The 46,250-nt window shown below is 71.6% G+C and carries 35 protein-coding genes; 14 read left to right on the top strand and 21 right to left on the bottom strand.

The features are described from left to right. A partial coding sequence (pepN, locus tag UK12_RS06760; protein WP_045300652.1) for an aminopeptidase N occupies nt 1-1,850 on the bottom strand: 1,850 nt, incomplete at its 3' end. 299 nt (nt 1,851-2,149) lie between these two features. Between pepN and UK12_RS06755 the strand changes: the two genes are divergently transcribed. From UK12_RS06755 to UK12_RS36355, 9 genes are all read left to right on the top strand, one after another. After that, complete coding sequence (locus UK12_RS06755) at nt 2,150-3,352, top strand: ROK family transcriptional regulator (RefSeq protein ID WP_197084611.1); 1,203 nt, start codon at nt 2,150-2,152, stop codon at nt 3,350-3,352. A gap of 178 nt (nt 3,353-3,530) precedes the next feature. After that, the gene (locus UK12_RS06750; RefSeq protein ID WP_045300650.1) at nt 3,531-4,625 is read left to right on the top strand and encodes a sugar ABC transporter substrate-binding protein; all 1,095 of its coding nucleotides are present in this window, start codon (nt 3,531-3,533) and stop codon (nt 4,623-4,625) included. A gap of 201 nt (nt 4,626-4,826) precedes the next feature. Beyond that, nucleotides 4,827-5,606: an ATP-binding cassette domain-containing protein gene (locus tag UK12_RS06745; RefSeq protein ID WP_045300648.1), complete on the top strand. Its 780-nt coding sequence runs from the start codon at nt 4,827-4,829 to the stop codon at nt 5,604-5,606. After that, on the top strand, nt 5,603-6,991 hold the full coding sequence (locus UK12_RS06740) for a sugar ABC transporter permease (protein WP_082119370.1): 1,389 nt from the start codon (nt 5,603-5,605) through the stop codon (nt 6,989-6,991). The genes UK12_RS06745 and UK12_RS06740 overlap by 4 nt, the downstream gene beginning before the upstream one ends. 157 nt (nt 6,992-7,148) lie before the next feature. Next, a complete protein-coding gene (locus UK12_RS06735; protein ID WP_045300646.1) occupies nt 7,149-8,072 on the top strand; it encodes a DUF4231 domain-containing protein in 924 nt (307 codons plus the stop codon). Between the two features lie 294 nt (nt 8,073-8,366). Beyond that, nucleotides 8,367-10,274 carry a 1-deoxy-D-xylulose-5-phosphate synthase gene (dxs, locus tag UK12_RS06730; RefSeq protein WP_045300644.1) on the top strand — a complete coding sequence of 636 codons (1,908 nt, stop codon included), beginning with the start codon at nt 8,367-8,369 and terminating at the stop codon, nt 10,272-10,274. A 151-nt stretch (nt 10,275-10,425) separates the two neighbouring features. After that, the gene (locus UK12_RS06725; protein WP_197084610.1) at nt 10,426-11,994 is read left to right on the top strand and encodes a glycosyltransferase family 39 protein; all 1,569 of its coding nucleotides are present in this window, start codon (nt 10,426-10,428) and stop codon (nt 11,992-11,994) included. A gap of 106 nt (nt 11,995-12,100) precedes the next feature. Then, the gene (locus tag UK12_RS06720) at nt 12,101-13,327 is read left to right on the top strand and encodes a CDP-alcohol phosphatidyltransferase family protein (RefSeq protein WP_197084609.1); all 1,227 of its coding nucleotides are present in this window, start codon (nt 12,101-12,103) and stop codon (nt 13,325-13,327) included. A gap of 27 nt (nt 13,328-13,354) precedes the next feature. Then, complete coding sequence (locus tag UK12_RS36355) at nt 13,355-17,740, top strand: bifunctional glycosyltransferase/CDP-glycerol:glycerophosphate glycerophosphotransferase (protein WP_052681648.1); 4,386 nt, start codon at nt 13,355-13,357, stop codon at nt 17,738-17,740. Between the two features lie 29 nt (nt 17,741-17,769). On the opposite strand, the gene UK12_RS06710 is transcribed toward UK12_RS36355, so the two are convergent. The 10 genes from UK12_RS06710 to UK12_RS06665 all read right to left on the bottom strand — a co-directional run bounded on the left by UK12_RS06710 (nt 17,770) and on the right by UK12_RS06665 (nt 30,327). After that, on the bottom strand, nt 17,770-19,455 hold the full coding sequence (locus UK12_RS06710; protein WP_045300642.1) for an accessory Sec system protein Asp2: 1,686 nt from the start codon (nt 19,453-19,455) through the stop codon (nt 17,770-17,772). Nucleotides 19,456-19,609: 154 nt separating this feature from the next. Beyond that, nucleotides 19,610-20,917: a phosphodiester glycosidase family protein gene (locus tag UK12_RS06705; RefSeq protein ID WP_156178573.1), complete on the bottom strand. Its 1,308-nt coding sequence runs from the start codon at nt 20,915-20,917 to the stop codon at nt 19,610-19,612. 32 nt (nt 20,918-20,949) lie between these two features. After that, nucleotides 20,950-21,660, bottom strand: a complete 711-nt coding sequence (locus UK12_RS06700; RefSeq protein WP_052681643.1) for a peptidase inhibitor family I36 protein — start codon at nt 21,658-21,660, stop codon at nt 20,950-20,952. A 14-nt stretch (nt 21,661-21,674) separates the two neighbouring features. After that, entirely contained in the window at nt 21,675-22,433 is a 759-nt protein-coding gene (locus UK12_RS06695; protein WP_045300640.1) for an Ig-like domain-containing protein, read from the bottom strand. Between the two features lie 43 nt (nt 22,434-22,476). After that, complete coding sequence (locus tag UK12_RS06690) at nt 22,477-23,190, bottom strand: rhamnogalacturonan acetylesterase (protein ID WP_197084608.1); 714 nt, start codon at nt 23,188-23,190, stop codon at nt 22,477-22,479. Nucleotides 23,191-23,491: 301 nt separating this feature from the next. Beyond that, nucleotides 23,492-25,621 carry a 3-hydroxyacyl-CoA dehydrogenase NAD-binding domain-containing protein gene (locus tag UK12_RS06685; protein ID WP_045300636.1) on the bottom strand — a complete coding sequence of 710 codons (2,130 nt, stop codon included), beginning with the start codon at nt 25,619-25,621 and terminating at the stop codon, nt 23,492-23,494. 2 nt (nt 25,622-25,623) lie between these two features. Next, nucleotides 25,624-26,865 carry a thiolase family protein gene (locus tag UK12_RS06680; protein WP_231591069.1) on the bottom strand — a complete coding sequence of 414 codons (1,242 nt, stop codon included), beginning with the start codon at nt 26,863-26,865 and terminating at the stop codon, nt 25,624-25,626. A gap of 291 nt (nt 26,866-27,156) precedes the next feature. After that, the gene (locus UK12_RS06675; protein ID WP_045300632.1) at nt 27,157-28,407 is read right to left on the bottom strand and encodes a ribonuclease D; all 1,251 of its coding nucleotides are present in this window, start codon (nt 28,405-28,407) and stop codon (nt 27,157-27,159) included. Nucleotides 28,408-28,643: 236 nt separating this feature from the next. After that, on the bottom strand, nt 28,644-29,360 hold the full coding sequence (locus tag UK12_RS06670) for a helix-turn-helix transcriptional regulator (protein WP_045300630.1): 717 nt from the start codon (nt 29,358-29,360) through the stop codon (nt 28,644-28,646). Between the two features lie 322 nt (nt 29,361-29,682). After that, entirely contained in the window at nt 29,683-30,327 is a 645-nt protein-coding gene (locus UK12_RS06665; protein ID WP_045300628.1) for a DUF3000 domain-containing protein, read from the bottom strand. A gap of 145 nt (nt 30,328-30,472) precedes the next feature. On the opposite strand from UK12_RS06665, the gene hemE reads away from it, so the two are divergent. Then, complete coding sequence (hemE, locus tag UK12_RS06660) at nt 30,473-31,573, top strand: uroporphyrinogen decarboxylase (protein WP_045300626.1); 1,101 nt, start codon at nt 30,473-30,475, stop codon at nt 31,571-31,573. A 60-nt stretch (nt 31,574-31,633) separates the two neighbouring features. Here the strand turns inward: hemE and UK12_RS06655 are convergent, their stop codons facing one another. Continuing rightward, nucleotides 31,634-32,407, bottom strand: a complete 774-nt coding sequence (locus UK12_RS06655) for an SDR family oxidoreductase (protein WP_045300624.1) — start codon at nt 32,405-32,407, stop codon at nt 31,634-31,636. A gap of 196 nt (nt 32,408-32,603) precedes the next feature. On the opposite strand from UK12_RS06655, the gene hemG reads away from it, so the two are divergent. Both hemG and hemQ read left to right on the top strand, forming a co-directional pair. Further along, nucleotides 32,604-34,007: a protoporphyrinogen oxidase gene (gene hemG / locus UK12_RS06650; protein ID WP_045300622.1), complete on the top strand. Its 1,404-nt coding sequence runs from the start codon at nt 32,604-32,606 to the stop codon at nt 34,005-34,007. Next, entirely contained in the window at nt 34,004-34,717 is a 714-nt protein-coding gene (hemQ, locus tag UK12_RS06645) for a hydrogen peroxide-dependent heme synthase (RefSeq protein WP_045300620.1), read from the top strand. The genes hemG and hemQ overlap by 4 nt, the downstream gene beginning before the upstream one ends. A gap of 129 nt (nt 34,718-34,846) precedes the next feature. Here hemQ and UK12_RS06640 read toward each other — a convergent pair whose 3' ends face one another. From UK12_RS06640 to UK12_RS06625, 4 genes are all read right to left on the bottom strand, one after another. Further along, complete coding sequence (locus UK12_RS06640; protein WP_045300618.1) at nt 34,847-35,602, bottom strand: TIGR04222 domain-containing membrane protein; 756 nt, start codon at nt 35,600-35,602, stop codon at nt 34,847-34,849. An 80-nt stretch (nt 35,603-35,682) separates the two neighbouring features. Next, nucleotides 35,683-36,765, bottom strand: coding sequence for a TIGR04222 domain-containing membrane protein (locus tag UK12_RS06635; protein WP_045300616.1), 1,083 nt, complete (start codon nt 36,763-36,765; stop codon nt 35,683-35,685). Between the two features lie 169 nt (nt 36,766-36,934). Beyond that, a complete protein-coding gene (locus UK12_RS40955; RefSeq protein ID WP_045300614.1) occupies nt 36,935-37,366 on the bottom strand; it encodes a hypothetical protein in 432 nt (143 codons plus the stop codon). After that, on the bottom strand, nt 37,359-38,210 hold the full coding sequence (locus tag UK12_RS06625) for a DUF692 domain-containing protein (RefSeq protein ID WP_045300610.1): 852 nt from the start codon (nt 38,208-38,210) through the stop codon (nt 37,359-37,361). The genes UK12_RS40955 and UK12_RS06625 overlap by 8 nt, the downstream gene beginning before the upstream one ends. 250 nt (nt 38,211-38,460) lie before the next feature. Here UK12_RS06625 and UK12_RS06620 point away from each other — a divergent pair, with 250 nt between their 5' ends. After that, the gene (locus UK12_RS06620; protein WP_045300608.1) at nt 38,461-39,378 is read left to right on the top strand and encodes a GNAT family N-acetyltransferase; all 918 of its coding nucleotides are present in this window, start codon (nt 38,461-38,463) and stop codon (nt 39,376-39,378) included. A 43-nt stretch (nt 39,379-39,421) separates the two neighbouring features. On the opposite strand, the gene UK12_RS06615 is transcribed toward UK12_RS06620, so the two are convergent. The 5 genes from UK12_RS06615 to UK12_RS06595 form a co-directional block, all read right to left on the bottom strand. After that, nucleotides 39,422-41,632 carry a restriction endonuclease gene (locus UK12_RS06615; RefSeq protein ID WP_156178572.1) on the bottom strand — a complete coding sequence of 737 codons (2,211 nt, stop codon included), beginning with the start codon at nt 41,630-41,632 and terminating at the stop codon, nt 39,422-39,424. A 135-nt stretch (nt 41,633-41,767) separates the two neighbouring features. Next, the gene (msrB, locus tag UK12_RS06610) at nt 41,768-42,172 is read right to left on the bottom strand and encodes a peptide-methionine (R)-S-oxide reductase MsrB (protein WP_045300606.1); all 405 of its coding nucleotides are present in this window, start codon (nt 42,170-42,172) and stop codon (nt 41,768-41,770) included. A 30-nt stretch (nt 42,173-42,202) separates the two neighbouring features. Further along, the gene (gene murC, locus UK12_RS06605; protein ID WP_063838217.1) at nt 42,203-43,606 is read right to left on the bottom strand and encodes a UDP-N-acetylmuramate--L-alanine ligase; all 1,404 of its coding nucleotides are present in this window, start codon (nt 43,604-43,606) and stop codon (nt 42,203-42,205) included. Nucleotides 43,607-43,730: 124 nt separating this feature from the next. Next, a complete protein-coding gene (locus tag UK12_RS06600; RefSeq protein WP_156178571.1) occupies nt 43,731-44,189 on the bottom strand; it encodes an indole-3-glycerol phosphate synthase in 459 nt (152 codons plus the stop codon). A gap of 111 nt (nt 44,190-44,300) precedes the next feature. Continuing rightward, nucleotides 44,301-45,098: a pyrimidine reductase family protein gene (locus UK12_RS06595; protein WP_045300604.1), complete on the bottom strand. Its 798-nt coding sequence runs from the start codon at nt 45,096-45,098 to the stop codon at nt 44,301-44,303. Nucleotides 45,099-45,192: 94 nt separating this feature from the next. Here UK12_RS06595 and zapE point away from each other — a divergent pair, with 94 nt between their 5' ends. Further along, nucleotides 45,193-46,227: a cell division protein ZapE gene (zapE, locus tag UK12_RS06590; RefSeq protein ID WP_269431993.1), complete on the top strand. Its 1,035-nt coding sequence runs from the start codon at nt 45,193-45,195 to the stop codon at nt 46,225-46,227. Nucleotides 46,228-46,250: the final 23 nt, after the last annotated feature.

The following is a 46,250-nucleotide window of genomic DNA, read 5'->3' as shown; positions in this document are numbered from 1 at the left end:
TGGACCTGGCGCTGCACCGACTGGACCACGCCGATGTCGGTCTCCCGGGCCAGGCCGGAGAGGGCCAGCGCGAGGTAGTCGCGGGCGGCGAGCTCGCCGTCGCGGGTCATGTCCCAGGCGGAGGCCCAGCACAGCGCGCGCGGCAGCGAGTCGGTGAAGCCGCCGAGGTGCTCGGTGACGACCGCGAGCGAGTCCTCGTCGAGGCGGACCTTGGCGTAGGAGAGGTCGTCGTCGTTGAGCAGCAGCACGGCGGGCCGGTGCGCGCCGACCAGCTGCGGGACCTCGGTGCGCGGGCCGTCGACGTCCAGCTCGATCCGGTCGACCCGGATCAGCTTGCCGTCCTTCAGCTCGTACGCGCCGATGGCGATCCGGTGCGGGCGCAGCACGGCCTCGCCCTTGGCGCCAGCCGGCAGCGCGGGCGCCTCCTGGATGACGGTGAAGGACTCGATCTGCCCGTCGGAGTTGAGGGTGATCTCGGGGCGCAGCACGTTGATGCCGGCGGTCTCCAGCCAGGCCTTCGACCAGGTCTTCAGGTCGCGGCCGCTGGCCTTCTCCAGGGCGCCGAGCAGGTCGCTGAGGCGGGTGTTGCCCCAGGCGTGGGCCTTGAAGTACGCCTGGACGCCCTTGAAGAAGGCGTCCTGGCCGACGTAGGCGACCAGCTGCTTGAGCACCGAGGCGCCCTTGGCGTAGGTGATGCCGTCGAAGTTGACCTGGACGTCCTCCAGGTCGTTGATCTCCGCCATGATCGGGTGGGTGGACGGCAGCTGGTCCTGCCGGTACGCCCAGGTCTTCATCTGGTTGGCGAAGGTGGTCCAGGAGTGCGGCCAGCGGGAACCGGCGGCCTCGGCCTGGCAGACGGTCTCGGCGTAGGTGGCGAACGACTCGTTGAGCCAGAGGTCGTTCCACCACTCCATGGTGACCAGGTCGCCGAACCACATGTGGGCCAGCTCGTGCAGGACCGTCGCGGCCCGCGCCTCGTACGCCGCGTCGGTCACCTTGGACCGGAAGACGTACTGGTCGCGCAGGGTGACGGCGCCCGCGTTCTCCATCGCGCCGGCGTTGAACTCCGGGACGAACAGCTGGTCGTACTTGGCGAAGGGGTACGCGAAGTCGAACTTCTCCTGGAAGTAGTCGAAGCCCTGCTTGGTGACCGCGAAGATCGCCTCGGCGTCCAGGAACTCGCGCAGCGAGGGGCGGCAGTAGACGCCCAGCGGGACCTTCTGGTCGCCCTTCTCGTAGGCGTCGAAGACACCGACGTAGGGGCCGGCGATCAGCGCGGTGATGTAGGAGGACATCCGGGCGGTCGGCTCGAAGTGCCAGACCTGGGTCTTCCCTTCGCCGACCGGGGTCGGGGTGGGGGAGTTGGAGACCACGACCCAGCCCTTGGGGGCGGTCACGGTGAACGTGAACGGGGCCTTCAGGTCGGGCTGTTCGAAGGAGGCGAAGACGCGGCGGGCGTCCGGGACCTCGAACTGGGTGTAGAGGTAGGTCTCGCCGTCCACCGGGTCGACGAAGCGGTGCAGGCCCTCACCGGTGTTGGTGTAGGCGCAGTCGGCGACGACGCGCAGCTCGTTCCGGGCCTTGAGCGAGGGCAGCGCGATCCGGCTGTCGGAGAAGTTCTCCAGCGGCAGCGACTCGCCGTTGAGCACGATCTCGGCGACGGTGGGCGCGACCAGGTCGATGAAGCTGGCGGCGCCTGGGGTGGCGGCGGTGAAACGGACCACGGTGGTGGACCGGAAGGTTCCGCCCTCGCGGGCCGAGCTCAGGTCGAGCTCGATGTCGTACGCGTCCACGTGGAGAAGCGCGGCCCGGGTGCGGGCCTCCTCGCGGGTCAAGTTGGTGCCAGGCACTCGCAGGACTCCTATCTCAGGCATGGATGCCTGGCATCTTCCCATGCCGGTGTCCGGGTCCCGCGCGGATATTCGCAGGCGAGGGGGCGGCTCAGCAGAGGTTTCCTAACGATCTGTCTTCGGCCTTGACGCGGTGACGGGCTGGTGGCCGAGCATAGAGTTCAGAAGTTGAAAGTGGGGCCCGGCGGAGGGTTCGGCACCCGAGGGTGACGACCGCCGCGGCCGCAACGGAGCTCCGCCGCAATGGCGCGGCAGGGGTGAGGGGACGGTCGAGTCCCCGGGCCCTGGAAGGGTGAATCATGTCGATGGACACACCGGGATCGCAGTCCTCGCTGCACCGGGCGAACCTCGAACGGGTGCTGCGAGCGGTCCGGATGGCGGGCTCGCTGACCCAGGCCGAGATCGCCCGGAGCACGGGGCTGTCGGCGGCCACGGTGTCCAACATCGTCCGGGAGCTCAAGGAGGGCGGCACCGTGGTGGTCGCCGACACCTCCTCCGGCGGCCGCCGGGCCCGCAGCGTCTCGCTCAGCGGGGACGCCGGGATCGTGGTGGGCGTCGACTTCGGCCACACCCACCTGCGGGTGGCCGTGGGCAATCTGGCGCACCGGGTGCTCGCCGAGGAGAGCGAGCCGATCGACGTCGACGTCTCCGCCCAGCAGGGCTTCGACCGGGCCGAGGCGCTGGTGGACCGGCTGCTGGCCCAGGCCGGATTCCGCTCCGACAAGGTGATCGGGGTGGGCCTGGGCGTACCGGGCCCGATCGACGTGGAGACCGGGGCGCTCGGCTCCACCGCGATCCTGCCCGGCTGGACGGGCATCGCCCCGGGCCGGGAGCTGTCCCAGCGGCTCGGCATGCCGGTGTACGTGGACAACGACGCCAACCTCGGCGCGCTGGGCGAGCTGGTCTGGGGCGCCGGGCGCGGGCTGAGCGACCTGGCGTACATCAAGGTGGCCAGCGGTGTCGGCGCGGGGCTGGTGATCAACGGTCAGATCTACCGGGGCCCCGGCGGGACGGCGGGCGAGATCGGGCACATCACCCTGGACGAGGCGGGTCCGGTCTGCCGCTGCGGCAACCGCGGGTGCCTGGAGACCTTCGTCGGGTCCCGCTACCTGCTCAACCTTTTGAACGCCAACCATCCGGGTGAACTGACGCTGACCAAGGTCGTACAACTGGCCGGCCAGGGCGATCTGGGCTGCCGCCGGGTGATCGCCGACGCCGGACGGCAGATCGGCACCGGTGTGGCCACCCTGTGCAACCTGCTCAACCCGCGCCGGATCATCCTCGGCGGCGATCTGGCCGAGGCCGGTGAGCTGGTGCTTTCCCCGATCCGGGACTCGGTGGCCCGGTACGCCATCCCGAGCGCGGCGCGTCAGCTCTCGGTGGTGCCGGGCACGTTGGGCGGCCGTGCGGAGGTGCTCGGGGCGCTCGCGCTGGTGATGAGCGAGATGGGCGAATCGGGCGCTATCCGGCAGTCGGGAGCCTCCGCGACGCTCCACGTCTGAGCGGGTCCCGAGGGCGGGCCGGGGCCGGTTGGTCTCGGCTTCGCCTTCAGGAAGATAACGAAAGGGTTCGGATGTCCGGTCTTCCGGTTTTACTTATTGACGTCAAGCGATCGGGCCGGGTTGACTCCCTTCCACCTCGCCGCAACGTTGCGGCTCTGTCAGGGAGGCACCCCCAACCATGAACGCAATGACGCGTCGCGCGGTCATCGGCACCGCCGCTGTCTCGATGGCTCTGACCATGGCCGCCTGTGGCAAGGCCGGCGGCGACAAGAAGGACAGCGCCTCCTCCGGTGACACCAAGTCGATCGGCCTGCTGCTTCCCGAGAACGCTTCCTCGACCCGGTACGAGTCCTTCGACAAGCCGTTCATCGAGGCCAAGGTCAAGGCGCTGTGCAGTGACTGCAACGTCAAGTACAGCAACGCCGAGGGTTCTGCCGCCAAGCAGAAGCAGCAGTTCGACACGCTGATCGCGCAGGGCGTGAAGGTCATCATCCTGGACGCCTTCGACGCGAAGTCCACCCAGCAGTGGGTGAAGGAAGCCGCGGACAAGAACGTCAAGGTCATTGCGTACGACCGGCTGGCCACCGGCCCGGTCTCCGCCTACGTCTCGTTCGACAACGAGAAGGTCGGCGAGCTGCAGGGCCAGGCCCTGGTCGACGCGCTGGGGGACAAGGCCGCCGACGCCAACGTCGTGATGATCAACGGTGACGACGCCGACCCGAACGCCGGTCAGTTCAAGGCCGGTGCGCACAAGGTGCTGGACAGCAAGGTCAAGAAGATCGTCTACGAGCAGTCCGGTGAGTGGAAGCCCACCGTGGCCGGCCAGAAGATCGGCGCCGCCATCACCCAGCTGACCAAGGACGGCTTCCAGGCCGTCTACTCGGCCAACGACGGCATGGCCGCCGCCATCATCACCCAGCTGAAGGCCTCCGGCATCACCGTGCCGGTGGGCGGTCAGGACGCGGGCCTCGACGCCATCCAGCGCATCGTCGCCGGCGACCAGACCTACACCATCTACAAGGCGTACAAGCCGCTCGCCGACAACGCCGCCGAGCTCGCCGTCGACCTGCTGCAGGGCAAGGACGTCAAGTCCGTCGCCACCTCCACCGCGGACAGCGACACCGACAAGGGCATCCCGGCCAAGCTGCTGGACGCCAAGGTCGTCACCAAGGCGAACATCAAGGACACCGTGATCGCCGACGGCCTCTACAAGGTGGGCGACATCTGCACCGCCGACTACGCCGACGCCTGCAAGGCCGCCGGCCTGCAGTAAGGCTTCCGGCCGTAGCAGTACCAGCGGTTCGGGAGGCGCCCCCGACCCCCTCCGGGGACGCCTCCCACCGTGCACGGCGTGCAGAACCCCGCCGTGCCCGTTCATTTCTCGTACTACCCCTTCGCGCCCGGGTCGGCGCGCGGCAGGCCGTGCCACCGCCGAATGTAGAGCCAGCGGCACGGAACGAAGGAGTTGGTTCACGTGACAGGCGCACCCGTACTGGCGTTGCGCGGGGTCTCCAAGCGCTTCGGCGCTGTCCAGGCGCTCACCGACGTCCACCTCGAGGTGCACGCGGGTGAGGTGGTCGCCCTGGTCGGCGACAACGGCGCCGGAAAGTCCACGCTGGTGAAGACCATCGCGGGCGTCCACCCGATCGACGAGGGCTCGATCGAGTGGGAGGGCAGGCAGGTCGACATCAACCGGCCGCACGACGCCCAGTCGCTCGGTGTCGCGACCGTCTACCAGGACCTCGCGCTCTGCGACAACCTCGACGTGGTCGGCAACCTCTTCCTCGGCCGCGAGCTGCGCCGCTTCGGCACGCTCGACGAGGTCGCGATGGAGAAGCGGGCCAAGGAGCTGCTCGACACCCTGTCGATCCGCATCCCCAGTGTCCGGATCCCGATCGCCGCGCTCTCCGGCGGCCAGCGCCAGGTGGTGGCCATCGCCCGCGCCCTGGTCGGTGACCCGAAGATCGTCATCCTGGACGAGCCCACCGCCGCCCTCGGCGTGGAGCAGACCGCCCAGGTGCTCGACCTGGTCGAGCGGCTGCGCGAGCGCGGCCTCGGCGTCATCCTGATCAGCCACAACATGGCCGACGTCAAGGCCGTTGCGGACACCGTCGCGGTGCTCCGACTCGGCCGCAACAACGGCGTGTTCGAGGTGGCCACCACCTCGCACGAGGAGATCATCTCCGCCATCACCGGCGCCACCGAGAACGCGGTGACCCGGCGTCAGGCGCGTCTCGCGGAGGAAGCCAAGTGACCACCGACCCGACCACCACCTCGGCCGCCGAGGCGGCTGCCGAAGTCACCACAGCCGTCGAAGCCGCGGCAGCCACCACAGCCGTCGAAGCCGCGGCAGCCACCACAGCCGTCGAAGCCGCGGCCGACGGCCCGACGGACACCGCGCCCGCCGCAGCGGCCCCCGCGATCGACCCGCGCCTGCTGATCCGCGAGGCCGGATTCGCCGGCTACCTCGACGAGTTCAAGCGGCGGATGAAGAGCGGCGACCTGGGCTCCGTCCCGGTCGTGCTCGGCCTGATCCTGATCGCGGCGATCTTCCAGGGCCTCACCGGCAACTTCCTGAACCCGGACAACCTCACCAACATCACCAAGTGGATCGCCGGCCCCGGCCTGATCGCGGTGGGCATCGTCTTCGTCCTGCTGCTCGGTGAGATCGACCTCTCGCTCGGCTCGGTGGCCGGTGTCTCGGCCGCCATCGCCTCGGTGGTCTCGGTCCGCTCCGGGGTGAACGAGTGGCTGGCCATCCTGATCGCGATCGGCGCCGCCGTCGGCATGGGCGCCCTGCACGGCTTCTTCTTCGCCAAGATCGGCGTGCCCTCGTTCGTGGTCACCCTCGCGGGTCTGCTGACCTGGAGCGGTCTGCAGATGTACGTGCTCGGCGACAAGGGCACCGTCAACCTGATCAACGACGGTGTGATCGCCAACCTGGACACCTACTTCCTCGGTGACGGCGACGTCTTCTACGCCTGGGCGCTGGCGGTCCTCGGGACCGTGCTCTTCGCGGCCGGCCAGCTGCTGGACCACCGCCGCCGCACGGCGGCCGGGCTGCCCGCCCGCCCGATGAGCGAGATCTGGCTGCGCACCGGCGTGGTCGCGGTGATCTCCCTGGTCGCGGCGTACGTGCTGAACCAGAACCAGGGCCTGCCGCTGCCGCTGGTGATCTTCCTCGCGGTCGTCGTGATCGGTGACTTCGTGCTCCGCCGCACCTCCTACGGCCGGCAGATCTTCGCGGTCGGCGGTGGCGTCGAGGCGGCCCGCCGGGCGGGCATCAACGTGGACTGGGTGCGGATCTCGGTCTACATGATCTCGGCCGGCATGGCGGCCCTCGGCGGTCTGTTCATCGCCTCCCAGCAGGGCTCCGGCGACAAGCTGCTGGGCAGCGGCAACGTCCTGATGAACTCCATCGCGGCGGTCGTCATCGGCGGCACCAGCCTCTTCGGTGGCCGGGGCAAGACCTGGTCGGCGCTGCTCGGCATCCTGGTGATCCAGTCGATCATCACCGGCCTGGACCTGGTGCACGTCAACCAGTCCATCCAGTACATGATCACGGGTGCGGTGCTGCTGGGCGCCGTCGTCCTGGACTCGGTCTCCCGGCGGACGCAGAAGTCCGCAGGTCGAGGCTGACACCGGGGGAGCGTGCGGGCTCCCCTCGACGGGCCGTGGGTCGTACCGACCTGCGGCCCGTCCTGCTGTGCTCGCTCGACTGTCCGAAAACCATGCTGTGTACGGGAGTTGAGGTTGGGCATACTGCCCGCTGACGGGGTGCGAGGGGGGAGCGGCGATGGTGCAGCAGGATCCGCCCGGCAGCGGCGAGGCCGAACTGCTGCCCGAACCGTTCTGGACGGCCGACCGGGCGTCGATCGAGGGCCAGCAGCGGACCCTGCGCTGGTACCGCTGGCAGATCCTGCTGCTGGTCGCCGCCGCGGTGGTCAGCGTGCTGCCGGGCTCGCACCGCGACGGCGGCGGGGACGCCACCCCGCTGGTCTCGGTCGCCGCCTTCCTGGGCGCGGGCTACTTCTGGTACCGCCTGCGCACCACCAACCCGCAGGGCCGCTGGTACGAGGCACGGGCCGCCGCCGAGTCGGTCAAGACGCTGGCCTGGAAGTACGCGGTCCGGGCGCAGCCCTTCGAGGGCCCCGCCGACTCGCTGGAGGCGGAGAGCCGCTACCGGCTCCAGCTGGCCGACGTGCTGCGGGCCTTCGAGGACCCGGAGATCGTGCCGCCCGGCACGCAGGCGGAGATCTCCGACGAGATGCGGCAGTTGCGGGCCGCCGCGCTGACGGTCCGGCGGACCAGGTACCTGCGGGCGCGGGTGGACGGCCAGCGCCTGTGGTACCGCTCGCGGGCCGAGGCCTGTGAGTCGCAGGCGGTGTCCTGGGGGCTGGTCACGGTGGCCCTGATGATCGTCGGCGGTGCGGCCGCGGTGGCCCAGGTGGCGGGTGCGCTCTCGGTGCAGGCGTTCGGCGCCTGTGCGGCGGCTGCGGCGGCGGTGATCGCCTGGACCCAGCTCAAGCAGCTGCGGCCGCTGGCCGCGGCCTACCTGCTGGCGGCCCGGGAGCTGGAGATCGTCTCCGGGCAGCTCTCCGCCATGGACCTCAACGCGGAGGACTCCGAGTCCACTTGGGCCAAGCTGGCGGCCGACGCCGAGGAGGCGGTCTCCCGCGAGCACACCACCTGGCGCGCCCGCCGGGCCTTCCCCCGCTGAGGCGCCCGCCCAGGGCGCGACCAGGGGCGCGGGGCACGCTTCCCCGTGCCCCCGACCGCGTCCGCTCCGCTGCGGGCCGCTGCCGGTCGCGTCCCGGAGCCCGGGGAGGGCGTAAAATCAGCGGCTTGGGCTTCGAAGGGCAGAAGGTGCACGGCCCGCCGCAGAAGTCCGAGTTGTGGACATTAGACTCGACCAGCCGGGCGTGGCGGAACTCGCCGAGCGCGCCGGCACCAACGGGCAGCGAGGCCCGTCGGGCCCGAGAGGGCCTGAGACCCTTTGAACGAGGAGGAACGGGTGGCCCTGCTGACCCGCATTCGGGGACCGCGCGATCTCGACCGGCTCACCGGGCCGCAGCTGGCCGCGCTGGCCCAGGAGATCCGCAGCTTCCTGGTCGAAGAGGTCTCCAAGACGGGCGGCCACCTCGGGCCGAACCTGGGCGTGGTGGAACTCACCATCGCGATGCACCGGGTCTTCGACTCGCCGCGCGACCGCATCCTCTTCGACACCGGTCACCAGAGCTACGTCCACAAGCTGCTCACCGGCCGCCAGGACTTCTCCCGGCTGAAGATGAAGGGCGGCCTCTCCGGCTACCCGTCCCGGGCCGAGTCCGAGCACGACGTGATCGAGAACTCACACGCCTCCACCGTGCTCGGCTACGCCGACGGCCTGGCCAAGGCCAACAAGCTCCAGGGTCACAAGGACCGCCCGGTAGTCGCCGTGATCGGTGACGGCGCGCTCACCGGCGGCATGGCCTGGGAGGCGCTCAACAACATCGCGGACTGCAAGGACCTGCCGGTCGTCATCGTCGTCAACGACAACGAGCGCTCGTACTCGCCGACCATCGGCGGCCTGGCCAACCACCTCGCGACGCTGCGCACCACGCAGAACTACGAGCGCTTCCTGACCTGGGGCAAGGAGGCGCTGCAGCGCACCCCCGTGGTCGGCCAGTCGCTCTTCGAGACCCTGCACGGCGCCAAGAAGGGCCTGAAGGACTTCATCGCCCCGCAGGGCATGTTCGAGGACCTGGGCCTGAAGTACATCGGCCCGATCGACGGCCACGACCTGGCGGCGCTGGAGTCGGCCTTCACCAAGGCGCGCGGCTTCGGCGGCCCGGTGATCGTGCACTGCCTCACCGAGAAGGGCCGCGGCTACCACGCCGCCGAGCAGAACGACGAGGACCGCTTCCACGCGGTGGGCGTGATCCACCCGGAGACCGGTCTGCCGATCAAGAGCTCGGGCAAGGACTGGACCTCGGTCTTCGGCGAGGAGATGGTCGCCCTCGGCCGCGAGCGCAAGGACATCGTGGCGATCACCGCCGCGATGCTGCACCCGGTGGGCCTGGCCCCGTTCGCCAAGGCGTACCCGGACCGGATCTTCGACGTCGGCATCGCCGAGCAGCACGCCGCCGTCTCGGCCGCGGGCCTGGCCACCAACGGCCTGCACCCGGTGGTCGCGGTCTACGCGACCTTCCTGAACCGGGCCTTCGACCAGGTGCTGATGGACGTCGCCCTGCACCGGCTGGGCGTCACCTTCGTGCTCGACCGCGCGGGTGTCACCGGCACCGACGGCGCCTCGCACAACGGCATGTGGGACATGTCGATCCTGCAGGTCGTCCCGGGTCTGCGGCTCGCCGCGCCGCGCGACGCCGACCAGGTCCGCGCCCAGCTGCGGGAGGCCGTCGAGGTCGGGGACGCGCCCACCGTGGTCCGCTACTCCAAGGGCACGGTCGGCCCCGCGGTCCCCGCCCTGGGCCGGATCGGCGGCATGGACGTGCTGCGCGAGAACGGCGAGGGCACCGACGGCAGGCGGGCCGACGTCCTGATCGTCTCGGTCGGCGCGATGGCCACCATGTGCCTGGAGGCCGCCGAGCTGCTGTCCGCCCAGGGCATCACCACCACCGTGGTGGACCCGCGCTGGGTCAAGCCGGTGGACGCGGCCCTGCCGGGGCTGGCCGCCGAGCACCGGATGGTCGTCACGGTCGAGGACAACGGCCGGGCCGGCGGCGTCGGCTCGGCGATCTCCCAGGCGCTGCGCGACGCGGGGGTGGACCTGCCGCTGCGCGACTTCGGCATCCCGCAGGAGTTCCTCGACCACGCCAAGCGCGAGGAGATCCTGGCCGAGATCGGCCTGACCGCCCCGGACATCGCCCGCAAGGTCACCGAGACGGTGGCCCGGCTCGACCAGGTGAGCGTCGAGGCGTGACGAAGGACACAGCGCGGCCGGTTCGATGACACCCGATCGAGCAGGGACACATCAAACGACTGTCGGATGATCCGAACCAAAGACGGGACCGGCGCCACCGGCGTCGGTCCCGCCGGGTAGTTTGTCACCTGTGCTTGACTCCCCCACACGTGTGGCACCGGCCGACCGCCTGACCGACCGCCTGGACCGGCGGCTGCTCGGGCGCGTCCGCGCGGGCTACTGGACCAGGGTCGTTCCGGTGCTGGCCCTGCTGGCGGTGGTCACCCACATCCCCTCCTTCCTCCGCCCGGTCTGGAGCCCCGACGAGGGCTACCTGGCCACCCAGGCCAGGATGCTGGCCGACGGCGGAGTGCTGTACGACACCGTGGTGGACCGCAAGCCCCCGCTGCTGCCCTGGCTGTACGAGGCCTGCTTCGCGGTCTTCGGGTCGCTCTCGCTCTGGCCGCTGCGCGTCCTGGCGATCGTGGCGCACCTGGTCACGGCCGTCCTGCTGGCCTCGCTGGCCCGTGGCCGCTGGGGTTCCGCTCCTCGTCGCTCTTCGCTTTCGGCGTCGGCGCGCCTTTCGGCTCGGGGCGATCGGGCGGGCGCGATCGCCGGAGCGCTGTACCTGCTGGTCTCCATCGGGCTCTCCCCCGAGGACACCCAGGCGGCGACCTTCGAGGTCTTCATGCTCCCCGCCATGGTGGCCGCCTTCCGCTACGCCGAGCGGCGGCGCTGGCTGGCGGCCGGGATCGCGGTCGCGCTCTGCTCGCTCACCAAGCAGACCGGCGGGGCGGTGCTGATGGCCGTGCTCTGGATGCTCTGGCAGGACGCCCGGCACCGCGGGGTGGCCTGGAAGCCCGCCCTGTTCAAGGTCTGCTTCGGCTTCGCGCTGCCGATAGCGCTGGTCGCGGTGATCCTCACCAAGCCCAAGGGCTTCCTGTTCTGGGTGGTCACCGGCAGCGGCGACTACGCCTCGCTGGACGGCGCCTGGCTGCAGATGCTCGGCCGGGCCTTCGGCAACGCGGGCATCCTGCTGGCCGCCGGTCTCGGCTTCCTGGCCCCGGTGGGCCGCCGGCTCTGGCTGAGGTACCGGGGCCGTCCGGTGGCCGAGCGGCCGGACGAGGCGCACGGCTCGACCGGCGACCTGTGGATCTGGCTGCTCTCCTCGGTGATCGCGGTGAGCACCGGCTTCCACTTCTTCGGGCACTACTACCTGCAGCTGATGCCGCCGCTGGTGCTGCTCGGGGTGGGCGCGGTGTGCACCTCGCAGATCCGCTGGCGGCCGGTGCTGGTGTACACCACGGTCGCGGCGACGGTGTTCTGGGGCCTGGCCCTGTTCTGGCCGGGCCAGAAGCTGACCCACACCACCGAGGTCGCCACCACGATCGCCAAGCAGACCACGCCCAAGGACACCGTGCTGGTCTGGGGCATGCACCCGGAGCTGTACTGGCTGGCCGACCGCCGTCCGGTCACCCGCTATCTGACGGCGGGTTTCCTGACCAACTACAGCGGCGGCAAGGACAGCAGCCAGAACGTCGGCGAGCAGTACAGCGTGGCCGACGCCTGGCAGACCTTCGATCAGGAGCTCTCCAAGGGGCTGCCCGAGGTGGTGGTGGACGACTCCGGTCGCGCGCCCTACCAGCCGGTCCTGGTGCCGAGGATCGAGAGTCTGCTGGACAGCAGGTACGAGGTGGTCGCGGTGAATGCGGACACCGTCATCTACCGCCTCAAGAAGTGACAAATCGGTAGTTTGCCGGGTGATGGTGCGTGACCATTCCTTGGCAATGCCGTATTCAAGCGGACATCGCCGACCGGTAATCTGTTCATGAGATCATGATGAGCTCATGGCGCCAGACCCAGCGACCCACACCGCGATCCGGGCCAGCACGAAGTTCCAGGAAGGACCGTGGCGAGCGGTGGCGTTGGCCGGTGACATGAACGACGACTCCTCGGAGGCGCGGGTGGCGGGGCGGGGCTCGCACCGCAGAACCATGACCCTCGACGAGGTCAGGGACCGCACGCTGAAGAAGCGTGACGCCTGGTGGACCGTGGTCCTGGTGGACCCGGTGGCCACGCCGCTGGTCCGCTGGGTCGCCCGCCACACCCGGATCACCCCGAACCAGATCACCTGGGCCGCGCTGTTCCTCGGCCTCGGCTCGGCCTGGCTCTTCGCCCTCGGCGACCGCACCGCGCTGATCCTCGGCGCCGGGCTCTACCACCTCAGCTTCATCCTCGACTGCATGGACGGGAAGCTGGCCCGGCTCACCGGCAACGGCAGCATCTTCGGCGCCTGGCTGGACTACGTCTTCGACCGGATCCGGGTCGTCATCTGCGCGCTCTGCCTGATGGTCGGCCAGTTCCGGGACAACCCGACCGAGATGTACTTCTGGCTGGCCATCCTGGTCATCTTCCTCGACATGATCCGCTACGTGAACGCGCTGCAGATCTACAAGATGCGCCAGGGCATGCGGAAGAAGCTGGAGACCATCAGCGGCGGCAGCACCGACGGGGTCAGCGGCAAGTCGCTGCTCTTCATGGAGGACCTGCTCCGCGACAACCCCGAACTCGACACCGCCCAGCCCGAGATAGTCCAGGCCCAGGTGCACCTGGAGACCCAGGACGCCGAGATCGTCGACCTGCACCAGGGCTTCCGGAAGAACTTCCCCTGGTACATGCGGGCCCGCAACTTCCTCAAGCGGCACCGCATCCGCACCCATCTGATCAGCGGCATCGAGTTCCAGATGGGCGTCTTCATCGTCGCGCCGATCGTCGGCCGGATCGGTCTGGTCACCGTGGTGGTCTCGGTCGGCCTGTCGGTCTTCGAGCTCGCCATCCTGTACAAGTTCTGGCTCTCCACCAAGGACTTCGAGCAGACCATGGCCGACATGGCCCTGCGCAAGCGCCGCCGGGACCTGGAGATCGCCGCGGGCCTCCGCCCGCCGGACCGGTCCGTCGAGCCGAGGCAGGGGCAGCAGCCCGCCGACCCCCGGCCGCGGCAGGAACAGCAGCCCGTCCGGTCGTTCCAGGCGGAAGAGGACAGCCCGACCATGTACCTGCGCACGATCCGGTGAGCCACCTTGAGTCCGAGCACTGAGTATGTGACCTCCCCTGCCCCGGCCGTCTCGGTGGTGATCGCCGCCTACAACGCGGCGGGTACGGTCGGCCGGGCCATCCAGTCGGCCCAGCTCCAGACCCTCGACGCGATCGAGATCCTGGTGGTGGACGACTGCTCCGAGGACAACACCGTCGAACTGGTCCAGGGTTTCGCGCAGGCCGACCCGCGGATCCGGCTGATACCCCGCCAGGCCAACAGCGGCGGCGTCGGCGCCCCCCGCAACGACGGCGTCGCGGCGGCGACCGGCACCTACGTGCTGTTCCTGGACGCCGACGACGAACTGCCCAACAAGGCGTGCGAGGACCTGCTGGAGTCGGCGCTGCGCACCGGCGCCGACCTCACCCTCGGCCGCGCGGTCCGGGTCAACGTGGAGACCGGCGAACCCAAGCTCTGGGCCGCGGACCTGCACGCCGATCCCGAGGAGCGGCGGTTCGCCGGCATCCGGGACTACCCGGACCTGCTCACCGACCCGATCGCCGCCGCCAAGCTGTACCGCCGCGAGTACCTGCTGCGCGACAACGTCCGCTTCCCCGAGGGTGTCTTCTACGAGGACACCCTGTTCTCCACCGTGGCGTACGCCTGCGCCGACGGCATCACCGTCATCCCCAGGCCGGTCTACCGCTGGCTCTACGAGGTCAGCTCCGAGACCCCGTCCATCACCCGCAGGCTCGGCGAGATCCGCAGCATCGCCGACCGGGTCTGGGTGCACCGCAGAGCCGACGAGTTCCTGCTGGGCCGGGGCGCCTACGACCTGAAGATCCGTAAGGATCTCAAGTTCCTCTCCCACGACCTCAGGCTCTACATGGGCGTCCTGCGCAGCGGTGACGCCGAGTACCGGGCCGCCTTCCAGCGGATCGTGGCCGAGTACCTGGAGACCGTCACCCCCGAGGCGTACGAGCGCTGCGGGGTGATCGAGCGGATCCGGGCCTACTGCCTGCGGCAGGGGCTGCTGGACGCGGCGGTGGCCACCGCCGACTACGTCCAGCGCCGCTCGGTGGTCGCCAGCGACGTGCTCGAGCGCGACGGCAGGGTCTACTGGACCGCCGCCGGGCTGCACCTGCCGGAGGCCGAGCAGCAGCTGGACGCCACCCTGCTCGGCCTGCACACCGCCGCGTTCGCCGACGCGAAGCTGTTCAACCGGGTGACCCGCCTGGAGGTGGACGGCCAGCGGGTCGAGCTGGAGGGGGTGATCCTCAACCAGTTCGGCCGGATCGGCGCCAAGGACCAGCTGAGCCTCAAGGGCGTGGTCCGCAAGGGCAAGAGCGCCGCGCACGAGTACCCGGTCGAGCTGGTCTCGGTCGACTCCCGGGTGATCCGCTACCGGGCCGTCGTCGACATCGACGCCGTCGGCCGGGCGCTCAAGGCCGGCGGCCGGTGGAACTTCCTGATGCAGGTGCTCTGGAACGGCAAGCGCCACACCACCGCGCTGTGCATCCGCGGGCACGAGGTGGACGAGTACCGCTTCGAGGTCGGCAAGGCCCTCTTCGAGGCGTACGAGACGGTCAGCGGCAACCTCTGCCTGCGCACCGCCGCCGAGCACCTGGAGCTGGTCGCGGCGCGCAAGCGCTCCACCGTCGACTGGCAGTGGTTCACCCGCGAGCCGGGCGTCCCCGCGGTGCCGGAGGAGCCGGCGAAGTACACCGCGGCCATCGTGGTGCCCTGCCACAACGCCGAGGCCACCCTGCTGGACTGCCTCTGGTCGATCGGCGTGCAGCGCGGTATCGAACGCGCCCAGGTGATCCTGGTCGACGACGGCTCCACCGACGGCACGGCCGGGCTGCTGCACGCCTTCGCCGCCTACCGGTCCAACGTCACCGTGGTCACCCAGACCCGCCAGGGCGCCGGCGCGGCCCGCAACACGGGTCTCGGCAAGGTCAGCGCGCCCTGGGTGATGTTCGTGGACGCCGACGACATCCTCGGCAGGAACGCCCTGCACACCCTGCTGATGGCCGCCCGCCAGGACGTCGCCGACGTGATCATGGGTGATGTCGCACAGTTCCCGGTGCAGTCCACCACCCCGGCGCCCTGGCAGCGCTACTTCGGCAACGGTGACCGGGTGATCCGGAACCTCACCGACACCCCCTTCCTGCTCTTCGCCGACGGTATCGGCGGCAAGCTCTTCAAGACCCTCAAGCTGGCCGAGTACGGGCTGCGCTTCGGCGAGGGCCTGCACTTCGACGAGGCCTGGCTGGCCCTGCCCGCCCTGCTGCGGGCCCGCAAGATCAGCCTGGTGGACAAGGTGGTGCACCTGGAGCGGGTGGAGGAGAGGCGCGGATCCTTCCTCGACTCACCCTGGAACCACCCGCAGCGCTCCCGCGACCTGCTCCAACTCCACCTGGGACTGCTGGCGTTCACCGACCAGGACGAGCCGAAGGTCCGCGAGACGGTGTTCCGGATGGTGGTCCGCAACTACCAGCCGTACCTGCGCAGCCTGCACCGGATCATGAGCCGTCAGGCGCTCGCCGAGATCTTCCCCGCCGTCTGCGCCCAGTACGCACCGATCCCCGACGAGCTGATCGGGCAGTACGCGATCCAGCCGCAGTCCCGGCTGCTGCACTACGCCGCCAAGACCGGCAGCCTGGAGGTCTTCTGCGACCCGACCGAGCCGCCGAGGGACCGTCCGCAGCTCTACGCGGACGAGCGCGGGCTCTACCGCCAGCTGGCCGGGACCGGCACCGAGTGCGCCCTGCTGCGGGTCGACAAGCAGAGCGCGATCCTGGAGGCCGCCGAACCCGTCGACGGGGTCCTGCACTTCGAGGGCCTGCTGTCGATGACCGGCGTGGACCTCGCCGAGCCGCTGCTCAACCGCCTGGAACTGGTGCTGCGTTCGGCGCACGGTGAGGTCACCGCTCCGCTGGAGCAGGACTACCGGCGCGACCGCTGGCACGTCCGCAAGGAGAAGGACCTCTACGCTGGCTTCCACGCCCGGGTGCGGGACACCCACCTCGCCCAGGCCGGCGCGGGCCGGCAGGAGCTCTTCGTCCGGATCGACGACGGCGAGCACCGGGTGGACATCCCGGTCACCGCGCGCATGTCGCTGTACCGCTACAAGGGAGTCCACCGGGTCGGCCGGCGCAGGTACGAGCTGACCGTGGACGCGCACGGCACCGTCCGCCTCGACGTCCTCGCCGGCTCGGCCTTCGGCCGCCTGCCGGGCGCCCTCCGGCGCGGGGCGAGCCAGCTGCGCCGGAGCCTGCCGGGACGCAAGGGCTGGCGCACCAGGCTCGGCTACTGGCTGACCTACCCGCTGCTGCACCACCGCAACATCTGGATCATCGGCGAGCGCCAGGACACCGCGCAGGACAACGGCCTGCACTTCTTCCGCTGGATGCGCAGCAACAAGAGGCGCCGCAACGCCTACTACGTGATCGAGCGGACCAGTCCGGACTGGGGCAAGGTCAAGAAGTACGGCAAGGTGCTGGCCCACGGGTCCACCCGGCACCGGCTCTACCTGCTGCACGCCACCAACCTGATCAGCCCGTACGACCTGGAGGCGTACCTCACCCCGCGCGGCACCCACAAGCGCGCCTACCTGGCCACCTACGGCGACCTGCTGCGCTACAAGCGGGTCTTCCTGCAGCACGGTGTCATCTACAACGACGTCTCGCAGTCCGCCCAGCGGCACGTCACCAGCGTGGACATGTTCGTCACCTCGGCCGCCGCCGAGAACCGCTACATCGCCGAGGAGTTCGGCTACGGCACGAGGCGGGTGGCGCAGACCGGTCTGCCGCGCTTCGACGCGCTGGAGCAGGTGCGCAAGGACCGGCGGATCCTGCTGATGCCCACCTGGCGCCGGGACATCGTGGCGCCCTCCTACAACCGGGCGGCCCAGCCGAAGATCCCGTTCGCCTCCTCGGAGTACTACCGCTTCTTCTCCGAGTTCATCAAGCACCCGCGCCTGCTCGCGGCGCTCGAACACTTCGGTGTGACGCTGGAGTTCTTCCCGCACTACGAGATCCGGCCGTACCTGCACCACTTCAGCACCGGCCACCCCTCGGTCGAGGTGGCCGACCCGGCCACCCGTGACGTGCAGGACGCCCTCAAGGAGTGCTCGCTGATGGTCACCGACTACTCGTCGGTGTTCTTCGACGTGGTCTACATGGGGACGCCGCTGGTCTACGTCCCCTTCGACTTCGACGAGTTCTACAGCAAGCACTACCGGCTCGGGTACCTGAACATCCTCAACGAGGGCTTCGGACCAGCGTGCCGCACGGTCGAGCACGCGGTGGACGAGGTGATCGCCTCGATGGCCGGCGGCTTCGTGATGCAGAGCCCGTACCGCGAGCGGGTGGAGGCCTTCTTCGGCCCCCGGGACACCCGCAACAGCGAGCGCGTCTTCCACGCGATCGAGGCGCTCAACAAGCGCTGAGCGCGGCGCGCCCCGGCGGCGCGCCGCCCTCAGGCCAGCGTGATCGCGCCGGCGGCGACCGAGAAGAGCGACCCGCCCCGGCTCATCGAGATGTGCACCTCGTACTCCCCGGTGGCGGCGTTCTTCAGGTCGATGCCCTTGTAGCCCGAGGTCGCGAAGTAGCCGAACTCGTAGTTGCCGTAGTCACCGCGCCGCACATGGGGCCGGACCACGGGCGCCTTGCGCGAGATCCCGAGCCGGTAGGAGTACGTCGCCCGGGCGTTGCGCAGCACCAGGTAGTACGTCGAGTGCCCGCGCTCGGCGGCCTCCAGGCCGTGGACGAAGAACACGCCCTCGACGTGGAAGATCCGTTCCTTCTGCCAGCTCTTCTCCATCGAGAAGGCGGTCTCCTGGGAGGAGTGGCCCACGATCGGCCGGCGGATCAGCCGCACCCCCTGCTCGTCCCCGACCAGGCAGACCTCGATCCCGCCGGTGGGCCGGCGCAGGTCGAAGGGCCGCTGGGCGACCAGCGGGGTACGGCGGTCGATCCCCTCGGCCGGACTGCTGACCCGCACCGACAGCTCGTACGAGCCGCCGGGTATGCCGTTCAGCGGTATCCCGGCCTTGTTCTCCGGCTCGAACCCGGCGTCGGGGTAGTCGCAGGCGTAGCGGTCGTAGTAGCGGCTGTAGGTGTACTTGGCCTCGGTCGCCGCGAGCGGGAACTCCAGCACCCGGCCGCCGCTCTCCAGGACCAGCTGCTTCACCGTCTGGACCGGCCCGTAGCCCGCGTCACCGGGGATGAAGGCATGGCCGCTGAGCTGGAGGTTGTTGCCGCGGATGTCCTGCTTCTGGAGCACCGCCAGCAGGGTCTCGGACCGGCGCAGTTCGGCGAGGAAGTGGTGCCGGCCGTGCTCGTCGACCGCCTGGTCGCCGTTCTCCAGGAAGCCGATCCGCGGCTGGGCCCCGTCGGTGAGGGCGGCCAGCACGCCGGAGATGATCGGCAGGTTGTAACCGGAGACCTCGCCGTGCTGGCGGACCATCGGGGAGTTGGTCCGGATGAGGTTGAAGTTGGCGCAGTTCCAGAACAGGTTGAGGTGGGGGTTGATCTCGGTCTCGTACTGTTCGTCCGCCTCGGAGGTGAACAGGTAGACGTTGTGCCCCTGGGCGCCGTAGGCCTTCAGCTGTTCGGTGATGGCGCCGTTGAGGGCGTCGACATGCTGCTGCGGCATGTCGGTGCCCATCATGTAGCGGCCGGTCACGGCGCGGTCCCTGACGTAGTCGCCGATCAGGAACTGCGGGACGACGGTGACGATGTTCCGGAAACCGTGCTTCAGCCCGTAGTACAGGGCCGCGCTGCCGCCCTTGGAGACGCCCAGCAGGCTGGCCTGGTCGCGGGTCAGGCCGAGTCCGGCCAGCGTGCGGTCGATCAGGTTCAGCACCGAGAACTCGATGTCGAACGACATGTCCCGGCACATGTAGTAGCTGTAGTGCTCGTCGAAGTGGTCGCGGATCCAGAGGATGTTGGCGCGCAGGTCGTTCAGCGAGCGTCCGGCGAAGTGGTAGCCGTTGGGGGCGTTGAAGCCGGAGAAGATGACGATCAGGTGCCGGGCGTCGCCGTCGGCGGGGCGGAACTTGTACTCCACCGGCACGGGTCCCGAGGTGTCGGTGCCGGACACCACGGCGCGCCGGTCGACCGTCGCCATGTTCGGCACGGGTGTGGGAAGTGCTGAGTTCATGGAATTGCCGGCCTGCCCCTGTAGACGTCCGCCTCCCCCGGGGAAGCCCCAGAAGTCTAAACCAGCGCCCGCTCGTACGGTCGACTCCGGAATCCGCCTGCCGAAGGCGACGGTTGACGCCCCGGGAACCCCGGCGCGGACCGGCGCGGCAAGCCTAGGCGGGGACGCCGTAGCCGCCGGGACCGACGTAGACCGAGTCGGCGACCGGGCGTTCGACGCCGTCCGACGGCTTGTTCACCAGTGAGCCGTCGACCACCAGGGTGGTCGAGCCGCCGCCGTCGATGTTCAGTGCGTCCGTCGCGTCCAGCGCCTCCAGCAGGGTGCCGAGCTGCTTGTAGTCCATCCCGGGGTGGTCGTCGTCGGCGTCGACGGTGACGATCAGGACCTTTCCCTCGCCGTCCACCCCGACCACCGTCCGGGCGTGCCGGTCGCCGCCGGAGCCGGTGTAGGCGCTCTTGCCGTCCTGACGCATGATCAGCCGCCCGGAGACCGCGAAGAGCGAGCGGCTGAGCGGGATCTCGTCGCCGAACCGGACGTCGGTCACCTTCTCGGTGAGGGTGAGCTGCTGGCCCGTCTGCGCATGCCTGGTCAGCCACTCGGCGCCCTGGCCGATGCCCTGGAGCACCCTGCCCCCGGCCGGGACGTCGGTACCGCCGCGCCCCTGCCGGAAGGAGAGCACCGTGCCGCTGTGGTCCAGCACCACCTCCACGCCCGGGTCGGCGGCGGCCGGCGCCTCGGAGCCGGCCAGCGGCGCCGGGGTGGGGATGCCGAACTCCGGGGTGAAGAGCACGATCTCGTCCGGGTCGGTGAAGACCTGGCTGCCCGGGTCGGCCTCCAGGTCGCCCTGGAAGCCGATCGCGCGGTCGCCCTTGCGGGAGACGGGCATCTCCCACGGGATCCGCCCCGGATGCCGGTTGATGCCGTGCACCTCGGTGGTCGCCCCGGGAGCGGCCAGCGTGATGTCGGTCTTCAGCGTGGTGATGTACGGGCGGCCGTGCTGCAGCAGCAGCACACCGCCGCCGCTCGCCTCGCTCAGCAGCGCACCGCCCTGGATCGAGACGCCCTCCGGGTCGCCCTCGGGGAGGTTGTACTTCTTCATCAGGTCGTCGTCGAAGAAGCTGCCGTTGACCCCGGCGAGCGCGGGCGGCGCCAGGTCGGGCCGGGAGAGCTGCCGGCTCACCGGCTCGGCGCTGCCGGCGGCCTCGCCCACCGTGCTGCGCAGGGTCAGCGGCGCCGCGTCCGGGTCGATCCGCAGCACGTTGACGGTCAGCCAGCTGTTGTCGCCGCCCGGGTAGGTGGTGCGGGTGAGACCCGGGGCGAGCACGGTGACGGCGGACGGCCGGCCCAGCAGGTCCTCGGCCCGGGCCGCCGAGGCGGGCGGTGGCGGCAGCACCCCGACCGCCGCCACCACCGCACCGGCCATGGCGAGTCGGCGCAGCCCGGCGGGAAAACGGGTACTCATCGGATCCTTATCGACAGGGTCGGCAGGCGGGGTCAGCAGGCGTCCGGGTCGGTGACCAGCTTGTGCGAGCCCACCGCCTGGGCGTACGGACCGGTGAGGGTGACGCTGTTGCCGGGCGGGACGACGAAGGCGGCGTACCGCTTCCCGCCGACCGTCCACTGGCCGGTGTAGCCCGCACTGCGGTAGAGACAGGCGGTGGAGACGGAACGGTTCCACACCGAGGCCGCGTGGCCCGGCCAGTCGTCGCCGTACCGGGAGGCGTCGTCGGCCCAGGACTTCATCGGGCCGCGCCCGCTGGGCTCCTGGAAGAGGCAGAGCGAGCGCTCGGGGCACCGCTCGTAGCCGTTCAGACAGCCGGCCTGGGACTTGGCGGGCTTGACCGAGCCGAACCCGCCGCCCGGGGCGCGGCCGAAGCCGTCCCAGCTCTCCTTCGCCCCGGGGGCGAAGGTCTTCACCGCCCCGCCGAAGGCGGCCTTCTCGTACAGGCAGGCCCAGTACGTGCTGCGGTTGAGCACGGAGTGGACGGCGCCGTCGCCGGATCCGGCGCGGTCCTCGTGGGTGGCCAGGGGGCCGCCGGAGAGCACCGGGCCGTGCGCGTCCTGGCCGCCGTACAGGCAGAAGGAGCCGTCCGGGCAGGCGGTGGCCGCGTCGTCGGCGGAGTACCGGACGCCGAGGTAGGCACAGAGGATCGCCAGGGCGACCGCGACGGCGGCCACGGCGATTCGGCCGCGATGGGTGGTCACGTAGGGGTTGCTTCCTACCTGGCCATGGTCCCGGGCTGCAGGTACCCGGTCGGTGCCGCGAGCAGGCCGGGCATCTCGTACGGGTGTCCGACGAAGACGGTGATCTCGCCCCGGGCGATCCCGCGCGAGCCGTTCTCCACGGTGTAGAAGAGCCGGTCGTAGCCGATGAAGCCCTGCTCGGGGAAGTAGGTGACGCTGCCGTCGGGGGCGATGCCGACCATGCCGCGGCGCGGCGGGGAGACGCCGACCAGCCGGGCGTCCGGGCCGAACTCGTGGGCCAGGCCCGGCAGCATCCCGTTCATCCCGGGCGCGACCACCAGCAGCTTCGGCGGCGCGAGGGCCGGCACGACCCGGTAGGCCCGCTGCGCGATCGGCTGGCAGCCGCTCAGTTTCTGGCCCTCGGCGGCGATCACACCGGCGGAGATGGCGGGCAGCAGCACACCGTCGCCGGGGACGGCCTGCTTGATCTCCAGGCTGAAGGTCAGCGTGCGCGGGGTGTTCGCCCGGGTGTAGGTGCCGTACTTCTGCGCCTTCTCCATGTGCCCGAACCCGCGCATCGACTTCAGGGTGGCGAGCCCGGTGAGGGGCTCCTCCATCACGTAGGCGTAGTAGCGGAAGCCGTGCCCGACCGGGGTCACGGTCAGACTGAAGTCGACCCGCTGCCCGGGAAGCAGCGGGAGGGCCGGGTCGGCCGGCGAGGTCAGGTCGGCCGTCATCGACAGCTCGGGGCGGGTCTGGTGGACGGCCTGGACGCGGGCTATCAGATGCTCCATCGGCGGGACTCTCCTCGGATCGGAGCCGGGCTGCACAGGACGCTCACCGGACGGTTCCGGTCGGCACCGTACGGGCGTGCGCCAGGGCCTCGTACGTCGCGTCGTCGAGCCAGCCCAGCGCCTCCGGCGGGAACTGCGGCGTCTCCAGGTTGACCACCCAGTGCGGCGGCACGATGCCCTGCTCGGCGAGCGAGCGGGTGACGAAGCGGGAGCACTCGACGGCACCCACTGGACGCAGCTGGGTGTCGTCGCTGACGCCCTCCGGGTGGTTGGGGTGCTCGCCCGGCTCCAGCTGGAGGAAGATCTGCTTGGTGCCCTCGGGACCCAGCTGGTTCCACCAGTCGAGGCTCTGGGCGTGCAGGTCGACCAGCGGGGTGCAGGTCTGGGCCGCGAGCTCGCGCATCGCCATCGCGTACTGGCCCAGTGACCAGCGCAGGTTGCCGTGCGGGTCGAAGGTCCGCCGCTCGTGGCCGGTCACCAGCACGGGGTGGGCCAGCCGGTCGCGCGCCCCCTCGATGTACCGGCGCAGCTGGTCCTGGTACGAGCCGAACGGCTTGGTGTGCCGCTCCGCGTCGGTCTTCTTGTCGCCCAGCGCGAAGGAGACCAGCAGGTAGTCGCCCGGTATCAGCTGGTCGAGGATCCACTGCAGGCGGCCCGAGTCGGCGAAGCTCCTGGAACTGGTGTCGTGCCGGGCACAGTTCACCACTTCGATCTCGGGGTGCAGGAACAGCTGCATGGTCTGGCCCCAGCCGGTCATCGGCACGAGGCTCGCCGGGCGGGTCGCCACACCGGAATCACCTGCCAGAAACACCTTGGGGTGGCGAGGCGCTCCGTACTGCATACCGAATTCCTCTGCAGGTTTGATCGTGATTGGGCAAACAGACGGTCAACCCTAGCCGAAGGCCGTCTGACCGTCCACGAGTTCGATACCGGCACCCGGGTACGCCACCGGGCCGGGACCGCAACTGCGGTCCCGGCCCGGTGGGTTGGCTGCCCAGGCGCTGCTGTCCTCACTCGCCTACGGGCGCCGGTGCCCTGTCCTTCGGCCCGTGAGGGTGTCAGACGGCCGGCACCGAGGCCACGCCCTGAGCCAGGAAGCGCTTGCCGTTGACGCGCTCCGAGACGCCCGCACGGTCCAGGTACGGGGTGATCCCGCCCAGGTGGAAGGGCCAGCCGGCGCCGGTGATCATGCACAGGTCGATGTCCTGCGCCTCGCCGACGACGCCCTCGTCCAGCATCAGGCCGATCTCCTGCGCGACGGCGTCCAGCGCCCGCTCGCGGACCTGCTCCTCGGTCAGCACGGTGTCGCCGAAGGAGAGCAGTTCGAGCACCTCGGGGTCGAGGACCTGCTGGCCGTCCACCCAGGTGTAGAAGCCGCGCTTGCCGGCCTTGACCAGCTTGCTGAGGTTCTCGGAGACGGTGAACCGCTCCGGGAAGGCCCCGGCCAGGGTCTCCGAGACGTGCAGCGCGATGGCCGGGCCGACCAGTTCGAGCAGCACGATCGGCGACATCGGCAGGCCGAGCGGCAGCACGGCCTTCTCGATCGTCTCGATCGGGGTGCCCTCGTCGATCGCGCCCTGGATCGCGTCCATGAAGCGGAGCAGGATGCGGTTCACCACGAACGCCGGGGCGTCCTTGACGAGCACCGCGGTCTTCTTCAGCTTCTTGGCCACGCCGAAGGCGGTGGCCAGCGAGGCGTCGTCGGTCTTCTCCGCACGGACGATCTCCAGCAGCGGCAGGATCGCGACCGGGTTGAAGAAGTGGAAGCCGACCACGCGCTCCGGGTGCTGGAGCTTGGACGCCATCTCGGTGACCGACAGCGAGGAGGTGTTGGTGGCCAGGATCGTGGTCGGCGAGACCACGGCCTCCAGCTCGGCGAAGACGTTCTGCTTGACGCCCATCTCCTCGAACACGGCCTCGATCACGAAGTCCGCGTCGCCGAAGGCGACCGCCTTGTCCAGGTGACCGCTGACCAGGCCCTTGAGCTTGTTGGCCTTGTCCTTGCCGATCCGGCCCTTCTCCAGCAGCTTGTCGATCTCGCCGTGGACGTAGCCCACGCCCTTGTCGATGCGCTCCTGGTCGATGTCGGTCAGTACGACCGGCACCTCCATGCGGCGGGCGAACAGCAGCGCCAGCTGGGAGGCCATCAGGCCCGCGCCGACCACGCCGACCTTGGCGACCGGACGGGCCAGCGACTTGTCCGGCGCACCGAACGGGCGCTTGGCCCGACGCTGCACCAGGTTGAACGCGTAGATGCCGCTGCGCAGTTCGCCGCTCATGATGAGGTCGGCGAGCGCCACGTCCTCGGCGTCGAAACCGGCCTGCAGGTCCTGGTCCTTGACCTGGGCGATGATGTCCAGCGCCTGGTACGCGGCCGGAGCGGCCCCGTGCACCTTGGCGTCGGCGACCATCCGGCCCCAGGCGACGGCGTCGTCCCAGGCCTTGCCGCGGTCGATCTCCTCGCGCTCGACGACCGTCTCGCCCTTGAGGACCTTCGCGGCCCACAGCAGCGACTGCTCCAGGAAGTCGGCCGGCTCGAAGATCGCGTCCGCGATGCCGAGCTCGAACACCTCCTTGCCCTTGAGCTGCTTGTTCTGGGCCATCGAGTTCTCGATGATGACCTTGACGGCCTTGGCCGGGCCGATCAGGTTCGGCAGGATGCTGCAGCCGCCCCAGCCGGGAACCAGGCCGAGGAAGACCTCGGGCAGCGAGAACGCCGGGACGCCCGAGCTGACGGTGCGGTAGGTGCAGTGCAGGCCGACCTCGACACCGCCGCCCATCGCCGCGCCGTTGTAGAAGGCGAAGCTGGGGACGGACAGTGCGGCGATCCGCTTGAAGACCTCGTGGCCGCCCTTGCCGATGGCCAGCGCGTCCTCGCGCTCCTTCAGGATCTCGACGCCCTTGAGGTCGGCGCCGACCGCGAAGATGAACGGCTTGCCGGTGATGGCGACCGCGGCGATCGTGCCCTCGGCGGCCTCGGCCTCGACCTGGTCCAGCGCCTCGGACAGCTTGATCAGCGAGCCCGGACCGAAGGTGGTCGGCTTGGTGTGGTCGAAGCCGTTGTCCAGGGTGATCAGCGCCAGCTTCCCGGCCTGCAGCGGCAGGTCGAGGTGGCGGACGTGCGCGGTGGTGACGACCTCGCCGGGGAACAGCTCGGCGCCGCGCTGCAGCAGCTCAGTGGTGCTCATGGTCACTTACCACCCTCGAAGTGCGGGTTCTCCCAGATGATGGTCCCGCCCATGCCGAAGCCGATGCACATGGTGGTCAGGCCGTAGCGGACGTCGGGGCGCTGTTCGAAGCGCCGCGCCAGCTGGTTCATCAGCCGGACGCCGGAGGAGGCCAGCGGGTGGCCGAAGGCGATCGCGCCGCCGTACGGGTTGACCCGCTCGTCGTCGTCCGCGATGCCGTAGTGGTCCAGGAAGGACAGCACCTGCACGGCGAACGCCTCGTTGACCTCGAACGCGCCGATGTCGTCGATCGTCAGACCGGCCTTGGCCAGCGCCTTCTCGGTCGCCGGGACCGGGCCGATGCCCATGACCTCGGGCTCGACACCCGCGAAGGCGTACGAGACCAGGCGCATCTTGACCGGGAGGCCGAGCTCCTCGGCGACGTCCTCGGCGGCCAGCAGCGAGGCGGTGGCGCCGTCGTTCAGACCGGCCGAGTTGCCCGCGGTGATGTTGCCGTGCGGACGGAACGGGGTCTTCAGACCGGCCAGGCTCTCCATCGTGGTGCCCGGGCGCATCGGCTCGTCCGTGGTGGCCAGGCCCCAGCCGGTCTCGCCGACCTCGGGGTTGGTGTTGCGGATCGCGATCGGCACCAGGTCCGGCTGGATGTCGCCGTTGGCGTACGCCTTGGCGGCCTTCTCCTGCGAGCGCACGGCGTAGGCGTCGCAGCGCTCCTTGGTCAGGTGCGGGAAGCGGTCGTGCAGGTTCTCCGCGGTCATCCCCATGAACAGGGCGGACTCGTCGACCAGCTTCTCCGAGACGAAGCGCGGGTTCGGGTCCACGCCCTCGCCCATCGGGTGGCGGCCCATGTGCTCGACGCCACCGGCGACCACGATGTCGTACGCGCCGAAGGCGATGCCGCCGGCGGTGGTGGTCACGGCGGTCAGCGCGCCGGCGCACATCCGGTCGATCGCGTAGCCCGGGACGGACTTCGGCAGACCGGAGAGCAGAGCGGCGGTACGGCCGATGGTCAGGCCCTGGTCACCGATCTGCGTGGTGGCCGCGACGGCGACCTCGTCGATGCGCTCGACGGGCAGGTTCGGGTTGCGGCGCACGAGCTCGCGGATGCACTTGACCACCAGGTCGTCGGCACGGGTCTCGTGGTAGATGCCCTTCGGGCCGGCCTTGCCGAACGGGGTGCGGACGCCGTCAACGAAGACGACGTCCCTCGCGGTACGAGGCACGGGGGCTCTCCTCCCAGGGGACATGACGTTTAACGCAGTCGACGTCCCAAGGTTTGGAGCGGCGCTGCTTCACGGTCATGCTACCCGCCGGTAACTACCTTGCCCAGGGGCAGCACCCGGATCACCCCGTGTGTCCCGCACCACGTCCGATCTGCACAGCCCGCCGGGGCGGCCGGGTGAACCACCAGGGGCGCGGGGAACGGCGCGAAACCGGCGGCACCGGCGACCGCAGCGGCCCGAAGGCCGGTACGGCACCGCTGTCCGTGATCTCGTGCGGTTCCCCGCACCCCTGGACGGCAGTCGGCCCGGGCGGTCTCAGCCCTGGGCCGTGCCGTCGGCCGCCTTGACGAAGGCGGCCGAGATGGCCGGTGCCACCTGGTCGACCTGCCACTGGCGGGCGCCCAGCGCCCGCAGCGCCTCTGCGACGGCCTCCGGGGTGGCTGCGGCGGGCGGCTCCCAGGAGACCCGGCGGACCAGGTCCGGTGTGATCAGGTTCTCGGCCGGCAGCCGCTTGGCCTCGGCCAGCTCGGTGACGGCCGCCCGGGCGCCGGAGAGCCGTGCGGCGGCCACCGGGTCCTTCTCGGCCCAGGCCCGCGGCGGCGGCGGCCCGTCGTGCGGCGCGGTCGCCGGCGGCAGCTCGGCCTCCGGAATCTCCCTGGCCCGGTCCAGCGCGGTCAGCCACTGCTCCAGCTGCCTGCGGTTCACTCGCGGCCCGAAGCCCTGTACGGCCTGCAGGGCCGGCACGCCCTGCGGCATCGCGAGCGCCGCGTTCACGATTGCCGCGTCCGACAGCACCCGTCCGGGTGAGACGTCCCGCTCCCGCGCGACCCGGTCCCGGGCCTGCCACAGCTCGCGGACGGCGGCCAGCTGGCGGCGGCGGCGCACCTTGTGCAGCTGCGAGGTGCGGCGCCACGGATCGACCCGGGGGGCCGGCCTGGGCGCATCGGCGATGGCGGCGAACTCCTCCAGGGCCCAGCCCAGCTTGCCCTGGGCGTCCAGCTCCTGTTCGAGTGCGTCCCGCAGCTCGACCAGCACCTCGACGTCCAGAGCGGCGTACCGCAGCCAGGGCTCCGGCAGCGGACGGGTCGACCAGTCCACCGCCGAGTGCTCCTTGGCCAGCGAGAGGCCGAGCACGCTCTCGGTCATCGGTCCGAGCCCGACCCTGGGGAAGCCCGCGATCCGGCCGGCCAGCTCGGTGTCGAACAGGCGGCGCGGCCGCATGCCGACCTCGGCCAGACAGGGCAGGTCCTGGCTCGCCGCATGGACCACCCATTCGGTGTCGGCCAGCGCGGAGCCGAGCGCACTGAGGTCCGGGCAGGCGATCGGATCGATCAGCGCGGTACCGGCGCCGGAGCGCCGCAGCTGGATCAGGTACGCGCGCTGCCCGTAGCGGTAGCCGGAGGCCCGCTCGGCGTCGACGGCGACCGGACCGCTGCCGGCGGCGAAGGCTGCGATCGTCTCGGCAAGCACCCTCTCGTCCACCACAACGGGCGGGAGCCCCTCCCTGGGTTCAAGGAGCGGGACCGGGGCTGTCTCTTCTGGGATGGCTGCTACGGCGTCGGTCACCCCCCAAGGGTACGACGGCACCCGAAACCGGGAGTGTTGTCGGACTGGTCAGACCGTATTCGGACATATGCCAGCGGCCCTCGGGCCCGTCAGACAGGGCCTGGGACGCTGTTTCGGCCCGTCACCCGAAAGCCGAGCCGGAGGGGCGGCAGCCCGGAGGAAACGTTCCTCCGGGCTGCCACGTGGCCTGTTGCTACTGTCGACAGCGAGGTATGGCACGCGGATATCGGTGGACGTCAGTGGATGATGCCGGTCCGCAGCGCGACCGCGACCATCCCGGCCCGGTCTCCGGTGCCCAGCTTGCGGGCGATCCGGGCGAGGTGGCTCTTCACCGTGAGCGCGGACAGGCCCATGGCGACGCCGATCGCCTTGTTGGACTGTCCTTCGGCGACCAGCCGCAGCACCTCCACCTCGCGGCCGGAGAGCTCCCGGTAGGCGGCGGGCTGCACACCGGGAGCACCGGGGGCTCCGGGTGCACCGGTGGCGCCGACCGCACCGGGCATGCCCGGCATCCCGGGACGCCGCATCCGGCCGCCCAGCCCGGCGGCTCCGAGCGGCATCCCGGGACGGCCGGGCATGGCGATGTTGGTCCGGGTACCGGTGACCACGTAACCCTTGACGCCGCCGGCGAGCGCGCTGCGGACCGCGCCGATGTCGTCGGCGGCGGAGAGCGCCAGGCCATTGGGCCAGCCCGCCGCACGGGTCTCGGCCAGGATGGTCAGTCCGGAGCCGTCCGGGAGGTGGACGTCGGCAACGCAGATGTCGCGCGGGGTGGCCACCCGGGGGCGGGCCTCGGCGATCGAGGAGACTTCGATGACATCACGGACACCGAGCGCCCAGAGATGCCGGGTGACGGTGTTTCGGACACGGGGATCAGCGATGACCACCATGGCGGTGGGCTTCGTCGGGCGGTATGCGACCACGTTTGTGGGGTGCTCAAGAAGGACCGACACCAGGGGCCTCCTGCGGGGAGTGGCGGACGGAACCCCGAGGGGGCGGTCGGAGTGTTCCGCGTTTGGAAAGGGTCACAGACACCTTCGGCATCAACCGTGCCCGGCTTTAGCGAAAGATCACGATCTAGTGAGTAACAATACGGACAAATCGCGCAGGTGACTGATGCGACATGCCTCGGAATCGCACAGATTCGATCGAAAGCAGCGCATGCCGATCAGGACCGGACGGCGAATTGACGCAGAGCAGGAGTTAACTCACACGCCGTCAGTCCTGCGGGTGGCTTTGCCCCGCGCCGGCGTCGAACGGGCCGCCCGTCGCTCCTCAGTGGGAGCGCGGGCGCCGTCGGGCGGGCATCGGGACCACCCCGCCGAGTGACGGGGCGTCCGGCGGCGGGGCCACCGCGCTCGGTGGGAGGCCGGCGCAGGCGCAGAGCAGGTCGCCCCAGGCCGCGAGGTGCCGTTCGAAGCGGCCGTCCGCAGGGGTCCAGGACGCCCGGATCTCGATCTCGGTGGACGGCTCCCGGTCGGCGAGCGCGCCGAAGTAGTGAGAGGAGGCATGGGTGACCGTGCCGCCGGGCTCGGTGTAGCCGGCGCCGTGCGTCTGCAGGGCGTCCAGCAGCCAGGCCCAGCCCACCTCGGAGAGCATCGGGTCGTCGGCGATCTCGGGCTCCAGCTCGGCCCGGGTCATGGTGACCACCCGGAAGTCGCCGTGCCAGGCCTCCTGCCCGGCCGGGTCGTGGAGCAGCACCAGGCGGCCGTCCGCCAGTTCCTCGCCCTCCACCTCGACGGTGGCGGTGAGCGCGTACGCGTACGGGGCCAGCCGCCGGGGTGCCGGGGCGGCCGAGAGCTGCAGCTCGGGCCGCAGCCGCGCCGTGCCGAGTGCCTCGACCGCTGCGCGGAACTCGATCGGCGCCGACTCCTTGCCCGTTCCACCACCGTGTGCGGGGTGCCCGCCGACCGCTGCCATGAGCGGAAGCCTAGGTCGGCCGACGCCGCAATCCGAGCATATTTCGCACCTGCGGCGTGCCGGGGCCGGTCCGCTCGAAGATCTTGGAGGAACGCACGACTCACCGCCGAGGGGGCAGTCCGGGGCACATGCGAAGATTTGGACCGTGAGTGAGACTTCCGCGGCGACCCCGCCAGCCCAGACCGGTCAGCAGCCCCCCGCGCGCCGGGGCGCGGCGTACGACTCCCCGCTCCTGCGCGCCGCGCGCCGTGAGCCGGTGCCGCACACGCCCGTGTGGTTCATGCGCCAGGCTGGCCGCTCGCTGCCCGAGTACCTCAAGGTGCGCGAGGGCATCCCGATGCTGGACTCCTGCATGCGGCCCGAGCTGGTGAAGGAGATCACCCTCCAGCCGGTGCGGCGGCACAAGGTGGACGCGGCGATCTTCTTCAGCGACATCGTGGTGCCGCTGAAGGCGGTCGGTATCGACGTCGACATCAAGCCGGGCGTCGGCCCGGTGATCGCCGACCCGATCCGCACCCTCGACGACCTCCAGCGGCTGCGCCCGCTGGAGCCGGACGACATGCCGTACATCACCGAGGCCGTCGGCCTGCTGGTGGACGAGCTCGGCTCCACCCCGCTGATCGGCTTCGCCGGTGCGCCGTTCACCCTGGCCAGCTACCTGGTCGAGGGCGGCCCGTCGAAGAGCCACGAGAAGACCAAGGCCATGATGTACGGCCAGCCCGAGCTGTGGGCCGCGCTGGTCGACCGGCTGGCCGACATCACCTCCGCCTTCCTGAAGATCCAGATCGAGGCGGGCGCCTCGGCGGTCCAGCTCTTCGACTCCTGGGTCGGCGCGCTCGCCCCGGACGAGTACCGCCGCTCGGTGATGCCCGCCAGCACCAAGGTCTTCGACGCCGTCGCCTCCTACGGCGTGCCGCGGATCCACTTCGGCGTCGGCACCGGTGAGCTGCTCGGGCTGATGGGCCAGGCCGGTGCGGACGTCGTCGGCGTGGACTGGCGGGTGCCGCTGAACGTCGCCGCCGAGCGGGTCGGCCATGACAAGGCCCTGCAGGGCAACCTCGACCCGGCCGTGCTCTTCGCGCCCACCCACGTGGTCGAGACCAAGGCCCGCGAGGTGCTGCACGCGGCTCAGGCGCTCGGCGACAGCGGCCACATCTTCAACCTCGGCCACGGCGTCATGCCGAGCATGGACCCGGACGCGCTGACCAGGCTGGTCGAGTTCGTGCACGAGACCAGCGCCCGCTGACCCACCGGGGCCCCGGTGGCGTCGGTCTGCCGCCGGGGCCCCCGGCCGGCGGGTGTGCGGTCAGCGGGCGACCCGTTCGGCCAGGTACTGCTCCCAGGTGCGCCGGCCCACCGCGCGGTCGGGGGCGGTGTGCACACCGGCGCGGAAGCCGGCACCCACCTTCCCCGGGATGCGCACCGCCAGCACCGGGCGGCGCTTGCCCGCGGCCCGCAGCCAGCTCCGGGCCAGCTCGGTCGCCGGGTGCACCTGCGGGCCGGCCAGGTCCGGCACCCGGCCCGCCGGTCCGCCGAGCGCCAACTCGACCAGCCGGTCGGCCACTTCGCCCTGGTCCACCGGCTGGAACCCGGTCCCGGACGGGGCCAGGACCACCGGGAGTCTGGCGAGGAACCCGAGTGCCGTGTTGAGCAGTTCCGGGAACTGGGTGGCGCGCAGGTTGCTCCAGCCGAGCCCCGACGCCTCCAGGATCCGCTCGCCCTCCAGCTTGACCGCGTAGTACGGGTACGTGATCCGGTCGACGCCGACGATCGAGATGTTGACGACGTGCTCGACTCCGGCGCGCCTCGCCGCGGCGATCAGGTTCCGCAGCGCGGGGATGTCCTGCCTGAAGTGCCGGGCGTCGCTTGCGCAGTGGACGATCGTGTGGACGCCGGCGACCGCCGCGTCCACCCCGGCACCGGTCGCCAGATCGCCGGTGAACCACGCCACCCCGGGATCCTCGGGCAGCTCCGTCCGCCGGGTCAGCGCACGGACCGGCACCCCGGCGCCCCGCAGCCGCGCCACCACCTCGCGCCCCAGCACTCCGGTCGCCCCGGTCACCAGCACGGTGTTCTCCACTGCCCTGCCCTTCCGTTCGTCCCCCGCCACCTCGGCGGCACACCAGGCAGACGGGACAGCCGGGCCGGATGTGACAGCCTCGCCCGGAAAATCTCTCCGCGCGTGTGCGAGCGGGCGGACGGTCCGGACGCCCCGGAGCGCCGTCGGCGGTGCACCGGGCGCGGGCGCGGGTGTGAGCTCTGCAAGACTGCGAAGCATGGTTGAACCTCATGTCGTGGTGATCGGTGGCGGCATCGCCGGCCTGACGGCCGCGTTCGTGGCCTGCGCGGATGCCCGGGTCACGCTGCTGGAGGCGTCGGGGCGGCTCGGCGGGAAGCTGCGGGCGGGTGAGGTCGGCGGAGTGCGGGTCGATCTCGGGGCCGAGTCGATGCTCGCCCGGCGTCCCGAGGCGGTGGAGCTGGCCCGGCAGGTCGGCCTGACCGAGGTGCTGGAGCCGCCGAGCACGGCGAAGGCCGCGATCTGGACCAGGGGCGGGCTGCGGCCGCTCCCCGGTGGACAGCTGATGGGCGTCCCCGGCGACCTGGACGCGCTGGCCGCCTCCGGGGTGCTCTCCGACCCGGGGCTGGAGCGGGCCCGGCACGAGCAGGCCACCGCCCCGGTCGACACCGACGTCCCGATCGGCGAGTACGTCGCCGCGCGGCTCGGCCGCGAGGTGGTCGACCGGCTGGTGGAGCCGCTGCTCGGCGGCGTCTACGCCGGGCACGCCGACGAGATCTCGCTGCGCGCCGCCGTCCCCGCGCTGCTGCCGGTAGCCCGCAGCGGCGGCTCGCTGCTCGACGGGGTGCACGAGCTGGCGACGCGGCCCACCAGCGCCGGGCCGGTGTTCCAGGGGATCGAGGGCGGTATCGGCACGCTCCCCGAGGCGGTCGCCGCCGCCTGCCGCAAGGCCGGCGCCGACCTGCGCACCGACAGCCCGGTGGACGAGCTGCGCCGCACCCCCGAGGGCTGGCGGGTCGTCACCGGCGGCGAGAGCCTGCACGCCGACGCGGTGGTGCTGGCCGTCCCGGCCCCGCAGGCCGCCCGGCTGCTGCGCACCGACGCCCCCGGTGCGGCGGCCGAACTGGAGGCCGTCGAGTACGCGGGCATGGCCCTGGTCACGCTGGCCTTCCGGCGGGAGGAGCTGGACGTGCCGCTGACCGGCAGCGGCTTCCTGGTGCCGCCGACCGACGGCCGGGCGATCAAGGCGTCCACCTTCTCCTCCAACAAGTGGGGCTGGCTGGAGCGCGGTGCGCCGGACACCTTCGTGCTGCGCACCTCGCTGGGCCGCCACCGCGAGGAGCAGGCCCTGGACCTGCCGGACGAGGAGCTGGTCGCCCGTTCGCTGGCCGACCTCGGGGCGGCGGTGGGCCTGCGCGCGCGGCCGTACGACACCGCGGTGACCCGCTGGCGGGGTGGTCTGCCGCAGTACCCGGTGGGCCACCTGGAGCGGGTGGAGCGGATCCGCGCGCAGGTGGCGCGGGTCGGCGGCCTCGCGGTCTGCGGTGCCGCCTACGACGGGGTGGGGATTCCCGCCTGCATCGCCAGTGCCCGCCGGGCGGTCGGCGAGGTGTTGACCCCGGCGACCGGCACACACGTCACGGAAGGGACAATGGGCGCATGACTGAGTCCACTGAACAGCAGCCCGAGAAGAAGAAGGCCCGCGACCTCAACAAGGTCATCCGCTACACCATGTGGTCGGTGTTCAAGCTCAAGAGCGAGCTGCCCGAGGACCGCGCCGCGCTGGCGGCCGAGGTCGAGGAGCTCTTCGAGCAGCTGGCCGCGAAGGACGTCACGGTGCGCGGCACCTACGACGTGTCCGGTCTGCGTGCCGACGCCGACGTGATGATCTGGTGGCACTCCGGGGACTCGGACAACCTGCAGGAGGCGTACAACCGCTTCCGCCGCACCGGCTTCGGCCGCGCCCTGGAGCCGGTCTGGTCCAACATGGCGCTGCACCGCCCGGCGGAGTTCAACAAGTCGCACATCCCGGCGTTCCTCGCCGACGAGCTCGCCCGCGAGTACGTCTGCGTGTACCCGTTCGTGCGCTCCTACGAGTGGTACCTGCTGCCCGACGAGGAGCGGCGCGCGATGCTCGCCGAGCACGGCAAGATGGCGCGCGGTTACCCGGACGTGCGGGCCAACACGGTGGCCTCGTTCGCGCTCGGCGACTACGAGTGGCTGCTCGCCTTCGAGGCGGACGAGCTGCACCGGATCGTCGACCTGATGCGCGACCTGCGGCCGTCCCGCGCCCGGCTGCACGTCCGCGAGGAGGTCCCGTTCTACACGGGCCGCCGCAAGCCGGTCGCCGAGCTGCTGAGCGGCCTGGTCTGAGCGGCCTGGTCCGAGCAACCCCAGGGCGCGGGGCCGCTGTTGCGGCGCCCCGCGCCCTGAAGACGGGCCCCAGGCCGTGTCTGACAATTCCCGCCGGGCGCTGATCCGACGCGAATTGTCAGACACGGCCTAGTTGCGCAGGGCCGCGCGGAGCCGGGCGTCCGGCAGGGCGGCGGGGCCGACCATGGCGACGGCCGTGAGCAGTTCCTGCTCGGTGCCGCCCGGGTCGGAGTGGACCGCGTGCAGTGCCTGCTGCCCGGCGTGGGTGGCCCAGCGGGTGTAGGGGTGGACGTCGACCCGGGCCATCAGCAGCGTCCCGCTGGTGAGCACCAGGGGCAGGGCGAACCAGGCGACGGCGGCCCCTGCCTCCCCCCGGTCGGGCGTCAGTGCGATGGACGCCCCGAGCAGCAGCAGGCTCAGCAGCAGTGCCTGCCGCACCTGGCGGACCGCCGTCGAGGTGGCCTCCTGGACGATCGCCGGGGTGGCCAGACCCGCCAGCACCAGCCGTCCGCCGATCTCCAGCACGGCCGGGTTGGTGGCGAGTTCGGCGCGGAGATCGGCCGTCCGGCACTGGCCCTCGGGGCCGATGCTCTCGATCAGCGTGCGCTCCAGCCGGTTGCGGCCCTGCGGGTCCACGACGCTGGTCCAGCCGGTGTGCGCCAGGTGAAGCCGCCCCTGGGCGGCCATCAGCACCAGCGCGAGATCGACCACCCGCACCGGGCCGCCGGCCAGGTACGCGGTCTCGTACAGGCCGATCCCGGTGGCGTCGGAGGGCCGGCCGGTCTCGGCCCCGGAGAGTGCGTCTGCGGTTGCCGTCACCCTGACCAGCCGGAGGCAGGAGAGCGCGGCGGCCAGGAAGGCGGGTATCAGAAAGAGCAACCACATGGGGCTGTTTCTAGACCTGACCGGCCGTTCGGGGAAGTGAATTTCTGATTCGTGATATCGAACTGTGACCGCTGGGCGGCTTACGAACCACACCCGGAGCCGCAACTGCTCCCGGACGAACAGCTGCTGGACGAGCAACCGCTGTGCCCCGACGAGCAGCTGTGACTCGAGGAACAGCTGTGGCCGGACGAGCCGCCGCTGTGGCCCGAGGAGGAACCGCAGCCGCTCGACGATCCGCAGGACGAGCCGTGCGAGCCGCCGTGCGAGCCGCCGGAACCGCTGTCGGGCGAGGAGGACGAGCACCAGGCCACCGCCGCCCCCGCGTCGGCGCCGAAGGCGGCTCCGTAGCCGACGCCGTCCGAACTGCCGCCGGCCGCCGAGCGGACCCGGTCCTTCAGTGCACTGCGCAGGTCCTCGTCCTCCAGCGTCTCCACACCGTCCAGCGCGACCGCGCCCAGCAGCAGCGCGGTGGCCGCACTGGCCCCGACGGCCGGCCGCCACGGCGAGGAACCGGTCTTCATCAGGCTCAGCTGGCGCAGTCCGGCCGGGGTGACCCGGCTCCTGCCCGGCTTGGTCGCGGTCAGCCAGACCACGCCGAGCAGCAGCAGGCCGAAGAAGGCGAAGAACGGCGGCGTACTGGCATCCCGGTCCGGTGTGGGCAAGGTGGCCCAGAGCACGGTGGTCAGCACCCCCAGCACCACGGTGACCAGCAGCGAGAACTGGAGCAGCCGCCGGGCCCGGACGACGGCGCGGTACAGCTCGGGCCGCCGCATCAACCCGCGCTCGGCCAGCCGGTCGCCGATCTGCTGGATCTCCGGGCTGCGCATCACCGCCCTTTGCAGCAGGGCCAGTTCACGCTGACGGTTCGGGCCGGCGGCCTCGATCAGCACGACCTCGGCCGGGTCCTTCGGCTGCGGGTCGGTCACGGTGGCCAGCCCGTCCCGGGAGACGATCAGCCGGCCCTCCTGCTGCATCCGGACGATCACCACCTCGGCGGCCCGGACCGGGCCGCCCGCGAGGAAGGCGGCGTCCGGCAGCGGCAGGCCGCGACCGGGCAGTCCCTGCGGCTTCGGTACCCGGCGCATCCGTTGCAGCGCGCCGGACGTCCACAGGCCCGCGCCCACCAGCAGGGTGGTGGCGGCGGCGAACTCGGTGTACCACATCTCGGTTCCCCCGTACGTGAGTCGAACCACCGGGCCGGGTGAGGCGGTCCGGTGTGGTGCTGGTGCTGGTGCTGGTGCTGGTGCTGGTGCTGGGTGCCTGCCGTGGGCGGTGGCGGCGAGTGCGGGTGCGGGTACGGGTGCGGCGACCGGGCCGGCGGTGCGGCCCCGGTCAGCCGTGGAAGCGGCGCCAGCGGCGGCGGGGCGGTTCGGCGGGCCGCAGCCAGCGCTCCAGGGCGGGCCGCCAGGGCGTGTCCGGTGCGCCGACGGCGGCCCAGTCGACCGCCCACTCGGCGAAGGCCCGTGCGTCCGCCCGGTAGCCCCCGACGGCGGGCCCCTGCCGCGCGTACCTGCGGAACAGCGGACGGTACTGGGCGCCGAGGATCCGCGGGACCTCCGGCGCCACCCGGGCCACGGTGTCGCGGCGCTTGGCGAGCAGGCCCTGGGCCTGGATCCGGACCTGCTCCCGGTCGAAACCCTCCGGCACCGGGCCGCCCGCGACCAGTGCGGACAGCAGCTCAGCCTGACGCCGCGCCAGCCGTGCCCGGGCCACCACCAGCTCCGGGTCGCCCCCCTCGGCCAGGTACTCGAAGTGCTCAGACATGCTCCAACTCCCCGTCCAGTACCGCGCGGATCGCGTCGAGCTCGCCCGCCAGTTCGGCGGGCGGCGGGTAGTGGTCGTCCCGTTCCAGCAGGACGCCGGGCGGTACGGCCCGCTCGCAGAGCTGGGCCAGGGCGTCCAGGACGGGCCCGGTCACCGGGTGGGCGTGGGTGTCGTGCCAGACCCCGTCGACCTCGATCCCGCCCGCGACATGGACGTAGGCGATGGCCTCCAGCGGCAGCCGGTCGAGTTCGGCGGCGACGTCCAGGCCCAGGTTGACCCGGTTGGTGTGCAGATTGGCGACGTCGATCAGGAGCCGGACACCGGTCCGCTCGACGAGTTCGGCCAGGAACTCGCCTTCGCTGAACTCGTCCTCGGGCCAGGCCAGATGGGCGGCGATGTTCTCCAGCGCCAACGGCACCGGGAGTTCCTGCTGGGCGATCCGGACGTTCTCCGCGATCACCCGCAGCGAGTCCCGCGAGCGCGGTACCGGCAGCAGGTGGCCCGCCTCCAGCCCGCCGGCCCGGACGAACGCCAGGTGCTCGCTGACCAGCGGGGCCTCCAGCGCCTGGGCCGCTGCGGCCAGCCGCGACAGGCGGTCGGGATCGGGCAGTTCGGCGCCGCCGAGGCCCAGCGCCACCCCGTGCGGGACGGCGGCCACACCGCGCTCCCGCAGCACCCGCAGCGACTCGGGCAGCTCACCGGCGCGCAGGTGGTCGAGGCAGAGGTTCTCGGCGACCACCTCGACCCAGTCCAGGCCGGGCAGCCGCTCCACCACGGTGTCGATCTCTGCCCGCCAGCCGATCCCGACTCCCAGCCGGGGCAAGGTACTTGCAGAAGACGTCATAAGGATCCGCCCCTTCGGAGGGCTCGCCGAACAGCGTCGGACGGAACAATTGAGTCAGAGAAATGGGATGTACGTGTCATCAGACCGGAGAGAGGGCGTCGTTGCGCTCTCACGTCCCCTTGCTGAGGGTCTATCCGGGTCGGCCGGTTGCCAACCCGCACCCGGCAAACTCAGAGCTGAACTTGAGCTTTCCGGCACGTGGAGAAAACCGGGTGCGCGGAATCGGACCGGTGGCTACCGTGGCCGGCATATGACTCTGATGATCCGTGATTTCCGCCCCGCCGACGCCGAGGCGGCCTCCGCCGCGTACAGCGCGGGCCGCCCGCACCTCCTGATGACGCCCGACGCCGTCCGCTGGACCGTCGCCAACGCCGCCCCCGACCAGCACTACCGCCTGCTGGTCGCCGAACTGGACGGCCGGGTGGTCGGCACCGCCCGCTGCACGGTGCACGCGGACAGCAGTACCAAGGGGCAGGGCAGCGCCAATGCCAGTGTGCTGCCCGGGTACCGGGGCCGGGGCGTGGGCGGGGCCCTGCTCACGGCGGCCGAGCAGCACCTGGCCGCGCACGGGGTGAGCCGGGTCCACGCCTGGGTCGACGACGAGCCCGAGGCCCGTACCTTCGCCGCCCACCGGGGCTACCTGGCCGGGCGCAGCGCGCACTTCGCGCACCTCGACCTCACCGCCGCCCTGCGGCCCGTCCCCGAGCTCCCGCCAGGCGTCGAACTGCGCACGGCCGCAGACTTCCTGGACGACCCGCACCCGATCTACCTGCTGGACATCGAGGGCACCGGCGACGAGCCCGGCGAGCTGGACTCGGCCGACCAGGGCTACCAGGAGTGGCTCACCGCGATCTGGGGCCGCCCCGACCTCGACCGGGACCTCACCACCGTCGCCGTGCTGGACGGCCGGCCGGCCGCCTTCGCGGCGGTCCACTCGGACGGTGCCCGCCGCTACTGGTCGGCGTTCACCACCACCGGCGCCGAGTACCGGGGGCGCGGTCTCGCCAAGCTCGCCAAGACCCACTCCCTGCACCGCGCCCGCGCGGCCGGCTTCACCGACGCCTACACCAGCAACGACGCGACGAACGCGCCGATGCTGGCGATCAACGCCTGGCTCGGGTACGAGCGGTGTGCGAGCGAGTGGAAGTACACCCGCGAACTGAGCTAGCGGAGGCGCCGGCCGGGGCTTGCCCCGGCCGGCCGGGTGCCGCTCAGGACACCTGCACCCCGTGCGCCCGGGCGAGCCCGGCCAGGCCGTCCGACCAGCCCTGGCCGACCGCCCGCAGCTTCCAGACCTCGTCCGGTGTGCCCGCCCGGTGGCGGTACAGCTCGGCCACCAGCATCGCCGAGACCGCCGGGTCGGCGGGCGGCCGGAAGGCCCAGGCCGAGCCTGCGGCGCCGCGCACCTCCAGGGTCGCCCCGAGCAGCTCGGCGCAGCTCGCGCCGGTGTCGGTGTCCATGTTCACCGACACGGCGACGCGGTGCACCGCCGCCGGGAGGGCGAGCAGCCGTACGGCGGCGCTCTCGGTGGTCCCCTCGCCGCCCGCGCTCTGCCTGGGGTGCAGGACCACGGCCCCGCGTTCGGCGCCGGGCTGGTGGTAGAAGACGAAGTCCTCGTCGCCGCGGACCGTGCCGTCGGCCGTGAGCAGCAGCAGCGTCAGGTCGGCCTCGGCCCCGGCGGAGCCGAACCGCACCGTCAGCTCGGCGAGTTCGGCGGCCGGGAGGACCACGTTCGCGCCGGGGGTGAGCAGCACCGGCTCGCCGGCGGGCGCGGCGGCCCCGGCCGGTGCGGCCTGGGCCGGTGTGTTGTGCGCCGGCACGTTCTGGGCCGGAAGCGAGAGGGTGGCGGGACCGAGCCGTCCGGGCAGCCCGTTCTCCTTGAGCAGCTGGACCAGCATCGGCCCGTCGATCAGGGTCAGCGGCTTGCCCTCGACCCAGCGGCGGGAGCCGGGGCCGAAGCCCGAGGTGGTGACCAGGATGCCCTTGTTGGCGCCGAAGTGGGCCATGGTCGCGTCGAGGTCGCGGACGGCGGTCGGGCTCACCGTCTTGCGGTAGCGCTTGGCCTGGATCACGAACAGGCCGCCGGTGATCGGGTCCGGGTTCTCGGCGATGACGTCCACGCCGTCGTCCCCGCTGCGCTCGGTGGTGCGGGTCTGGTAGCCGAGCCGCCGGAACAGCTCGGCGAGCAGCCTCTCGAACTCCAGCGGGTCCATCTCGAAGAGGTCGGGGTCCTCGTCGGAGCCGTCCGCCCCGAAGCTGCCGACCGCCTCGGCGAGCCGCTCGGTCCGTACCGCCTCGGGCTTCTCCGGCCGGGCCGAGAGCCGTCCCTGCAAGCCGTCCACCAGGCAGTCGATCGCCTCGACCCGGTCGAGCGCGACCGCGCCGAAGACCGCCCGCTCGACCGCCACCGAGACCAGGTACCGCTGCTCCTCCCGCCCGGTGGCCGGGTCGACCGCCTCGACGTAACCGTTGAAGACCACCGAGGCGAGGCGTCCGTCGGCGTCCGCCAGGAACAGCTCGGCGAGCACCCGCAGCGCGCACTGGGCCAGCACCTCGCGGTAGACGGCCTTCCGCTCGGTGGCGGAGCGGGCGACCTCGGCCTCCTGGTCGGTGGACTTCACGTAGCGGTACCTGGCGGTCTCCGGGACCACCTCGAAGCCCGGCAGCCGCCAGTCCACCACGAGCTGCCCGGCGGCCTCGTCCCAGGCGGTCACGCAGTCCTGCGGGAACCCCTCCGGCCAGTCCTCGCGCCAGCCCAGCGCGGTCTCGAAGAACTCGGCCACCGCAGCCGCCGAGCCGCTCTGCAGCTCGGCGGCCAGCCGGACGGCCTGCTCGGCGTGGCCGGTCGCGGCCCGGCGGCGATCGGCGGCCCAGGCCTCGTACTGCGCCCGGTAGCGGTCGAGTTGCTGCCGCCGCTGCTGGTCGGCGGCCTGGGCGGCGTGCCAGTCCTGCTCGAACCGGGCCCGGGCGTGCGCGGCCTGCTCGTCGTACTGGCGCCGGGCGGTCGGGTTCATCGCCTGCAGGCCCGTCAGCGGCGGCACCAGGTAGCGGGTCTGGTCCGGCACCGGGACCGGGACGCCGAGCGGGCCGGGGTCGAACGGCGGTACCACGGCCGGGCGTTGCAGGTTCGCCAGCGCGAACACCGGCCCGCCCAGACCGCTCTGGAGCACGCCGCGCAGCGTGGCCACCCGCTCGTCCAGCTCGGCGGTGCGCCGGGCGGCGTCCGCCTCCCGGCCCTGCTGGTAGGCCCGGAGCGCCTCCTTCTGCCCCTGCGCGGCGGCCCGTTGGGCTTCGCGCTGCTCCCGCTCGTACTGCCGCTGGGCGGCCACCGCGGCCCGCCGCTGCGCCTCCTGCTGCCGGGCCTGCTGGCGCTGCGCCTCAGCCAGTATGGTCAGTACTCCTGAGCTGCGTCGCCGTGCCACCCCTGGTCCCTCTCTCGCCCGTTCTGACAGATGATCAGTCTGGCAGATGAGCCGGGCCCACCGGCACGTGTCCGGCAATGCCCCCGCGGGGACGCCCCGGCTCAGGGGCGCCCCCGCGGCGGGTCACGGGGCGGGCTACGGCGCGGGCTTCAGGGTCAGCGAGATGCTGTTGATGCAGTACCGCTGGTCGGTCGGGGTGCCGTAGCCCTCGCCCTCGAAGACGTGCCCGAGGTGGCCGCCGCAGCGCGCGCAGCGGACCTCGACCCGCCGCATGCCGTGCGACTCGTCGGCCAGGTACTCCACCCGGTCCTCGGCCAGCGGCGCGTAGTACGAGGGCCAGCCGCAGTGGCTGTCGAACTTGGTCTCGCTGCTGAACAGCTCGGCTCCGCAGGCCCGGCAGCTGTACACGCCCACCGTCTTGGTGTCGGTGTACTCGCCGACGTGCGCCGGCTCGGTGCCGGCCTGGCGGAGCACGCGGTACTCCTCGGGGCTGAGCTGGGCGCGCCACTCGGCGTCGGACTTCTCGATCTCGTAGCTCATCGCGGGCTCCTCGTCGCGGCAGGGCTCGGGTCAGGCGTTGGTTGCAACGCTCGCGAGGTGCTCGAGGATTTCCGGGCCCAGGTTGGTGACGTCGCCCGCACCCATGGTGAGCAGCAGGTCGCCCGGCTGCGTCAGCCCGGCCAGCAGCGCGGGCGCGGCGGCGAACGCGTGCTCGGCGCGGACGTCGGCACCGGCCCGGCGGGCGGCGTCGATGATCAGCTCGCTGGTGATGCCGGGGATCGGGTCCTCGCGGGCGGGGTAGATGTCGAGCACCACCGAGGCGTCGGCCAGTGCCAGGGCCTGGCCCATCTCCTCGGCCAGCTGCTGGGTCCGGCTGAACAGGTGCGGCTGGAAGACCACCAGCACCCGCCCGGCGGCCGCCTCGCGGATCGCCTCCAGGTCGGCGGTCATCTCGGTCGGGTGGTGGGCGTAGGAGTCGATCACCTGGACGCCCGCGGCCTCGCCCTTGAGCTGGAGGCGGCGGCGGACGCCGGTGTAGCTGCCGATCGCCTTGGCCAGGTCCTGCGCGGGGATGCCCAGCGCGACGCCCGCGGCCAGCGCGGCGACGGCGTTGTGCGCGTAGTGGCGGCCGGGGACGGAGACGGTGAAGGTCAGCTCGGCGCCGTCGAGCTGCACGGTGACCTCGCTGGTCATGCCGCGCGGGACCACCGAGAGCACCCGGACGTCCGCGTCCTCGGCGGAGCCGACGGTGACCAGGTTCAGCCCGTCTCGGCCGCGCACCCGGGAGGTCAGCTCGCGGGCACCGGCGTGGTCGGCGGAGATCACCAGGGTGCCGCCGGACACGATCCGGCCGACGAAGGTCTCGAAGGACTCGTAGATCTCGTCCATCGACCCGTAGTTGGCGTGGTGGTCGAGCTCCACGTTGAGGATGATCGCGACCTCGGGGGCGTACTTGTGGAAGCTGCGGTCGCTCTCGTCCGCCTCGGCCACGAAGATGTCCCCGGCGCCGTGGTGGGCGTTGGAGCCGGGGGCGTCCAGGTCGCCGCCGATCGCGTACGAGGGCTCCAGGCCCAGCTCGGCGAGGCTGACGGCGAGCATGCTGGTGGTGGTGGTCTTGCCGTGCGTGCCGGCGACGGCGAGCGCCCGGCGGCCGCCCATCAGCGCGGCCAGCGCGTCGGAGCGGTGCACCACCGGGATGCCGCGCTGGTGGGCCGCGGCCAGCTCGGGGTTGTCGGAGCGGATCGCGCTGGAGACCACGACGCTGCTGGTCCCGGTCGGGAGGTGCTCGGCGGCGTGGCCGACGTGGACGTCCGCGCCGAGGGCGCGCAGCGCCAGGACGGTCTCGGACTCCTTGGCGTCGCTGCCGGAGACCTTGGCGCCGCGGACCGCGAGGATCTTCGCCAGCCCGGACATGCCGGCGCCGCCGATTCCGATGAAGTGCGGGGCGTGCAGGTCGTGCGCGGCGTCGTTCAAGGCGTGCTCCGTACGAGGTCGGGCCGGCGGGCGTGGCCGAGTGGGGCGGTCGGGCATGGTGAAACGCGAATCGTCCTTGCGGGCGTTCCGCAAGGACGATTCTGCACTACCGGGACGGGGACCTTCAGGAGTCGCTGGCGAACAGCTTGAGGACCGGGACGCCGACCTTGTGTCTCGCCTGGGAGGCCCAGTCGCGGTGGAAGAACTCCTCGACGAAGTGCGGGGAGGTCAGGACCAGGACCTCGTCGGCGCTGCTCTGCTCCACCACCTCGCGCAGCCGGTTCAGCGGATTCTCCTCGACCACCTCGCCGCTCGCCTCGGCTCCGGCGGTCCGCAGGTGGCGCAGGCTGTGCTCCAGGGACTCGCTCGCGACGGTGGGGGTCTCGGACTCCTCGCGCTCGTGCACCGCCTTGTCGAGGTGGCCCAGGGCCACGTCGTCGAGGGCGCGGAGCAGCTCGTCCTGCTTGCCGCGGGGCTGCATCAGGACGACGAACGAGACCTCCTCGTCGCCGTGGAGCGTGGTGACCAGTTCCACATCGGCGTCGGAGAGCGCCTTTTCGATCATCAGTACCGTCTTGAACACGTGAGTCCCTTCGCAGTTGCAGGCCCCCGGGTCCGGTGTCCCCTCCCATAGTGCCCGGCGGATGCTTTCCTCACGCTGCACACGCGCCACATGAGCCACGGGTGGGCCGGGTCACCGGGCCGAATCTCGAACGGGCGGGGAAACCGGGTCGGCCGGGCGCAGATACCGGGTGAAGAGGAAACCTTTCTGCTCCAGCAATGACACCAGCCGCATCCGCTGCACGCCAGGGATTTCCGTGCCCTGGGCGATCCGCGGTGCCTGGCCCCCGGTGAGCAGCGGGGCCAGCGAGAGGCAGAGCTCGTCCAGCAGCCCGGCCGCCACCAGCTCCCCGAGCAGCCGGGGGCCGCCCTCGGTCAGCTGGCGGGTCCAGCCCCGCTCGGTGAGCGCGGCCACCGCCCGGGTCACGTCGACCGAGCCCTCGCCCGCGACGACCACGTCCGCGACCTCGGCCACCGCGCGGCGGGCGTCGGCGGGGGAGTCCTCGGTGGTGATCACCACCGTGCGCACCACGGGCTCGGTGAACAGCGGTGCCGAGAGGTCGAGCGCCAGACTGCGGGAGACGATCGCGACGGCCGGGGCCGGCGTCTGCCCGGCCGCCTTGCGGGCCGCCGCGAACTCCGCCCGGGCCCGGGCCGGCCGGTAGCCCTCGGCGCGGACCGTCTCGGCTCCGACCAGCACCACGTCCGAGAGTGCCCGCAGCACCCCGAAGATCCGCTTGTCGGCGTCCCCGGACAGGCCCTCGGAGAGCCCTTCGAGCCGGGCGCTGCCGTCCAGTGAGGCGACCATGTTGGCCCGCAGCCAGGCCCGGCCCTGCCCGACCTGCTCGGGGTACGCGTACACGGCGGCCAGCGACTCCAGGGACGAGACGTCCTGCCGGGGCGGGCCGAGCGGGCTGATCAGTTGATGCATGGGACCGAGTCTTCCACGGAGGCGCGTACCCTTTACTGACGTGCCCGCTGCCTCACACCCCGACACCACGGCCGCCCCGGCGTCCGCCGACGCCATAGCCGCCGTCGGCCCGGTCGCCCTCGCCGACCGCCGGCCCCTTGTGCCCGCCGAGCGGCTGGTCGCCGAGATGGTGCCGCCACCGCGGTTCGCCGGCGTCAGCTTCGGCAGCTACCTGCCGGACGCGTCCCAGCCCAGCCAGTACGAGGCCGTCCAGGTCCTGGAGCAGTTCGCCGCCTCGCTCAACAGCGGGAGCGCCGCCCCCAGGCGGAGCTGGTTCCGCCGCGCCGCCCCCGCGCCCAGCGGCCCTGCCGGGATCTACCTCGACGGCGGCTACGGCGTCGGGAAGACCCACCTGCTGGCCTCGCTCTGGCACGCCACGCCGGGCCCCAAGGCGTTCGGCACCTTCGTCGAGCTCACCAACCTGGTCGGCGCGCTCACCTTCAAGGGCGCCGTCGAGACCCTGTCCGGGCACCGGCTGCTGTGCATCGACGAGTTCGAGCTGGACGACCCGGGTGACACCGTGCTGGTCTCCACCCTGCTCAGCCGCCTGGTCGAGAACGGCGTCAAGCTCGCCGCGACCTCCAACACGCTGCCCGACAAGCTCGGCGAGGGCCGGTTCGCCGCCGCCGACTTCCTGCGCGAGATCCAGGGCCTGTCGGCCCACTTCCGCCCGCTGCGGATCGACGGCCAGGACTACCGCCACCGCGGCCTGCCCGAGGCCCCGCCGCCGTACACCGACGAGGTGGTCACCGAGCGGGCCGCGCGCACCCCGGGCGCCTCGCTGGACGACTTCGACGGTCTGCTGGAGCACCTCAAGGCCGTCCACCCCAGCCGCTACGGCGCCCTGCTGGACGACGTCCAGGCGGTCTTCCTGCGCGGTGTCCACCAGGTCGACGACCAGTCCACCGCGCTGCGCCTGGTCGTCCTCGCCGACCGGATGTACGACCGCGAGCTGCCCATCACCGCCTCCGGCCTCCCCTTCGACCAGGTCTTCACCGAGGAGATGCTGCGCGGCGGCTACCGCAAGAAGTACCTGCGCGCGATATCCCGCCTGGTCGCCCTGGCCCGGGACAGCGCCAGGACCGCCTGACGCAGGCCCGGGACCGCTCCGGC

Source organism: Saccharothrix sp. ST-888, from assembly GCF_000955975.1.
GTDB lineage: Bacteria > Actinomycetota > Actinomycetes > Streptomycetales > Streptomycetaceae > Kitasatospora.
The sequence above is the reverse complement of the archived record's forward strand: the minus strand, read 5'-3'. Positions and strand labels throughout refer to the sequence as shown.

Excerpts from the sequence above, each read along its gene's own strand:
- hemG (WP_045300622.1), top strand. The coding sequence starts at position 32,604 with ATGGTTGAACCTCATGTCGTGGTGATCGGTGGCGGCATCGCCGGCCTG.
- UK12_RS06685 (WP_045300636.1), bottom strand. The coding sequence starts at position 25,621 with ATGAGCACCACTGAGCTGCTGCAGCGCGGCGCCGAGCTGTTCCCCGGC.
- UK12_RS06750 (WP_045300650.1), top strand. The coding sequence starts at position 3,531 with ATGAACGCAATGACGCGTCGCGCGGTCATCGGCACCGCCGCTGTCTCG.
- UK12_RS40955 (WP_045300614.1), bottom strand. The coding sequence starts at position 37,366 with ATGTCTGAGCACTTCGAGTACCTGGCCGAGGGGGGCGACCCGGAGCTG.
- UK12_RS06620 (WP_045300608.1), top strand. The coding sequence starts at position 38,461 with ATGACTCTGATGATCCGTGATTTCCGCCCCGCCGACGCCGAGGCGGCC.
- UK12_RS06640 (WP_045300618.1), bottom strand. The coding sequence starts at position 35,602 with ATGTGGTTGCTCTTTCTGATACCCGCCTTCCTGGCCGCCGCGCTCTCC.
- UK12_RS06705 (WP_156178573.1), bottom strand. The coding sequence starts at position 20,917 with ATGAGTACCCGTTTTCCCGCCGGGCTGCGCCGACTCGCCATGGCCGGT.
- msrB (WP_045300606.1), bottom strand. The coding sequence starts at position 42,172 with ATGAGCTACGAGATCGAGAAGTCCGACGCCGAGTGGCGCGCCCAGCTC.
- hemQ (WP_045300620.1), top strand. The coding sequence starts at position 34,004 with ATGACTGAGTCCACTGAACAGCAGCCCGAGAAGAAGAAGGCCCGCGAC.
- UK12_RS06735 (WP_045300646.1), top strand. The coding sequence starts at position 7,149 with ATGGTGCAGCAGGATCCGCCCGGCAGCGGCGAGGCCGAACTGCTGCCC.
- UK12_RS06710 (WP_045300642.1), bottom strand. The coding sequence starts at position 19,455 with ATGAACTCAGCACTTCCCACACCCGTGCCGAACATGGCGACGGTCGAC.
- UK12_RS06635 (WP_045300616.1), bottom strand. The coding sequence starts at position 36,765 with ATGTGGTACACCGAGTTCGCCGCCGCCACCACCCTGCTGGTGGGCGCG.
- UK12_RS06690 (WP_197084608.1), bottom strand. The coding sequence starts at position 23,190 with ATGACCGGCTGGGGCCAGACCATGCAGCTGTTCCTGCACCCCGAGATC.
- UK12_RS06695 (WP_045300640.1), bottom strand. The coding sequence starts at position 22,433 with ATGGAGCATCTGATAGCCCGCGTCCAGGCCGTCCACCAGACCCGCCCC.
- UK12_RS06595 (WP_045300604.1), bottom strand. The coding sequence starts at position 45,098 with ATGCATCAACTGATCAGCCCGCTCGGCCCGCCCCGGCAGGACGTCTCG.
- UK12_RS06665 (WP_045300628.1), bottom strand. The coding sequence starts at position 30,327 with ATGGCAGCGGTCGGCGGGCACCCCGCACACGGTGGTGGAACGGGCAAG.
- UK12_RS06680 (WP_231591069.1), bottom strand. The coding sequence starts at position 26,865 with ATGTCCCCTGGGAGGAGAGCCCCCGTGCCTCGTACCGCGAGGGACGTC.
- UK12_RS06625 (WP_045300610.1), bottom strand. The coding sequence starts at position 38,210 with ATGACGTCTTCTGCAAGTACCTTGCCCCGGCTGGGAGTCGGGATCGGC.
- UK12_RS06720 (WP_197084609.1), top strand. The coding sequence starts at position 12,101 with ATGGCGCCAGACCCAGCGACCCACACCGCGATCCGGGCCAGCACGAAG.
- UK12_RS06755 (WP_197084611.1), top strand. The coding sequence starts at position 2,150 with ATGTCGATGGACACACCGGGATCGCAGTCCTCGCTGCACCGGGCGAAC.